The organism is Desulfoplanes sp. (assembly GCF_054921335.1).
Genome location: NZ_JBUDSQ010000017.1, coordinates 1 through 55596, shown reverse-complemented (window position 1 = coordinate 55596; position 55596 = coordinate 1). Strand labels below are relative to the sequence as shown.

Sequence of the window (55596 nt, the reverse complement as noted above, 5' to 3'; positions counted from 1 at the left end):
ATTTTAAGGGGCTATTGTTTTTTTACTACAGAAATCTATTTTAGGGCCCGGAGTATAAAGGCGACGGGGATCTGATAGGATTAAGTTTTTCAAAATGTATGCCGTTTTTTGCTGGATTTTGATTGTCTTTTAATCCGAAAAGTTGGCGAGAATTTGTTGCGGATATGGTTTCTTTGCGAAGAAAAATTCATGCCCGATTTGGATTTTTTCAAGCGTGGCTTGGGGAGTGCCGTGTTTCAGGTTCCCCAAAATGCAAAAAAACCGGGCATCCCGTTCCTTGGGGATGCCCGGTTGCGTAGCCAAAAACAGGATAGGGGTGTGTTACCAAACAGAGCGCACCTTCACCCCCTGGTTTGCCATATGGTCCTTGATCGCGGATATGGTGTACTCTCCGTAGTGCACGATGGAGGCGATCAGGGCCGCTGAGGCCCCTCCGGTTGTCACGGCCTCGACCATGTGTTCGGGGGTTCCCGCTCCGCCCGAGGCGATTATCGGGACATTGACGTTGTCCACGATCATCCTGGTCAGATCGAGTTCGTATCCATCCTTGGTACCATCGGCGTCGATGGAATTGAGGCAGATTTCGCCGGCGCCGAGTTCAACGACGTGCTTGGCCCACCATAGGGCATCGATCCCCATATGTTTGCGGCCGCCGTGGATGACGATCTCATATCCCGAGGGGATGGCCCCGGTCTGTTCCACCTTGAGGACGTCCATGCCCACGACAACACATTGTGAGCCAAAGGCCGTGGCCCCCTGGGTGATGATTTCCGGTGTCTTTACTGCAGCGGAGTTGACGGAGATCTTTTCCGCGCCGGCCCCGATAACGGCGCGCATGTCTTCGAGGGTGCGTATGCCCCCTCCTACGGAAAAGGGAATGAAGATGGTCTTGGCCACTTCTTCGACCACCTTGAGCATGATCCCCCGGTGTTCAGCAGAGGCGGTAATGTCGTAGAAGACGATCTCGTCGGCCCCCTGTTCATAGTATATGCGGGCCGTTCCAACCGGATCGCCGATGTCCACGTTGCCCTTGAATTTGATCCCTTTGGTCAGTTTGCCGTTCCTGACATCGAGGCAGGGAATGATCCGTTTACTGAGCATTGTTCTTCTCCCTGCAATATGTTGCGAAGTTTTGTAGAATTTTGAGCCCCGGACGTCCGCTTTTTTCCGGGTGGAACTGCACCGCCCACAGTCCTTCCCGGCCGAGGACGGAGCAGAAATCCTGTCCGTAACGGGTAGTGGCTATGGTGTGGTCGTCATCGGGTTGTGTGTAGTAGCTGTGCACAAAATAGAATTCTGCACCATGCGGGATTTCTTTGAACAGAGGGCAGGGGTGGTGCAACCGGATCTGGTTCCAGCCCATATGCGGTATCCGGATGGGCTCGCCATTTTCCTCTTTTAGACCGGGGGGGAAGGGAATGCACTCGCCGGGAATGATCCCGAGTGTCCGGGTATCGTTTTCACGGCTGTGCTCGAGGATGATCTGACAGCCCAGGCAGATGCCGAGGAGTGGTCGTTTGTTGGCGGCGCACCAGGTGATGGTTGCGTCCAGTCCGGTTTTTTTCAGGTGGTCCATGGCCGAACCAGCGGCACCGACACCGGGAAAAATGACCCCGTCGGCCTGGGTGATGGTCTCCGGATCATCGGTGATGGTACAGGGGATGCCGAGATGATCAAGGGCACGGCGGACACTTGTCAGGTTGCCGGCCCGGTAATCGACGATGGCGAGCATAGGTAGTTCCTCAACATGATAACAGGTGACTAAAAATACAGGAAATTCCGGTCCGGAAAGACCCAGGCCAACCCCTTTGCTTTTTTTCGTCTCCCGGGGCTCGATAAAACGGGTGATCCTTGGATCGCTGCTGTGAATCTATCCGGAATGATTGCCTTTATGACTATTTTTACCGGGAATTGCTACTAAAAATACAAATGTGTAAAAAGTATCTTAGCTGGAATGCTTGCGGTCCGCAATCGTTGCGGCGGTGGATGAATATTTGAGTATTTTCCGGATTGGGATTAGATGGCGTTCTACAGAGACGCTCGGGCGGATACCCAGGCCGGGCAGAAAGCATGTCTTGATCATAACACAATACCGAGGGTTCAAGGAGTCGTTGAAATATGTATATTGTCACAGGTGGGGCCGGGTTCATCGGCAGCGCGATGGTCTGGAAACTGAATCGTATGGGGATCGAGGATATCCTTGTGGTCGACAATTTGAGCACCGGGTCCAAATGGAAGAACCTTGTGGGGCTGAGGTACTCGGACTACATGCATAAATCCGTCTTTATCGACAAGGTGCGCAGTGGCGGAATATGTGGCTCTGTCGAGGGGATTGTCCATATGGGGGCCTGCTCATCCACCACGGAGCAGGACGCCGATTACCTGATGGACAACAATTTCCACTACACCCGCACCCTGGCCGGATTCGCCCTCGATAAAAGGGCCCGGTTCATTTATGCCAGCTCGGCCTCTACGTATGGCGACGGATCACAAGGGTTTGACGACGATCCCGGAAAGATGGACGACCTGGTGCCACTTAATATGTATGGGTATTCCAAGCAGCTCTTCGACCTCTGGGTGAAGAAAAACGGCCTGCTCGACAAGGTGGTCGGGCTCAAGTTCTTCAACGTGTTCGGTCCGAACGAATACCACAAAGATGATATGAAGAGCGTGGTCTGCAAGGCATACCATCAGATAACCGCAACGGGAAAGATGGGGCTTTTCAAGTCCTACCGGCCCGATTACAAACACGGTGAGCAGAAGCGTGACTTCGTGTATGTCAAGGATTGTGTCGACGTGATGTGGTGGCTTATGACCCACGGGGGGGTAAACGGGATCTATAATGTGGGGACCGGCCAGGCCAGAACCTGGAACGATCTCGTCTTGGCCGTTTTCAGGGCCATGGACAAGGATCCGTCCATCGGGTACGTGGATATGCCGGAGGCGATCCGGGATAAATACCAGTACTACACCCATGCGGACATGGACCGACTGCGTGCCGCCGGATGCCGGCTCGGGATGCAGAGCCTCGAGGATGCTGCGGCCGATTATGTGGTGAACTATCTCGATCGGGAAGAGAGGACGTTGAGGGCCGGTGAGAAATAACAGTGCCAAAATATAACCAAATGATAATTTTATGATTACCTACTCTGATCTCAAGAATAAAAGGTTGCCTGTCGCCGTTGTCGGTCTTGGGTATGTCGGCCTCCCCCTGGCGGTCGCTTTTGCCGAGCACTTTGATGTCATCGGTTTTGATATCAATACGGACCGTATTGCCCAGCTCGAAAACGGTGAGGACCGCACCCTGGAAGTGGAGGATGAACGGCTACAAGCCGTGAGCATGGAGCTGACCTCGGACCCCTCGGCCATCGAGCGTGCCGGAGCCGTCATCGTTGCCGTTCCCACACCCATTGACAGGAACAGACGCCCGGATTTGACCCCGGTCGTCAGTGCCTCCACCGTTGTGGGCAAAAATCTTGGCAAAAATACCGTGGTTGTTTTTGAATCCACGGTCTATCCCGGGGTGACCGACGACATCTGCGGCCCGATTCTGGAAAAGGAGTCCGGCCTGGTGTGTGGTGAGGATTTTTTTCTCGGGTATTCCCCTGAGCGCATCAATCCGGGCGACAAGGTCCATACCCTTGAAACGATCACCAAGATCGTTGCCGGGCAAAATCCCCAGGTCACCTCCCTGCTCGGGGAGCTGTATTCCACCGTGGTCCAGGCGGGTACCCATGAGGCGTCCTCCATCAAGGTCGCCGAGGCGGCCAAGGTTATCGAGAACACCCAGCGTGATCTCAATATCGCACTGATGAACGAGCTCTCACGGATCTTTGCCATGATGGATATCGATACCCTCGAGGTTCTCGAGGCCGCCGGAACCAAGTGGAATTTTCTTCCTTTCCGTCCCGGGCTTGTCGGTGGCCACTGCATTGGCGTGGATCCCTATTATCTGACCTTCAAGGCCGAGGAACTGGGGTATCACCCCGAGGTCATCCTTTCCGGTCGCCGGATCAACGATTCCATGGGCCCCTTTGTCGCCCAAACCATGGTCAAAAAGATGATCCGCAGAAGCTGCACCATCAAGGGGGCCAGAGTCGGTGTCCTTGGGTTGACCTTCAAGGAAAACTGTCCGGATTTGCGCAACACGCGGGTCACGGACATTGTCGCCGAACTCGAGGAGTTTGGCTGTGAGGTCCTGGTACACGATGCCTATGCCGACAAGCTGGAGGCCAAAGAATACTACGGTATCGAACTCGAGCCCCTGGAAAGGCTCACACGGCTTGACGGCCTGGTCATTGCCGTTGCCCACGATGCATACAAGGAGCTGGGGGGTGGGGCCCTCACCTCGATGTTCAGGGATCCGGAAAAATCGATCGTCGGTGATATCAAAGGGATACTTGACCAGAAAAAAGCAGGGAGCCGAAAGATCACTGTTTGGCGTCTGTAGGGTATTTTGTAGGAAGAAAAAGAACAGCTGGGTCCCTTGTTTGTGGCCGTACCCAAAAAGAATACCGGTCCTATCCGCGGATAGGACCGGTATTCTTTTTTTTATCTGGTCTCCGGACTCGATGACGCAGCACGCCAACGGTCCCCGGCCCGGTTGTGATCCATACCCCATCCCTTGATCGGCGAGGGGTGCGCTCAATGGAATCTGGAGGATGATGGCTGGAAACGAGCTATGGTGAATGGATGGATTTTTTGGGAATATCCTTTGTCATCCCGGCTGTTTTATGGCATATTCATACCTATTGATGCCATGTTACTTTTGAAGATGGTTGTTCTTCGTTTGTGCGCGCTTATCGCCGGTCTCTCAACTCTGTCGAGCCAAGGAGGTATCTGATGCCGAGATCCATTTCCGAAACCGCTTTTGAACATGTGCTGACCATTGGTCGTCCTCCGAACATTGAAAGGCTTTTCCCAAATTCACGGGCCCTTATTGTCAGCGGCAAGGCTGTCGATCGTGCGCTCCGGGCCAAATCCCGGGCCATGACCATCGCCGCCAACGGCCGCAACCTCTCCGTCATCCAGGGTGTGCTCGCGGCGGCGGAACGGGCCAATGCGGCCGTCATACTTGAAATCGCCAAGTCGGAGGGAGGAGAGAAGGCCTATTGCGACACCTCGTTCTGGAATCTGGCCCGCAAGGTCGATTATGTGTGCAATGCCATGGATATCAGGGTACCCGTGGCCATCCATGCGGACCATTATGCCATCAAGGGGGGTGCGGACGTTGAACGGGGCAGGACCGAGATCCCTTCGCTGTTTGACGCCGGAGTGACCTCCATCGCCATCGATGCGTCCCATCTTCCGGACAGGGAGAATCTGCACGCCAACCTGGAACTCGCTCCATTGATCCCCACCTGGGCCGGATACGAGACAGAGGTTGGGGAGATAAAGGGCAAGGAGGGACTCTCCACGCCCGAGGAGGCCTTGTACCTGATCAAGGGGCTTGTGGACCATGAACTCTATCCGGACTGGATCGCTCTGAACAACGGAACGACCCATGGGATCGAAAAAGAAGGCCAGGGGATCCAGGTGGAATTGACCCGGCAGATCCATGATACCCTGTCCGGGTACAAGATATCCGGGGCCCAGCATGGAACCTCAGGGAACAATTCCGAAAGGCTCAAGGCGATTGCCGCATCGACCAGAACGACCAAGGCCAACGTGGCCACGGCCCTGCAGATGATCTCCTGGGGGGTCAGGGTCAATGACTACGGCAATGCCCAGCTCGATGATGCCGGGGCGTTCATCAAGGAACCCGACAAGGGGGTTCCCATGGATGTCTGGCAGGAGATGGTCGCCTATGCGGACACGCAAGGATTTTCCGGTGGGAATTACAAGAAAATCAACAAATCCTTTGAGAACCGTTTGCTCGGGCTTCCCAGGGATATCCGCGAACGTATGGCCAAAGGGGTGGAAACGTTCACCTATGATCTGCTCACACGGGTTTTCAACGCCGAAGACACCGCGGATCTGGCCATAGAGATGCTCATGGAAGAAGGGGGCCCCGATCTGGGCACCAAGATGGAACGGGGGTAGGTTGTACGTTGTGGGGTAGGTTGTAGACCATGCAACGTGGGGCGTAAGGGGATGCGGAAGGTGCCGCGTTGTTCCTTACGCCCCACGTTTCGTGCGGTTATCGGTTGTTTTACTGTTTGTTGTTCTTGGATCAGGCCGTTCGCCAAAAGGGGCAGGAGACCCCGTCCGTTTTCTCCCGATCAGTCTTCCCAATGTCCACGCAAAAAATTGCCGGTTGCCGAATGGTTATCCTCAGAGATTTCCTCCGGGGTTCCCTGGGCGACGATGGTTCCACCGTATTCTCCGCCGCCTGGTCCAAGGTCGATGACATGGTCGGAAGCTCCGATGACGTCCAGATTGTGCTCGATGACCAGAACCGAGGCCCCCTTGTCCACGAGACGGTTCATGACATGGATCAGCTTGCCCACCTCGTGCATATGCAGACCAGTGGTCGGTTCGTCGAGGATGTACAGGGTTCCGGGGAGTCTCTTTTTGCCGAGTTCCCGGGATATTTTGATCCGCTGGGCCTCCCCGCCGGAAAGGGTGGTCGCGGGCTGCCCCAGGCGAATATACTCCAGCCCGACCTCTTCGAGCACCCCGAGTCTGCGGTGCAGGAGTGGATACGGATCAAAGAATTCTCTGGCCTGGCGTACGGTCATTCCAAGCACGTCGGCAATGTTTTTGCCCCTGTAGGTCACATCGAGTGTCTCACGGTTGTACCGTTTCCCCCCGCAGACCTCGCAGGTGACAAAGACGTCCGGAAGAAAGTGCATCTCCACGCGGATCTGCCCGTCTCCCTGGCAGGCCTCGCAGCGTCCCCCGCGGACATTGAAGCTGAAACGTCCGGGGGCATACCCGCGTTTGCGGGCTTCCTTGGTCGAGGCGAATATTTTCCGGATTTCATCGAATATCTTGGTATAGGTCGCCGGGTTGGACCGGGGTGTCCGTCCGATGGGGGTCTGGTCGATGAGAATGATCTTTTCGATGGCATCGAGTCCTTGTGCTCCGCCAATCTTTCCCGGCCGCTCCACCTTGATCCCCCTGGCCAGGGCGATGTGTTTATAGATAGAGTCCATGACCAGCGAACTCTTTCCCGAACCGGATACCCCGGTCACACAGACCAGGCTTCCCAGGGGAATGGAACAGTCGATGTTCTTTAAATTATTGGTGGAAACGTTTTGGATCTCGAGAAATCCTTTGGACGGTCTGCGTTTTTGGGGCCTGGGTATGGACAGCTCGCCGCGCAGGTATTTTCCGGTCAACGAGGGGGCGTGCTCCAAAAGGCCCTGGACGTCACCGGAATAGATGAGTTCCCCGCCCAGAAAACCGGAACCGGGGCCGAGCTCTATGATGTGGTCGGCTGCCCGGATGGTCGGTTCGTCGTGTTCGACCACGAGAACGGTGTTTCCCCTTTTCTGCAAGCTGCGCAGGGTATCTATGAGCCGGGCATTGTCGCTGGGATGCAGACCGATACTCGGCTCGTCCAGCACATAGGTCACCCCCACGAGCCCTGATCCAAGCTGGCCGGCCAGCCTGATCCTTTGTGCCTCACCCCCGGAAAGCGTGGACATGTTCCGTCCAAGGTTGATGTAATCCAGACCCACGTTGACCAGAAAGGACAAGCGGTGGCAGAGTTCCTTGAGCAGCGGTGCGGCGATCTTTTTCTTCACCCCGGAAAAGGTCAGTTTTTCAAGCCAGGTTAGGGTCCGGGAAATGGACCAGGAGCAGAGGTCCTCGATACTTGCGTTCTCGATTTTGACGGCCAGGGCTTCGGGACACAGGCGGGCCCCATGGCACGCAGCACACTCGGTGGTCTGTCTGAAGCGGGCCAGTTCGTCCCGCCAGATAGAGCCGTAGGCCTGGCCCTGTTCCATGAGCGCGAGGACTCCGGGCCAGTCGTTTTTTGCATCGCCCTGGAAGAGGTGTTGGCTGGCACTGGGAGAGAATTCCCCGAGCGGGGTCGTCAGGGTGAACCCATGGGCCTTTCCAAGCCGGGCCAGATCATCCTTGAACCGTGCAAATATGCGCGGCTTTTTCCAGGGAATGATCCCGCCCTTTGAAAGACCCAGACCCTTGTTCGGGGCCAACAGGTCGGGCTCGAAATATTCCACGCTCCCGAGTCCGGAACAGGCCGGACAGGCACCCTGGGGGCTGTTGAAGGAAAAAAGCTGGGGCGAGGGTTTGGGCAGACTGATCTTGCAGGCCGGACAGACCGCTTCGGTGCTAAAGACGGTCTCTTGCCCCCCCACCACCTGCACGGCGATCCGTCCTTGGCCGTATTGCAGGCCGAGCTCCACGGAATCGGCCAGTCGTTTGCGCATATCCTTCTTGACCACCAACCGGTCGACCACAAGGAAAATGGTGTGACGTTTGTTCTTTTCCAGAGAAGGCAGGGGGTCAAGGGGCACGATGTCCCCGTCAACGCTTGCCCGGACAAACCCCTGTTTTTTGAGCTTTTGTAGAAGCTCCGCGTGGGTTCCTTTTTTGTGCTCGACCATGGGGGCGAGGAGCAGAAATCTGCTGGCCTCTTCCAGGTTCATGATATCGCTTATTATCTCATCGCTGGTCTGGGGTTCGATGGGGCGACCGCATTCAGGGCAGTAGGGGGTGCCCAGTCGGGCAAAGAAAACGCGCAGGAAATCATATATCTCGGTGACCGTTCCCACGGTGGATCTGGGGTTTTTGGAGGTGGTCCCCTGTTCGAGGGAAATAGCCGGCGAAAGTCCTTCGATCAATTCTACATCGGGCTTGTCGAGTTGGGGAAGGAACTGTCTGGCATAGGCCGATAGGGACTCGACATATCTTCTCTGTCCCTCGGCATAGATGATGTCGAAGGCGAGGGTGGATTTTCCCGATCCCGACGGACCACAGACGACGACCAGCTGATCGCGCGGGATATCCATGTCGAGGTTTTTCAGATTGTGCTGTTTGGCACCGTGGATCTGTATGGAGTGCATGCGTGGTCCGTTGTATTGATTGGTTTGCTATTCCCGTGCGCTCAAAAAACGGGGGAGGCCGGGATGCAGGAGTGGGACAAAGACATATAAGAAGCACAACGGATCTGGCAAGTAATCAGGCGGGATTGGAAAGGCCCCTGCATATGTGGGATATCCCACATATGCAGGGGCCGGGAGAGGTCGGTATTGAGATCTTTTCGAGGGGTCAGCAGGGTTTCCGGCTGAACCCCATCAGGGTGAAGATTGCCGCGCTCAAAAGCCATGAGGCCAAGGGTAACGGGGTTTGGGTCGTTGACGCAGGGACGGTTTGGTCTTCGTTCGGTTGTGTCCGGTATCTCTCACCTGTCTGGTTCTTGTTGCCACGATAGGCCTGCGACCATGGACCTGAACGGTTAGATTGACCTCCCGAGATCCGATTGCCCGCGGCCGGATACGGAAGACTCGGCCAGGGATAGACCGATCGGTGTGTTGCATTGTGGTCCGGCATAAAAAAATTTTCTGCCCTTTTCCTTGGATTTTTTTGCCCGCCCCTGGCAATCCCTGTGGGAAGGAACATTCCCGAGGATGGGTAGTTCGGGGGCATTATCGTTTGTGCTGGGACCATGTTCGGTCTTGCCAGAGAAAATTCCGGGAATTCCTGACCAAGGTTGTGGGACCCCCCGGGGACAAGGAGGTTCGATGAGTAGGAGTTTGATTGTGAAGGGTACAAAATGGCACAGCAAAAGAGCATCAACATGAGCGGGAGCAGGGGAGAGTTTTCAGTGGGCATGGATCGGTCCTCCTTGGGTACAATTACCCAAGACAAAACAAGAAAAATGCCACGCAAAAAAATGGATATGATTCCTGAGTGTTGACAATGATTCCACCCATATCCAACCGTGATCCACGGTGGTGTTTCCGGAAAATCCGGAGTCGGGCAGTAACTATTTGTCGACGCAGGGGCTGGCCGGCTGTTTTAAATAAACATTCCAACATGTTTGTAGGGAGTTTTTTAATGGACGGATTGGTGCGTGCTGTCTCCGGGACGGAAAGTTTTTGCCAGAACCTGAATTGCCCCTATTTCCCCTGCCACCCGGGGGCCGACCCGCAAACCTTCAACTGCAAGCATTGTTATTGCCCACTGTACGTTATCTTTTGGAAGGATTGCGGTGGAAACTTCACCATGCTCGAAAACGGAATCAAGGATTGTTCCAATTGTCTGGTCCCCCATGGGCCTGGAGGGCATGAGTATGTTGTCGGAAAGTTGCGGGAATATTTTGGAAGGATGGGAGGGAAGTAGAGGGGGGCGGTTTTAGGTGTTAGGTGTAGGCATGGTGACATTGGGCAGCAATGGCATTCCACCGGGCCGGCATGTATGCGTTCCTTTATGGTACATTCTACTTCTCCTTACCCCCACGCCGCGTACAGAATTCCGAGGACGGCGAGCGATCCGATGCGCAGTCCCTGGTTGGCCACGATCAGCTGCATGGCCAGGCCGGGCTTGAAGATGCCGGCATAGACCGGAAGCTGGTGCCTGAACGCACGCATGGGAGAGGAGAGGATGTTGCCGACGACAAGGGCGAGGACGATGGACTTGACCGAGATGAGTCCGTTTTCAAGAAGGGCCCCGGCAGCGGCTGCGCCTGCGGAAAATTCACCGCTGACCTGCAGAGCGATCACTCCCACGGCCTCGGTGGGGAACCAGGAAAGGGCGTGGGCATGGGCACCAATGGCCGATTCGATCCATGCGAACACGCCCATGTCCGAGGCGAGAAAGACCAGAACATAGATGGGCACGGTGACCAGGACGATCCGCTCCATCCGTTTTGCAAAGCGCGAAAGGGTCGAGGTGACCACCGTCTTGATATTGAAGGCTTTTTGTTCGGGAAGCTCGCAGGTCACGCACCCCTCTGGAAGGGGGGGCAGGAAGACCCTGCAGGAAACGATCATGATACATGTTCTAAGCCCTGCGGCCGCAAGGGTGAGGCCGATATAGAAGGGAGCCGCCTGTCTGAGCAGGGGCGTGGCGATCATGACCATGGTCGGTAGGTGCAGAAAATAGATGGGTAGACTGTTGAACAGGTTGGAGATGATCACCCCTTTGCGGGTGATTTTTTTTTGGGCAAACCCTTCGGCCAGCATGGAATTGGCCGTGATCCCGGAAAAAAAGGCCATGGCAAAGCTGGCCCCGGAAAGGGGGGGGAGATGGGCGATACGCACCAGGGGCGTGGCCAGCTTGGCCATGAACGTGGACCAGCGCAGGTTCTCGATGAAGATACCGACGAGAATGCCCAGGGAGATAAAGAACAAAAGCCGAGCAAGGGGCGGCAGGATATGCTGGACCAGGGGTAACGGATCGACCATGGGAGGTTTGGGTTCTTTTAGGCTACATCCCAGGTGGGGCCCTGGGGGGTATCCTGAACGGTCACGTCCATGGAAGCCAACTCTTCACGGATTGTGTCGGCCATGGCAAAGTCCTTGTCTTTTCTTGCCTGTCCCCTTTGGTCCATGAGTTCCATGACCCTTTTTTCATCGATCCCCTTGCGTTTGGCCCTCATGGTCCGGAGTTCGGTGAGCAGGGTTTTGCTGTGTCGGGTGAAAATCCCGAGGATCTCTCCCCAGCGGCTCAGGTCGTCTAGGATCCGCTCAAAAATCTCTTTGGCAGCCTGGCTTTTTTTCCAGTTCTTGTCTTCCATGATCCGGTTTGCCAGCCGTGACAGGGTAAAGACATGCCCCAGGGCTCCTGCAGTATTTAGATCGTCCTGCATGGCCCTTGTCCATCCCTCTTCCGCCTTGCCGAGTTCTTCTGTGAGCTCTTCGGGCAGCGGGGACTTTTTCCATTTGGACCGTCCGAGTTCCGTCTCGATGAGCGATTTGGTCGTGTAGATCCGCCTGATCCCTTTTTCCGCCTCGTCGATGGCCTCGGTGGAGTAGTCCAATGGGCTGCGATAGTGTTTGGTCAGCAGGAAGAAGCGCAGTACCTCCGGAAGATAGTGGTCGAAGATGTTCCGGATGGTCGTGAAATTTCCAAGGGATTTGGACATCTTTTCGGAATTGATCTGGACGAATCCGTTGTGGACCCAGAAACGGGAAAATTCCACGCCATAGGCGGCCTCACTCTGGGCCCTCTCGTTTTCGTGGTGGGGAAAGGAGAGGTCCTGGCCGCCGCCGTGGATGTCAAAGGGCATGTCCAGATATTTTTTGCTCATGGCCGAGCACTCCAGATGCCATCCTGGTCTTCCCTGCCCCCAGGGACTCTCCCATGAGGGTTCGCCGGGTTTGGCCGCTTTCCACAGTGCGAAATCCAGGGGATCCTCCTTTTCCTCGCCCGGGGCTATGCGCGCGCCCGACTGGAGATCCTCGATCTGCCGGCCCGAAAGGGTGCCATAGGATTCAAAGGTCCGCACCCGGTAATACACGTCCCCCTTGTCCGTGGCATAGGCATGGCCCCTGTCGATGAGCAGTTCGACCAGCCCGATCATCTCGGTGATATGCTCGGTAGCCCTGGGCTCCATATCGGGACGCTTGATCCCGAGCTTGTCCATGTCCTCGTAGAATGCATCGATGTATGTTGCGGCAATGGCGTCCGAGGTCGTGTTCTCCCGGTTGGCCCGGTTGATGATCTTGTCGTCCACGTCGGTAAAGTTGCGGACAAAGGTGACCTTGTAGTCCTTGGCGAGCAGGTATCTGTACAGGACATCGAAGACCACGCAGGAACGGGCATGGCCGATATGGCAATAGTCATAAGCCGTGATTCCGCAGACATACATGCGAACATGGTTGTCGATGATGGGGGTGAATTCCTGCTTTTCCCGAGAGATGGTATTGTAGAGTTGCATAGAAGGATTTCCTGTAAAGTATGGCTGACCGAATGGGATGGATTTTTAGCAATTTCAGCAATTTCAGCAATTGAAGAGACTTTGGAAATTTTATAGATTTTAGGGGGTTAAGGGGTATAAACATCATGGTCGCCTGCAAGAGCGATCGCGTCACGCATCCGGCTGATGATCTGGTCGCCGGTCAATACGGCGAAGAGCTGTTTGATCTCCGGTCCCTGGCTCGTCCCCATCAGTCCCATGCGTAGGGGGAGATAGAGATCTTTGCCCGTGACCTGTGCGCGTTTGGATGTTTCTTTGAGAATCCCGCCGATTCCGTCAAGGGGCAACGGGGTGTTCGACGGATAATCCTCCCGGCGGATACTCCCGAGGAACAGATCAAGAAAGGTTTTGATGATCCTTTTGCTCTGTCCCTGTCTAAGAAGATCGATGGCCCCGGGGCTGTAACATACATTGTCATGGACAAGGGGGGCCAGCAGGGGGGTGAAACCGTGGCCACAGGCCGCGTTGGGCTGGACCGTGGTGACAAGGGCCGTCTTGCGTTCGGCGGGCAGTTCCTGCCAGGGCGCACCCAGGGATTCAAGTCCCTGGATATGTGGAAAAAGTTTTTCGGCATCCAGTTTGTGCCAGTAGGCCCGGCTCAACTGGTCGAGTTCCTCCGCCAAGAAGACCCCGTTGCCCCGGCCAAGGCGCATGGGATTGAACCGGTCCACGAGCTCCTCAGGGCAGGTGACGATCTTTTTGCCCTTGATAGCCCCGGAGAGTCCTGCAAGATAATGGACCAGGGCCAGGGGATGGACGCCTGCACGCATGAGATCAGGGATACTCCTGGCCCCTGTGCGTTTGGAGAGCTTGCGCTGGTCCTTGTTCACCAGCAGGCCGTGGTGGGCGAAATGCGGCGTTGTTTTGGCCATGGCCTTGTACAGGAGGATTTGCCGGGCCGTGTTCGTCAGATGGTCCTCGCCGCGCAGGACCAGTGTTATCTCCATGTCCAGGTCATCGACCACGACGGCCAGATTGTAGCTCGGCCAGCCGTTGCTCCTAAGGATGACAAAGTCACCAAAAGCCTGGGTGGGGATGGCCATCTCGCCCTTGATCAGGTCGTGGAATCCGACGCTCTGGCTATCCTGGTCCACACGGAAACGGATGGTGTAGGGATGTCCCTGTTCCATTTTGATCCATGCCTCTTCCGGTGCAAGAGCGGAACATGTACCCGTGTACCGTGGGGGCAACCCCTTGGCCGCCGCCGTCTCCCGGTCTTTTTGCAACTCGGCCTCGGTGCAGAAGCAGGGGTAGGCCAGCCCCCTGTCCATGAGAGAACGCGCTGCCTCCTGATAGCGGTAAAGCCGCGTGCTCTGGCGGACAATCGAATGGTCGGGCTCGGTGCCCATCCAGGCGAGGGAAGACAGGATGGAGGCCTCGGAAGAAAAACTCGAGCGCTCCCTGTCCGTATCCTCGAGACGGACACTGAAATGGCCTTGGTGTTTTCTGGCGATGAGCCAGTTGAGGATGGCCGTTCGGGCATTGCCCAGGTGCATTGCCCCGGTGGGGGAAGGGGCGAAACGGGTGTGCCAGGGGATGGGGGTCATCAGAGTTGTGGGCATGGCTGTATCGGGTTTGGGAGAAAGGGGAAGAAGTGGTCAGGCCGTGCGCTCAGAAGGGGCCAGGGTGCATGGTGAACGGCAAATGGCGGGGTACATTACGTTGTCGGACTCTTGCTTGGAACGGTTCCGGTGACAATGGCCATGGCCTTTATCCCCTGTTTGGTACCGGTAAAACCGAGCCCCTCTTCGGTCGTTGCCTTGAGGTTGACCCGGTCAAAGGGCAGCCCCATGAGGCAGGCGAGGTTTTTTTTGATCTGGGCCTTGAACGGCCCCAGTTTGGGGGTCTGGGCGACCACGGTCATGTCCGCATGGGTGAGGGTCAACCCATGTTGTAGGGCCCGGTCGAGGACCTCGGCCAGAAATACCGAACTGGGCATGTTTGCAAAGGCCGCATCGCTGTCCGGGAAGAGATCACCGATGTCTCCCTGGCCGATGCACCCGAGGATGGCGTCGCACAGGGCGTGCATGAGGACATCCCCATCGGAGTGGGCCTGTATGTTCGGACCGGCGGGAATGGGTACCCCGCCGATGACCATGGGACGGTTACCGCCGTATTTGTGCACGTCGTATCCGGAACCGGTCACGGGTACGGGGATATCCCGGGGGGGGGCGAGGTGGCGCAAGTCTTCGGGATGGGTGATTTTGACATTGCCCGGTTCACCGGGAATGACGGCTACTTTTTTATCCATCATTTCCACCATGCTCGCGTCGTCCGTGACCTTCCAGTCATTTAGGACCGCCGTTTCATGGGCCTGTTTGAGACTTCCACGGTCAAAGAGCTGCGGGGTCTGCACCGCTGTCAGGGAGGATCTTTCAAGGGTCTTGATGACCAGATCGGCACGTACCTCCTTGACCGTGTCGGTCACGGCACAACCGGGTACAGCCCCGGCGACACCGTCTTTTAGGGCTCCGATAAGCGTGTGCACGCATGCTGGAGTAAAGAAAGGACGGGCTGCGTCATGGACCAGGACCCGCGTGCAGTCACTTGGAAGATGGTCCAGCCCCCTGTGCACGGAATCCTGTCTGCGCGTTCCGCCGGGGACACGGACTACCGGAATGCCCAGTGGCTCTTCGGCCAGGAGATCCTCCACCCAGGTATCGACCCGGTGGAATTCTTCCTCCAAAACAACGAGCGCGATCCCCCTGATCTGGGGAATACGGGAAAACGTCCGTACGCTGTGCCAGAAAAGGGGAACCCCCTGGTATTTGATGAACTGTTTGCGCTCCCCGACGCCGGCGCGGGCAAGCCGTGAACCGCTGCCCGCGGCAAGGACAATGGCCCAGAGTGTCTGTGCGGTCATACCGGATTTTCCTCGTGCAACTGGTCGCAACGTCAACCGCCCGTTTTCATGCCGTATAGACGGGAAAACGGGCGGTTGGCAACATGGTTTCCATGGGTCGAAAAAAAAAATGGAGTCGGACGATAAGCCGGGTTTTGTACCCCCTGCACCCACTTTGACGGCCAAAATGGACCATGCGGCTGCAAGCCGTCTTGGTTGTCAAAGTGGGTGCAGGGATGACTGTCATTCATCTAGGACATGGATTGCTCCATGTCTCAAGCAACCTACCCGAGGACATTGGCCGGGCCGGCCGTGCCATCCTCCTATTTGGTCTTGCTCCGGACGGGGTTTACCTAGCCTGCCGTGTCACCACGGCAGCTGGTGGGCTCTTACCCCACCTTTTCACCCTTACCCCGCTCCCACGCGTGAGGGCGGGGCGGTTTGTTTCTGTGGCACTTTCCCGGGGTCACCCCCGCTGGACGTTATCCAGCGTCCTGCCCTGTGGAGCCCGGACTTTCCTCCCTGCCTGCGCGGCACGGCGACAGTCTGTCCGACTCCCGACCAGATGATTTTCTGGCCGTTGCGCACTGATTATTTGGCTTTTTTTGTCTCTTCCTGGGGGAAGAAATGGTCTTCCCAGTAGATCAGCCGGTGGCAGTTGGGACAGCTTAGGATCTGTTCTCCCTTCTGCAATTCGATGTATTTCTGGGGCGTGATCTTGATGTGGCATCCGTTGCACACGCCGTCGGTGACCGAGACGATGACCGGGCTGTCGAGTTTGGTCCGGATATGGTTATAGCGCTTGAAAATAGGTTTGGGGATCAGATCGCATGCGGCTTTTTTCTCTTTTTCGAGTTTTTTGCGTTTGTTCCGCATCTTACCCAGTTCCAGCTCCATGGACGTGCGTTTTTCCTCCAGCTCGGTCTCCAGGGTCTGGGCCTCGGTTTCCAGGGCGTCATGGAGGGTTTCCTGGTCCTGGAGGTCCTCGATCAGCGTGACCTTTTCCTCTTCACGCATCCGGTTCGTTTTTTCCAGGCTGTCCATCTCCCTCATCATGGCGTGGTATTCCTTGGTATTCTCGACCATCATGAGTTTATTCTTGCTCTTTTTTATCCGGGCGGCATCCTCGTCGATGTCCGTCTGCAGCTTGAGTTTTTGTTCCTGCAGAATATCGACCCGTTCCTTGAGTTGGGCAAGACGGTCCTTTTTGGCCCCCACGGCTTTTTCGATGCTTTCGATTTCCTTGGGGGCGTCGTCCAACCGTTTGTCGATTTCGATGATCTGGGAATCGATTTTTTGCAGAATAACCAGCTGGCGTATTTGATCGATATAGAGACTCAAAGGTATATCCTCCTTGTGTACCCGTAATTGCGGATCTCAGGAAAAAATTGGAATGGTCGGTGTTTTGGTTGTGTCGTGACGGCAAGCATGGTGCGCGTTGCCGTCTTTCTTGGCGGATTCCGGTCGCTGTCAATCCAGAACGTTTTCAATGTGCAGCGGATCACGTGAGGGCAGAAACGTGACCTCGGTGTCCCGGGATTCCAGATCCTGGCGCAGTGCTGTATGCCAGAGATCCATCATGCGCTCCTCAAGCACGTGGTGACCGACATCGATAGTGGTTCCCAGGTGCTCGATATCCTGTGCCTGATGATATTTGACATCTCCGGTTATATAGATCTGGGCCCCCCTGTCAAAGGCCCCCGCCCCCAGGGAACCTCCGGATCCCGGACAGTATGCGATCCGGGTTATTTCCTTTGGGGGAGCGCCTATGCGGGTCCAGTGGGCCGTGCCAAGGGTCTTGCCCAGTAGGGATCTAAACGAGGACCACTGCATGGGGGCGGACAGGTCGCCGATGCATCCGAACCCGTAGGATCCGACCGGAGAGGCGAGCTCAACGGCGTGATGCTCCAGGGGGCCCCCCGTACGTTCTTCAAGGGCTTTTTGGATCCCGGGCCACTGGTCTTTCCAGACGATGAGCTCCGTCATCCGGTCGTGGTCCAGGCGGGAAATGACCTGGGGGTGTTCAAGGCTTGGCAGATCCTTGTTCTTGTGGATACGCACCAGAAGGCTTGACCGTTTGGTTGTCGGTTCAAGGACCCCGGTCGAGCTGAGCCCCAGACACGCGGCCAGCCAGTTCACCGGCCCGGCCGGCTGGGCATCGAGGGTTGTGTGCGCGGCATAGAGCCATATCCCTTCTTCCATGACCATGGACATGGTTCTGTACAACTCGTCGTTTGCCGCAGGAAACCTCGGGCTAAGAGAAAGGGGGTGGTGGGTGAGGATGAAGTCCGCTTGTTGCTCAATAGCCATCCGGACCGTGGTCGGTGTGGGGTCCAGAGCCAATGCGATCCGGGAGATATTCCCGCGTTTTCCCCGTATCTGCAGGCCACTTTTGTCCCACAAAGCGGCCAGCCGGAGGGGGGCATCCTTTTCGATACGCGCGATCACTTGTTCTGGTCTCATGGGGCAACCCCTTGTCTGGCTCCGGATAACGAACAAAAAAGGTGTTTCCGGGTAGAGGTAGGGAAACACCTTTGGTGGTACAAGCCTTTTTTCCGCGATCATGCCAAACGGCCACCGGGGAAAGGGAAGAAGAAAGATGGTGGGCCCACGAGGATTCGAACCTCGGACCATCCGGTTATGAGCCGGGGGCTCTGCCAACTGAGCTATGGGCCCGATCAAAAGAAGACGGTTCTATATGCCCTAGTCTTTGGTGATGTCAAGAAACAAGAAGCATGTGCGCATTTTCGGGGCGCGGACTCTCCGTCTTCGGTCCCTTTCTCTGTTCATTTCCCATTGGTATTGAATCCCTTGAGGTGTTTTATGGCCGAGCGGCCCGCCTTGGCCCCCTCACCCACGGCAACGCTTATCTGCAGGAAGTTGCCAACGCAGTCTCCGGCGGCGAATACGCCCGGAATGTTGGTCCTTTGGTCCCGGTCGGCCTCGATGAACACCCCTTTGCGTATAAGGCCCAGGGAATAGGCAAAATCAAGGGAGGAGGCCTCTCCTCTGGCCACGAAGATCCCGTCCATGGGTTCGGTGGTTCCATCATCGTAGACGATGCCCTCGAGCCCGTTCCCGCCGGTCGCACTGGTCACGGTCTTTTCAATGATCGGTATTTTGGCCTTTTCCAGTCGTTTCAGGAATTCCGGGGTCATTGTCGGACCGCGGCCCTGGGTGCATATGGATACGTGCGGGGTGTATTCTTTGAGTTCCAAGGCCTGGTTGGCCGCGAAAATCCCTTCACCAACGACCATGACCTTCTTGTTCCTGAAGAAAAAGGCGTCACAGCTCACGCAGTAGGAGATACCCTTCCCCTCGTACTCGGCAGCATTCCGGATCATTGATTTTACCCGAGCGACCCCTGTGGCCAGGATGACCGCATCCGCGAGGATGTGTCCCTTTTCCGTCTTGACCTCAAAGGTGTTCTCTTCCGTGGGGTGGATGCCAAGAACCCGTTCGCACCGGACCTTGACCCCGAAACGTCTGGCCTGGGATTCACCGCGTTCAATGAGTTCATTCCCGGAGATGGTTTCGGGAAATCCGAAATAGTTGTCGATATCGTAGTCGCCGGCAATTTTGGGCGAGCATCCCAAAATGAGGGTGTCAAGCCCCGCCCTGGCGGTGTAGATGGCAGCCGAGAGGCCGGCTGGGCCTTGTCCGACAATGAGTATCTGTACGTGTTCCATACGCGCTCCTCATGGGTGTTTGTGGTCGATCCCCCCCCCCGGGGTTACGGGGCGCAGTGGAACACGCCATGGGTTCCCGGCTGATCAATCCAGCAGGGCCCTGGCGAAGTCTTCGCCACTGAAGGGACGCAGATCCTCCATTTGTTCGCCGAGACCTATAAAGGATATGGGGATCTTGTATTCAAGTGCCACGGCCACGATGATACCGCCCTTGGCCGTGCCATCGAGTTTAGTAAGGATGATCTCATCGAGGTCAACCGCTTGGGAAAAAAGTTTGACCTGGGAGAGGGCGTTTTGGCCCGTTGTCGCGTCCAGAACGAGGATGGTCCTGTGCGGGGCACTGTCCATCTTCTTCCCGAGGACGCGTTTTATCTTTTTGAGCTCTTCCATGAGATCGACCTTGGTGTGGATACGCCCGGCCGTGTCCATGAAGACCTGATCGCACCCTTCTTCAATGGCCGTGCCCATGGCCTCGAAGGCCACGGCTGCCGGGTCCGCGCCGTGTTCTTTGGCGTAAAATCCCGCGCCCACCCGTTTTGCCCAGATGCTCAGCTGTTCGATGGCGGCGGCCCTGAAGGTATCGCCTGCGGCCACAAGGGTTTTCTTGCCCTGCATCTGGGCCCTGTGCGCCAGTTTGGCAATGGTCGTGGTCTTGCCGACCCCGTTGACCCCGACCATGAGAACGACTTCCGGGGTCCCGGTTTTGGCCGGCCGTTTCGTTTCCTCGAAAATCTCGATGAGTTCCGCTTTGAGCATATCCTTGAACTCCTGGGCGTCGGAAATGTCCTCGCGACGGACCTTGGGCTTGAGGCGTTCAAGGAGCTGGTGCGAGGCCTCGTAGCCCACGTCGGCCATGATCAGGATCTCTTCGAGTTCTTCCCAGAATTCATCATCAAAGGAGCCGGTCATGCTAAGGAGCTGATCGATCCGCCGGGACAGCTGCTCACGGGTTTTGGTCAGTCCCTCGGAAAGTTTCAGGAACAGTCGACTCTGTTCGTCCTCTTCGTCCTCGAGGTCCAGGGCCAGGGCCAGTCTGTATTGCAGCTCGGACCTGAATTCTTCTACCCGCTCATACTCCATGTCCTCGAGCCAGTTGTCGAAACGGTCGATGAAATCCCGGGCCTCGGCGTCGGGGACTTCCAGTTGCATGAGGAGGAAATGGAGGCGCTGCCAGAGTTCCCCGCCGCGTTCATCCACGCCGGCAAGAAGATGGTTGAGCCAGATGCTTAGTTTGGGCTCGGCGTTTTCCAGTGCATCCACAAGATCCTGCTGCCAGGGGGCAAGGGAAGCCGCCCTTGGTTTGTCCTGGGTGAAGGTCTCTGGAAGCGGAGCCGGTTCGGCCGCTGGCTCCTGGTCGGTTGTTCCGGGGGGCTGGACAGCGGGCTTTTGTGGTTCTTGTTCTTGAGGCCCCTCCTGCTTTGGCCGCAGAATTTTTTTGAAAAACGAGACCCCGTTGGGGCTTGGGGTCGTCCGGTCTTCAGCAGCGGGGGTGGGTGGTTGCTCGGGCGGGGCCTCCTGCGATCCCGTGGGTGGTCCCGCGCTTTTTTCGGCATGGTCCATACCCGGGTGGACCATGGGGGGTTCAGCCCCGGTTTTTGGTGCCGGCTCCCTGGGTTCTGCCGGGGTCTCTCCGGCGGGTGGTTCCTGGACGTGGTCGTCTTTTTTCCAGATTTTTTTAATTTTTGAGAAAAATCCCATAGATGCTCCTTGAGGGTGGGTGGAAGGGGATTGTCGTTCGGGGGTATCTATTTATCGAAAACCAGTTTGTCCCACATGATTTTGCCCCTGCCTTTTTTGTTTTTTCTGAGCAGAACATACAGGGCCCCCGCACCTCCGTGTTTGGGCTGGGCCGTACAAAAGGCGAGGACGATACGTTTTATGGGGTCCTGTGTGAGCCACGATTGGACCCCCTGGCGCAACACGCCCATGCCAAGGGGGGAATTTTTTCCCCGACCGGGAATGACAAGGACGCACCTTTTTCCCTCCATGTACGATCCTCGCATGAAGTCGAACAGTGCCAGTCGTGCGTCGCTTTCGGTATGCCCATGGAGATCGAGATGCGCCCCGATACTCAACGAACCGCCCTTGAGTTTTCTAAAGATCTTTTGGTCAAGTCCCTTGATGTGGCCCTGGGTGAAGGCGTGGGTGCTTTCGAGATCGAATTCTATGCTCGTTGCCAGGAGTTCGTTGAAGGTCTTTTCCGGGGGGCGGAACGTGCGGATGTTGTGGACAGGGGCCGGTTTGGGCGCAACGTCCCTCCCCCTGCCCGCAAGCGGAGATACGCCCTGCATGGCCCGGCTGAAGAGTTCATCTTCCGATGGGGGGGCGGGCCGTGCAGGAGTCTTTTTCTTCTTCTGCGGGGAAGAGTATTCGAGATCCATTTTTTTGAACGGATTATGCATGAACCCCTTCTTTTGAAAGCACTTCCATGACCTCGTCCTGGGTGTCCACGACATGGAACAGGGAGAAGTCCTGCTCCTTGATGCATCCCGCCTGGAGCAGCGACGACCTGAACCAGTCGATGAGGCCTTGCCAGAACGACCGGCCAACAAGGATGAGCGGACAGGGCTTGATCCGTCTGGTCTGCATGAGTACCAGGGCCTCACTGAATTCGTCGAGGGTTCCGAAGCCACCGGGCATGATCACGTAGGCACGGGCGTATTTGACGAACATGACCTTGCGGACGAAAAAATATCTGAAGCTACACTTGATATCGATATACGGGTTGGTCTTTTGTTCAAAAGGGAGGTGGATGTGCAGGCCGACCGATGTCCCCCCCCCTTCGCGGGCGCCCTTGTTGGCCGCCTCCATGATCCCCGGGCCACCCCCCGAAATGACGGTATGATGATGGGCGACGATTTCTCGGGCCAGGCTGTAGGTCATCGTGTAGGAAGGGTCGTCCTGGGTTACCCTGGCCGAACCAAAGATGGACACGGCGGGTTCGATATCGCCCAGCTGCTCGAAGGCATCCACGAATTCGGCCATGATTTTGAAAAGACGCCAGGAATTCTTGTAGGAAAGATCATCTATGAGATATTGCTTGGAAGTTTGCATCGCTCTCGCATTACATTACTTGCGGATAACGGGGTTATTTTGTAGAAAATCAGGAATAGTCGGAACCGTTGCCCCGGCCCGGAGAAGGTTTGTTGTCCACTGGGGGTGTTGTGATTGGTGCGGATACCCCGGGAGGGGGGCGTACCCCTTTGGGTCAAACAAATCGTATTATACCAAAACCTGATAAAGGGCAAAGGTTGGAAAGGGCCGTTTTGGGGCCATGGGCGGAGTTTTTCGGGATGATCACAAGGGGGATAAATGAAGGTCAAATTTTGCGGAGCAGCAAGAACCGTGACCGGTTCTTGCTATATTCTCGGAGCGGCAGGCCACCGTTTTGCCGTGGATTGCGGCATGCACCAGGGGAATAGGGAGATCGAAAAACGCAACCAAAACCGGATCGACGTGTACCAGCCGGACGTTCTCTCCTTTGTTCTGCTCACCCATGCCCATATCGACCATTCGGGCCTGTTGCCACATATCGTGCGCAACGGATTTTCAGGGCCGATATATACCACCCCTCCCACCCGGGATCTACTGGAGATCATGCTCAAGGATTCCGCACATATCCAGGAAATGGAGGCCAGATGGGAAAACAAGCGCAGGCAGCGCCACGGCAAGGAGCCGGTCGATCCCTTGTACGATCAGGAAGATGCCCAGAGGACCATCCCCATGATCGAGCCGGTGGACTACGATACCGTCTTTGAACCGGTCCCTGGGATACGGGTTAAATTCAAGGATGCCGGGCATATACTCGGTTCCAGTTTCATCGAGTTGTGGGTCAGGGAAGAAGGGCGGATGCACAAGATCGTCTTTTCCGGGGACCTTGGCCGGCCCAATCAGTTGATCATCCGCGATCCGGAGGTGGTCAACGACGCCGATTTTCTTTTTATGGAGTCCACCTATGGCAGCCGCAACCATAAAGACGAAAGCAAAAGCCGTGAAGAGCTCGCCGAGGCCATCGACTACAGCTATTCCCACGGGCAGAAGGTGATCATTCCGGCATTTGCCGTGGAACGGAGCCAGGAGATCATTTATTCCCTGTATCTTCTGCAAAAGGAAGGCAGACTCCCGTCTGACATGCCTGTCTACCTCGACAGTCCCCTGGCCATCAGGGCGACGAATATTTTCCGGAAATACAAGGATGTATATGATTCTGAAAGCCGGGAAATCATTTCAGGCGGGGAAGATCCCCTCAGCCTGCCCAATCTGCGGCTGACCCTGAGCGCCGAGGAATCCATGGAGATCAACACCCTTGATGGTCCGGCCGTGGTCATTTCCGCCTCAGGAATGGCCAATGCCGGAAGGATCAAGCACCACCTGCGCCATAACCTCTGGAAGCAGGGCGCGAGCGTGGTTTTTGTCGGGTTCCAGGCCTTTGGAACGCCGGGACGGAAAATTGTTGACGGGGCCGGGGAGATCCGCATCCTCGGGGAACAGATCACGGTCAACGCCAGGGTATTTACTATCGGCGGATTCTCCGCCCATGCCGGGCAGGAACAGCTCTTAACCTGGCTTTCGCATTTCTATAATCCCCGGCTACGGGTTTTTCTGGTCCATGGTGAGTACGGGGGGCAGAAAGTGCTTGCCTCGCTCATCAGAGAGCGGTTCGGTTTCGAGGTCCATATTCCGGAGTACCTTGAAGAATGTGAACTCGTGCCCGGTGGGGCGGTGACGCCCAAACTTGAGCCGGAAAAGGCCCATCCCGGTATCGATTGGGAATATTTGTTCGCGGATACCCAAAGCCGGGTCGAACAGCTCCTTGGACGTAAAGAACGGCTTGCAGCCATGAGCTGGGCCCACCAAACCGAACTGCGCGACAACCTTGTCGACATCAACGGCCGGCTTTCCCAGTTGCTTTCCGAAATCTATCCCCAAGATGAATACACTGCCGTGGACGACTGAAAAATATGCATATCATAGCAGGAAAATATAAGGGCCGGATCCTCAAGACCGGGTCGGGTCCGGGCTACAGACCCGCCACGGCCAGGGTCCGTGAATCCCTGTTCTCGACACTCACCTCCCTAGGCATCGAGTGGGACTCGACCCGGGTGATCGATATCTTTGCCGGCAGCGGATCCCTGGCCATGGAAACCTTGAGCCGGGGGGCCAAGCTTGCCTGGTTTGTGGAAAAAAATGCACGGGCCGCCGGAATCATCCGCAAAAATCTTGTATCGCTCGGTGTTGACAGATCCATGTACCGGGTGGTCGGCAAGGATCTTTTCCGGTTTCTCGATTCCGCAGTGGACCAACGGTTTACCCTGGCGTTCATAGATCCGCCCTATGGGAAAAATCTTCTTGTTCCCGCTGTGAAAAAATTGCTTGCAGCCGGCATCGTCGAGCCCGGGGGGATCGTCTGTGCGGAGGTGGAGAAACAGGTGGACTGTTCGGCCCAATTCGAGGAAAAACTCACTTTGGTCAAACACAAGCAGTATGGACAGACAAGGATATACATATGGCAGCTACCGGTAAGCGGATAGCGATCTATCCAGGAACATTCGACCCCTTGACCAACGGTCACGTCAGTCTCATCCGCCGTGGGTTCGATGTCTTTGACGGTGTTTTGGTGGCCGTGGCCGCGGATACCGGAAAAAAGACGCTGTTCGATCTTAAAGAGCGGGTGGGCATGGTCGGGGAGGTCTTTGCCCGGGAACCACGGGTCGAGGTGGAGCCCTTCAGCGGTCTGCTCATGGATTTCGTGCGCCGTAAGAAGTGCAAGGCCGTCCTGCGTGGTCTGCGGGCGGTCTCTGATTTCGAATATGAGTTCCAGATGGGACTGATGAACCGGCGGCTGCACCAGGGCGCCCAGACCATCTACATGATGACCGATTATAAATGGCTGTATATCAGTTCGACGATCATCAAGAATGTCGCCGAGCTCGGGGGGGATATCCACGGCCTTGTCCCCGAGAGTGTGGAGCGGCGTATCGTTGCCCGGTACAGGGAACGTGGAGAAGGAACGTGAAGACCGTCCGTGCCGTCAGTCTCGCCGGGGCCACGGGAACGGGCAAGACGGCCGCGGCCCTCTATCTCGCGCGCCATCTAAACGCCGAGGTGGTCAACTTCGACTCCAGGCAGGTCTACCGCGACATCCCGCTGATAACCGCCCAGCCGAGCCCGGAGGAACAGTCCGTCTGTCCCCACCATCTTTACGGTTATCTCGATCTCGATATCCCGGTGCAGGCAGGGACGTTCATCGCGGGGGTCAAGGAGGTCTTACACGGTATCGCAGAACGGGGGAAACTGCCCCTGCTCGTTGGGGGGACGGGACTATACCTGAAGACGCTCGTCGAGGGAATAGCCCCCATTCCACAGATCCCTCCGGGGGTGCGCAGGAATATCGAGCGGGCATGTGCGCTTGAGGGCTCAGCCGTACTTCATGCACGGCTAACGGCCCATGATCCCGAGTATGCGGCCAGGATCCATCCAAACGATAAACAGCGCGTAACCCGGGCCCTGGAGGTTTTTGAAGCCACAGGCAAACCCCTGTCCTGGTGGCACAAACAGCCGGGAGAAAAGGCCCCTGACGTGCGTGTTCTCATGCTCGGTGTGCATGTCGATCTGCAGGATCTCACCCCACGATTGGCCAAACGTATCGACACCATGCTCGTATCCGGGGGGGTGCAGGAGATGGCTCGGGCCTATGCGCTATGCCCGGATCGCAACGCTCCCGCGTTCACCGGTATCGGGTGTCCGGAACTTCTGGGCCATCTTTTGGACGGGGTCGGGATCGAAGAGACCAGGGCAACATGGTTGCACAATACGCGCGCGTATGCCAAACGACAGATAACCTGGTTCAAACGTATCGCCGACATGCACTGGTTTGCACCCGATGGGTTTAAGGAGATGAACGAACGTGTACATGCGTGGACTCAAAGTTCTTGATGGCATCCTGATCGTCCTTGTCGTTTTTGTTCTCTTGTCATCCGTCCGTGCCGCTCAGGCCCGCCAGGGGTTTTATTTCGATCCCTCCCCGCTGCTTGAACAGGCCGCGGATTATCTCGACCAGGGAAAATTTCTCGAGTGCGTCGAACTCTACAAGCAGGTTGCCAGGTACGCGCCGACGGCACGCCAACAGGCATCGGCCATGGTCCGTATGGGTGATGTCCTTTCCCTTTTTCTCGAAAAAAATAAGCAGGCCCTCGGGGTGTACGACCGGGTCATTGAACGTTTTGGCGCCACGGAAGTGACGGAAAACGCCTATTTCAACCGGGCCATGGTCCTCTATGAGCAGGGGCGTCTTGGCCTGGCCAAACAGGGGTTTGCGGATTATGTGCGTTATTTTCCCCGTGGAAACCGAAGGGCCACGGCCGCATTCATGGACGATCAGATCGCCGGGGAGCTGCGGTCAACGCGGCCCGATCAGCCCGAAAAACCGGAACCCGGTGGGGCTGTTTTGTCCCCATCGGTTCGTATCCGGGTGGCCCTGGGGTCGTTTGTCTCCGGCCAGATCGGATGTCCGGGAGGGGGAACATCGCAAAAAAAAGAAAGCGTCTTTAGCGGCCCCGCACTGCGTGTAGAGGCCATGGGCAACGCACTTGTGGTAGGGGGAAAAAAATTTAGGCGCAGATGTGTTTTTATCCCCGCGAACGGTTTTTTTACCTACAAAAAAAAGAAATACACGGGCAGGGCGGTGTTCAGTATTGAAAAGAACAAGGTCCTGCTGGTCAATGAGCTCCCCCTCGAGGAGTATCTCAGGGGGGTCGTACCCAGGGAGATGATCGCCTCATGGGACAATGAGGCCCTGTGCTCCCAGGCGGTGGCGGCCAGAACCTATGCCCTGTATCTGCGTTCCAAGTCCCAGGACAAACCCTATGACGTTGCATCAACCACCGCCTCGCAGGTCTATGGCGGTGCGGGGGCGGCCACCGGGGCGACCGACAGGGCCGTGGCGGAGACCGCGGGACAGGTGCTCACCTACAACGGTTCCCCGGTACTTTCCTATTTCCATTCACACAGCGGCGGGGTGCTCGAGGATCCCGCCAGGGTCTGGACCACCGGTATGCCCTATTACCGGATCAAGGACGATGCCGTTTCCCAAAAATTCCATCCCCTTGATTGGTCCTGCCGCATATCTGCCGGGGAAATCCAAAAGATCCTCGTCAAAAAAGGGTTCCATGTTGGTCCCGTCAGATCAGTGCGCACCATTGAGAGATCCCCGTCGGGGCGGTGGGCCAAGGTCAGGATCGGTACGGACTCGGGAGATGTCGAGGTCAAGGGCAACACCCTGCGTATCTGGCTCGGGGCCGGGCGGATCAAGAGTACCTTCGGGTCGATCACCCGTGGGGGCGATGGGTTCCTGTTCAAGGGACAGGGGTTTGGGCACGGGGTGGGCCTTAGCCAGTGGGGGGCCCAGGGGATGGCCAATAGCGGCAGTTCCTACCTGGATATTCTCTCCCACTACTATCCGGGCACAACGGTGACAAAGAAGTACTAAACCAGAACCACGTTGGAACACGGAGTTTGCAAAATGGAGTGTCGATGTACGTTCAAGGCAAGCAAACCGTAGGGGCACTCCTTGGACCAGAGGTTCGATAACAACCCAACATTCCAAAATGGTCTTGGTCTAATGCGGCCAAGCCGCAGTTTTACGTTTTATGTTCAATCGGTTATAGAGTTTTCTTCTTTTTTATGGCAGACTTTCACGAGTAAGGTACTAACCATCAAGGAGGGGACATGGATACGGTGACACGACGACGGTTCTTGCGGGCCGGCTCACTCGGGCTTGCAACGGCAATGGTTGCCCCCGGTCTTGTCTTTGCTCGGGAAACGGCCTTTGATCTGGCCCTTGAGGGGCAGGATCTCATGGCGGCGAAAAAATATATGCAGGCGATCAAATCCCTTCGCAAGGCCGTGGATATGGATGCTGGGAACGAATGGGTCTGGGGACTTCTCGGTCGGGCCTATTATCAGCTAGGTGAGATGCGTTATGCCCTGACATCCTTCCGCAAGGTCATCAATATCAATCCGGATGACGTGTACTCCCGGATGATGATCGAAGTGATCATGCAAAAACCGCTGCCCCCCAAGAAAAAGGACGAGGGGCCCCTGACTCCGCTCGAGCGCGAGGCCAAGGAGGAAGAAGCCCATTTCAGGGCCAGGTTCAAGGAGAACAGCGATCAGGGCTACCATGTCCGTCGGCTGGTTCTCGATGCCGGCCACGGGGGATTCGACTCCGGGGCCGTCGGTTTGAACAAGCTGGAAGAAAAAAACGTCACTCTCGATCTGGTCAAACGTACGGCCGCCATCCTCGGGCGCCAAAACCGTCCTTTCGAACTGTTTATGACCCGCACGGACGACTACTATATCCCCTTGAGCGCCAGGACCACGACGGCCAACCAGTACAATGCCGATCTGTTCGTCTCTTTCCACATAAATGCCAATGCCAACCGTAAACCAAATGGGATAGAGACCTATTTCTGTTCGGAAAAGGCCTCGAGCAAAGAGGCCAGGCGGGTGGCGGCCTTTGAGAACTCCGTGGTCAAGTTTGACAAGAAGGAACTTGTCAAAAAGGGGTATGTGAATATCGAGGATATGCTCTTTAGATTCGAGCGCAGGAGATACTGGGAGGCGGCCGGATCCATTGCCTCCATTGTCCAACAAAGGATGGCCCAGGACGTCGACATGCGTAACAGAGGGGTGCACTCGGCAAATTTTTATGTACTCCGCCGGGCCAAGATGCCCTCTATCCTTCTGGAAACGGGATTTATATCCAACCCGGACCAGGAGAGGCTGCTCATGAAACCTTCTTACCGGCAGAGTTTGGCCGAGACGATTGCGGTTTCACTTGCTCAACTCGCTTCAAGGGGGGTATGATGGTCCGGTTATTTTGTATTCTTTTGACGATCGTTTGTCTGTGCCCTCCGGCATGGGCAGAGGATCTTGACGGACTCGTGTTCACCGGTTCGCAACTGGCCTTTGAAGGAAAAATCGATGAGGCGGCTAAAATTTTCTCGCGTGTCGTGGCCAGGGATCCCAATAACGAATTTGCCCGGAATCAGCTCGGGCTCATGTATGCCAAGCAGGAGAAATTTGATGCCGCGGCAAGGGAGTTCGCCGGGGTTGTCAAACAGGCCCCGGACAATCTCTTTGCCCGGACGTGGGTCGGCGTTCTTCTCCTGCACAGCGGCAAGGTGGATGCGGCACGCAAGGAATTCAAGGCCATCCTTACGATAGACCCCTCAAACGCCAACGGGTACTATTTTTTGGGGGTCATGTATGCCGTGGACCATGATCTTGCCAGGGCGGTCACCTATCTGCGCAAGGCCCAGTCCGTGGGGTCCGATGACCCGGAGACCCATTATAGATTGGCCGCCGCCTTTGCGGGAATGGGGATGCGGGCGAACGCACGGCTGGAGTATGAACGGGCACTGCGGATCAGTCCCAGATTCATCAAGGCGATCAACGGCCTTGGCTGGCTTTTTTACAACGGCGGCAAGAGCGATGAGGCCATTTCCATGTGGAAGAAGGTGCTCGGTATCAACGGAAAGGATCCCGAGGCCCGCTATAATCTGGCCAAGGTCTACAATGACAGGGCGTACGCGGCCTATTCCGCAGGAAAAAAAGACAAGGCCCGGACGTGGTGGAAGAAGACCTTGGTTTATGAACCAAGTAACAAGGCAGCAAAATATTACTTGCGCAAACTGGGGTAGCCGGTTAGCGCACGATAATAGAGCAACGTACTCATAACTCAGGCACAACCATGTACTTGAACGATTGGGAGGAAGGTATGAAAATGGGTAAACGCGTAGTGCTTTTCAGTCTGCTTTTTGTGTGTACCGCGACGGTAGCATGGGCACTGGATATGGGAAACAATGATGGGTTTGTCCAAACCTTTGATAGTGGTGAAGTCAACTGGCAATCAGGTGTGGCAACTGCAACTGGAATCGGTGCTCCTCCGGCCAATGCCGTGAATATGGCCCAGGCAAGGGCCCTTGCACGGCGAGCCGCTATTGTTGTGGCCAGGCGCAATCTCCTCGAAGTCGTCAAGGGGGTGCGTATCGATTCGGAGACAACGGTAGAGCAATACATGGTCACCAGTGATGTTATTCGGACGTCGGTCAGCGGATTTTTGCACAACTCCCAGATCCTCGATGTGGCGTACATGTCTGATGGGTCGGTCGAGGCGACCGTGGGCGTGAGCCTTAGAGGGGGGTTGGCCAAGATTGTCATCCCCAAGACTATGCCCTTTAAACCCTCTGTGCCGAAAATGGACGCGGTTCCTACCAAACCGCAAGCCGTTGTCCCCGAGCCCGCGGCTCCGGCTGATGAACCTGCCCCGGCTCCGGCTGACGAGCCTGCCCCGGCTCCGACGGTTGAGACCACCCCGGAAGTGGTGGTGACCGGTCTTGTCGTGGATGCCTCCGGAAGCGGTGCCCGTCCCGCCATGAGCCCCAAGATCTACGATGAACAGGGTACCGAAGTGTACGGATCCGCCCTGGTCAGCCGTGAATATGCCATCCAGCAGGGTATGGCAGGCTATGCCAAGGGCATGGAAAAGGCCAAGGCCCGACCGCGTGTCACGGACAAACCGCTGGTGGTCAAGGCGCTTTCCGCCAAGGGAAAGGGGATGAGCGATCTGGTCATCTCCACCGCCGATGCCAACAAGCTGCGTGAGTTGTCGGAAAACCAGAATTTCCTCGAAAAGTGCAGGGTCATGATCGTCCTCAATTAATAGGATCCAATCCATGGCCTTGGCGGGACAGGAGAGATCATGTGCCGTCCGGGCCATGAAAAACGGGGAGATACGATATATGAATACGCTACACAAAGGACTCTTTTTTATCCTACTGGCCGGTCTCGTGGCCGTCGTCTCCTGCGCTCCCAAGGCCAGGAAGGCGGTGGGTATCATGGATACTCCCGAGCACCATTATAACCTGGGGATCACTTTTCTGGACAAAGACAATACCGCTGGAGCGGCCAACGAATTCGAGCTGGCCCTGGGGTTGGATGGCGGCTATGGGCCGGCCCTTGCAGGAAAGGGGTTGGTCATGGTTGTTGACGGGGACGACGATGGGTTCGGCCTGATCAAGCGCGGCTGGCGCAAGGCTGATGGAGACTGGGAAAAAATCCAGGTCGCTACCGCTGAAATCCGTGCATACATAGCCATGAAGAAAGCCGGCCGTCTGAGCGATACAAAATTGATCCGCAGGGCCAAAGAAACGTTTTCCAAGGGAATGCTCGTCGATCGCGACTCGCCGGCGCTGCATTTTTACATGGGAGAGGCCTATCTGCAGGGACTTGATTTCCGTGAGGCGGAATCCATGTTCGCTGCGGCCAAAGGGCTTGGAGGGGACTACGAGCAACGGGCGTATGACCGGTGGAAATTTGTGCAAAAGGCTAATTTGGCCGCCCCCGAGTCCATTGTCGGAAAAAAGATCGCCCTCGTAGAACGGTTGAGCCGTGCCGATATGGCCGCACTCCTTGTCGAGGAACTTGGTGTGGAGCGCTTCTACAACCGTACCCAGGAACCGGAAAAGGTTTCCTTCGAGACCCCAAAGGGGATCCGGATGCAAGGGGAAGATCTGTATACCGAGAAAGGGGTTGTCGATATCAAGGATAATCCCCTCAAAAGCGATATCGAGACGGTCATTCGTCTCGGGGTGGAGGGACTGCGGCCCTATCCTGACCATACATTCCGACCCCTTGCCCCGGTGAGCAGGATAGAGGCGGCCCAGCTTTTTCAGGACATCATCGTTCGGGCCACCGGCAAGAATGGTTTGGCAACGGAATATATTGGGGAAGCCAGCAGGATTCCCGATGTGCCCAGGGACCATTGGGGCTTTAATGCGGTCCGGCTGTGTACGGAACGCGGGATCATGCGAACGGACGTACGCACGAACGCCTTCAATCCGCAGGATGTCATGACCGGGGTGGACGGACTCTTGTCCATCAAAGAACTCAAAAGGGCCCTGACCGTGTTCTAGCAGGTTTTGCGTCCGAGCCTGCTCATGGTTCGTGGCCCTTACGTCGAAGAAATAGCCGCCAGGGCGGATGACTGCATCTCATAGGCGGTCATCCGCTTTTATCATGTTCCACGGCCGCGGGGTGCTGCCGGTCATTGGCGGTGTTGTCCCAAAACCACACGTGTGGGTCTGACCGGGAAAGTGGTCTGCTTGTTGTGCATGGAAAGGTTGTGGGCCTTAAGTGGTCCTGTGTTTGAATTGTGTATCAGGGAAAGAGAAAGGGAACGGTATGAAGGTTGGATCTATCAGATATATAACATTTTTTTTGTTTTTTTTGTTTGCCATTGCGGCACACCCCTGTTCGGCATCGCAGACTGTTGAGGTTGTCTGGCCCCTTGCTCCCGGGCAGGGGGTTCTCGATGTCCGCCAGGAGGCCATGCAGGCGGGCTTTGTCAAGGGGGTGGTCCAGGAGGCAAACGACATGCTCGCCGCCGGGGTGTCTGGAGAAAGAGCCCGGCTTTTGGCCGATCATCTCGGAGGCGGGGCGTCCGGAATGGTTCTCGGGTACAAGGTTCTGGACATCCGGGACCAGCAGGATCCCCATGCCATGGTCATGCGGCTCGATGTCCAGGTGAACCGGGCAGCAACGAAAACGGTACTCAAGGAGCTCGGGCTGTGGTACACCTCGTCGGCTCCTGCCCCTGCCGTGCTGACACTGTCCGGGGTAGATTCGGCGGATTGGCAGCGTTTGGAGGAATTGAAAGGGTTGACCGGCGTGCGGGGGGTTCTGGCCGATGACGCTATGGATAACGCAACGGCCCATATCCGCATAACCAAGGCGAACACGGAGAGCTGGAAAGGGGATCTCCAGGCCTTTGGCCGTGGGTTCACGGCAGACGGGACAACTCTCGATGCTGTCTGGTTTGAACTGTGGGAACGGTATTTCGGACAGACCGAGGTCGCATCGTCGGTGTTTGGAACGATCCGTTTCAGGATCGATGGATGGTATGTGACCGAGGGGGTATCCTATTTCGATTCCGAGCTCGCCGCTTGGAGCAAGCTCGTCGAACAATCCTTCTTGGTCCATGTCGATCTTTCGAACCAATGCTTGGGCGGGGTATGGAAGGTGAGGACCGCGGATCCGGATGCATTCCGGGTACGCCTGGAAAAATTTTTGGCCAACCGGGGGCTTCGGCTCGTATATTTCAACGGGCAGCCGATTTCTCCCAGGCCATCGTATGCAGGGGAGAATCCGACCTCGTAGAAGAAGGAACCAAAGAACCAGGGAGAGTGAGAATGGCGACAATGCGGATCGTTATATTGGTCTTGTTGGCTGGAGTGTTCACGGTTGTCGGGCAGGGATTTGCCTCGGAATATGCGTTGCCCTTGACCGGGCAGGCCAGAATCCTTTTGTTGGAGGGGACCGCCTTTGCCACTGTTTTGGGAACAAGGACTCCGCTTGCCCCCAATGATACCCTGCAGGCCCCGGCCAAGGTTGCTGTGGCCCAAAAATCCCGGATGGAGCTTGGGCTCGCCGACGGCAGTGTGGTCCGTTTCGCGCCCAATACCCGGTTTACCCTGGTCAAGGCGGATGCGGTGGCCCAAAAATCCCGAGATATCCAGGTGGACGTGGCTATGGGAGGGTGCTGGGCCAAGGTACAGGATCTTTTGGGGAAAGAGGGAACCTTTGAAGTCAACTCTCCCACCGCTGTGGCGGGGGTCGCCGGGACGGTCTACCGGCTCAATGTCAAACAGGACAAAGGGTCACAATATCTTGTCTATGATGGAAAGATCAACGTGGCCTATTCTCCATCATCCCCACCGGCTGGTTCCGGACCGATAACCGAGCCACACCGCGTCTCCGGCCCGGCACGTGTTGCCGGCCCACACCGGGTTACCTTGGAAGAGTGGATGGTTGTTGTTGGGAAGGGGTACAGCTTTTCCATCTCTCCCACGGGGCAATATTCCGATCCCGTCCCCTTTGATATGCAAAAGGACCGTCGGGATCCTTGGGTAAAGTGGAACATGGAGCGCGACCGGCAACTTTCCTGGTGATATGGTACGCACGGTGTTGTGGTAGACGGGGTATCCTTTGAACCTTCTTGTCGGGTACGGGGGCGAAGAACCGGGAACCTATGTTTAGCCATCCGAACTGGACCATTCCGAATATTCTGACCCTGGCCAGAATCCTGTTCACGCCGGCCATTGTCGTGGCCTTTATTGACCACCATCTCGAGCTTGTGTGGATCATTTTTGCCATTGCAGGTATTACCGATGCCTTGGATGGGTTTCTGGCCCGAACCCTGGACCAGCGTTCGGTTCTGGGCTCCGTGCTCGATCCCTTGGCCGACAAGATTCTGCTCGACACTACCTATATCTGCATCGGCCTTAAGGGGTGGGTCCCCTCATGGCTGGTCGTTCTGGTGGTCAGCCGGGATTTTGTCATTGTGGGAGGATTGGGTCTGCTCGGATTTTTGGGAGTGGATGTCCCCACGAAGATCGATCCGAGCCTGGTCAGTAAATGCAACACCGCGGCCCAGGTGGTCTTGGTTATCACCATCCTCATTGCCAGGACCTTTGACTGGAATTGTTCAGGCTGTGAAGTCTTGCTCATCGTCCTTGTGACCACGCTCACCCTTGTCTCCGGTGTCCACTATCTACTCCGGGGAATCGCTTTCTTTTCCGAAGGATAGTGATGGCTGCCGTCCCCTTTCTTGCTCAAGAGGTCCTCCACGGGTCCATCTTCCATCCCCCTCCCCGCAGCAGCAATACCAAGGATTGTTATCTGGGGTGGTGGTTGTAGTGCCGGAGCGATCTTTTGCTGCAGGAATCCGTTTGCCCTGTTCTCTGTCCACTTCTTTCTTTAGCACTCTCTCCGTGGTCTCCACTCCCAAACATACTGTCGGATCTCGCATAGTTCAAACAGCGGAGGCGTCTTTCGGGGAGCCGTGCTCCTGGAGATGTCCCAGGCCCTTTGCTGCGACCGGTCCACCCGCCTTGTTGCAGGGTCGGCCGGGGTAGCAAAAACTCCGTTCTTGCAAGGGACGGTGTGTCCTTACGTGAATGTCGTTGACTACCGATTACCAGGGGGTGACAACCTTTGAACGGATTCCATTGGCTCTTGTACCGGCCGGCCCATAAAAAAAGGAACCCTGATGGTTGTCAGGATTCCTTTCTATGGTGAAAAGACGTGTACGGGAAATGGATTACACGTAGACTTCTCGACTAGGCTTTTTTTGATGTATCGTCGTCTTTTTTTTCCCCATCCGGAGTGACGTCGATTTCTTCGGGTTCATTGGTGGCTTTCTTGAAATTCTTGATGGCCCTTCCCATGCCTGAACCGATTTCAGGCAATTTGTTCGCCCCAAATATGACCAGGACGATGACAAGTATGATGATAAGCTCTGGTATTCCGATTCCAAACATGTTGTCCTCCTCGTAGAAACAGTGTGACTATATATCCGGGAGTGGCCATTAGGTCAAGATTGGGAGTGGGTTCAAAACGCTTTTCTCTTGGGGCCGCTCGTGATAGGTGCCCTGTTCATGTTTTATTAAATTTTCGGACCAGGGAGAGGGTTTGCCGTCACGAGATAATCTGGTCAGAATGCCAGGGAGCGGGTGCCGTTTTTACGCCCACGGCCATTGTCTGTACGAGGAAATGAAAAATCCCGGCTATGATGGATCGCGGACATGTACCGTGCTCAAAAAGGCCGAGGCCCGTTTCGATGATTTTGTGGATCGGGCAGAAGCCTTTGGGATCGAGGAAATGACGGCCGCCACGATCTGGCCCCGGTTCAGCAACCGGGATTTGGTCCTGGGCACGTGCCCACACTATCTCCCCGGTCCCGATTCCTCGGGAGGATGTCTCTTTCTCCATGAAAACGCCTGTATCCTGCTGTGCCCGATGTGTCACGGCCGATGTTCCGGATTCGAACCGCTCGCAAAATGTTTTTGAAAAAAAATCTTTTCGTCAGTAAGGATTGTGTATGCATACCGATAGTTCCATGATGATCCATTTTCCCACCATGCATCCCGAACTCGTTGCGGATGTCTTTCCCGCGTCCATCCGGTTTATGGATCCCGGCCATGTAGGGCCTGGCAGCGATCCGCAGGGCCGTTATTTCCGGTCCGAAAATCTGGTCTATCAGGACCGGATCGCCTCGAAATTCTTAGAGGACAGCCTGGCATTCGGGAATCAGTTCAAAAATGTTTCGGATGCGGCCTATTTTCAGGCCGGAAAGATGGATGATTTTTTTTCCGGGAGCATGCAGGAGATCAAGTCCGAAATCCTTTCCCCCAAAAAGGATGACTCCGGAGAGGAAAAGAAAAAACTAGCCGATGCCCAGCTGCTGCTCCTGCTCGGATTCCATCTCGAGGAACAGATGCTGGGCCTTGGTGCCCTGCAGAATAAGATCGATACGTCCGTCCGTGATTTTGAGAAAAATCTCGGCATGAGCGATGAAGACCAATGCGGCTTTGGCCCGGATTTCTGTCGGAAAGATCAGGGGGACCTGCCAGGTCCGACCATGGACTGGCACCGTCTCGTGTTGCCTTTTCTCCGATGTATGCCTGAAAAGGCGGGCCTTGTGGTCAGCGATATCCTCATCCTGGCCGCCATGCAGAACCATGGCCTCGAACCGACGGCTGTTCCCGAGGACAACATGGCAGCGCTGTTTCCTGATTGGGAGCCTTCCGTGTCCGTTGCCTGTACCATGGACCATATGACAGCCGGAATGTTGGGAGAGTACGCCGGGGTGAAGGTGCCTGCGGATCTTCAGGCAAAGGAAATTGTCCTTGTCGGGCTCACGAGAAATTAGCCAACACACCAGAACGGCCCCATCCGATACCCGGATCCGCGGCCCTTACCACATACTACCAAGGAGGAACGTTTCATGGCCAAGGAAAAACTCGGTGAACGCATCAAGAATTTTCGTGTGATGAATGAACTTACCCGTGAGGAACTCGCTCAGCGTAGCGGTCTGAGCCTGGATTTCATCACCGGCCTTGAAACGGAAAGCGAGTATCCTTCTCTAGGACCCCTACTCAAGATAGCACGGGCCCTTGGAGTGCGTCTTGGAACCTTTCTCGACGACGAAGTCAGCAAGGATCCCTTGATCGTGCGCCTGGACGAACGTGAGGAAGAATTGAGCATGCAGAGCCGGAAGGACAAGGCAGTGGCCTTGCGTTTTTTCGGGCTGGGCAAGGGCAAGATCGATCGCCACATGGAACCGTTTTTCATCGAGATCCTTCCGGAATCCTGCAAGGACAAGTCGTTGTCCTCGCATGAGGGCGAGGAATTCATCGTTGTGGTCTCCGGAGAAGTGGAGCTTATCTACGGTCAGGAGACAACCATCCTCAAGCCTGGTGACAGCACGTATTACAATTCCATCGTACCCCATCATGTGGGGTGTGCCGGGGACAAAGCCGCAGAGATCTACGCGGTTTTGTATTTCCCGGAATAGGTTTTGAGATTTTTTGGATCAAGAAAATTCATAAATTTTAGTATAGTACTCGTGAAGGGCTGCCATAAAAACCAAGAAAATTCTCCAATCGATTGGACGTAAAACGTACAACTGCGGCTTGGCCACACTAGAGATTCCAGGGGATTTGGCGGTGTTAGATAGGTATGGAATTTTTGAACGTTGGGGAGTCAAGACGTTTTGGGAAGCTTTGATATTCTAGTGGATTGGTGACTATGTCTGTCAGTCGAGGATGTTTGTAGAGGAAAGACCGGGAGAGTGCTGACAAGCAGGTTTGGCTGTCCGGTTTTGGCCAGAATAGTTGCCGGCCCGATCCCATTTTACATTATGATATATAGAGGTATTCCATGACACAACCTGCCTTGCAGGAACGAACACTCGGGCGGATGCTCGACGAGACGATCGAGAAATATCCCGACAACGATGCGGTCGTTTATGTGGATAGGGACTTTCGGTTGACCTACAAGGAGTTCGGCGAAGTGGTCGACCAGACAGCCAAAGGACTCATGGCCCTTGGGGTGGAAAAGGGACACAAGGTGGCCATCTGGGCGAGCAACGTGCCTTTTTGGGTCACCCTGCAGTTTGCCACGGCCAAGATCGGTGCGGTCCTTCTGACGGTGAACACGGCCTATAAAACCAAGGAGCTCGAATACCTGCTCACCCATTCGGAGTGCGAACACATCTTTATCATGGATGGGTTCCGGGACACCGACTATATCCAGACCATGTACGGGCTCGTTCCCGAGCTCAAGACCCGGGCCCGCGGTTACCTGAAGACCGACACGTTTCCCCATCTGCGCAATGTGTTTTTTCTCGGTCAGGAAAAACACAGGGGAATGTACTCCATGCCTGAACTCCTGGCCATCGGGCAGATGATCCCGGAGCAGGAATATCTTGCAAGACAGGACACCCTTGATCCGTATGATGTGGTCAACATGCAGTATACCTCCGGGACAACGGGATTTCCCAAGGGGGTTATGCTCACCCACTACAATATCGGGAACAACGGGTTCTGGATCGGTGAGAACCAGAAATTCACCAACGAGGATCGTGTATGCATTCCCGTGCCTTTGTTCCATTGTTTTGGATGCGTGCTCGGGGTGCTTGCCTGTGTCAGCCATGGATCGTCCATGATTATTCTTGAGGGATTCAATCCCGTGCTCATCATGACCTCGGTGGAAACCGAGCGGTGTACGGCTCTCTACGGCGTTCCGACGATGTTCATCGCCGTGCTCGAGCACAGGCTTTTCGAGAAGTTCGATTTCAGTACACTGCGTACGGGGATCATGGCCGGTTCTCCTTGTCCCGTCCGGGTGATGCGCCAGGTCATCGACAAGATGAATATGGACGAGATCACCATTTGCTACGGCCTGACCGAGGCATCCCCCGTAATGACCCAGACCCGTGTGCATGATGACATCAAGAAGCGTGTCGAGACCGTGGGACGGGCCATGCCGGAGATCGAGGTGGCCATCATGGACCCGGAAACCGATGAGAAAATGCCCAGCGGAACCATTGGCGAGGTCTGCTGCCGCGGCTACAATTCCATGAAGGGCTACTACAACATGCCCGAGGCCACGGCCAAGACCATCGACAAGCATGGTTGGCTCCACTCGGGAGATCTGGGAGTGATGGACGGGGACGGATATGTGACCATCACCGGGCGGATCAAGGATATGATCATCCGTGGCGGAGAAAATATCTATCCCCGCGAAGTCGAGGAGTTTCTCTATACCATGGACGGGATATCCGATGTCCAGGTCGTGGGGGTCCCAAGCCGCAAGTATGGGGAAGAGGTCGGTGCGTTTGTCATTCTCAAGGAAGGGTATTCATACGCCCCAGAGGATGTCCGCGATTATTGCCGGGGGAAGATCGCTCGGTACAAGACCCCAAAATATATACATTTTATTGAAAGTTATCCCATGACCGCCAGCGGTAAAATCCAGAAATACAAGCTCAGGGAACTTGCCGGGGAGCTTTTTCCCCAGGCGATGAAGTAAACCCTCGTGGCGTGTGCGGGCAGGAGGATATGCAAGAACGTTTTCTGACACCAAGGATTGATTACTGACCATGGTATGTTCCAGACCATTATCCACGCACTCGAACGGGCGACTGTCCGGCCGGGTGCGTGGTATCATTTTTGACTGTGACGGGGTGCTTTTCGATTCCAGGGAAGTCAACCGCAGGTATTACAACGGATTGCGTTTTGCCCTTGGTCTTCCGGAACTCTCCGAGAGCGAACTCGACTACGCCCATATGCAGACCGTTTCAAAGGCATTGGAACGGATCATCCCCCGCGAGCGCATGGATGAGATGCACGCGGTACGCAAGAAGTTGTCGTACAAGAAGTATATCCCCTATTTGCAACCGGCAGGTGGTCTCTACGAACTGCTCGACACATTGGGATCATCGGGGATCCGCATGGCCGTGGATACCAACCGTCTGGATACCATGGAAACCATCTTGGAGCGGTTCGATCTGACCCGTTATTTTTTTCCGGTGATAACCTCTGCCTCGGTCGCTTTTCCCAAACCCCACCCGGAAGGCATCCATGCCATTTTGAGAGCGTGGAAGTTCTCCACGGATAGTGTACGGTATATTGGGGATTCCAAGGTGGACGAGATGACCGCATCAAGGGCGGGGGTACGTTTTTGGGCCTACCGGAACAAACACTTGCTGGCCCATCGCCATCTTATTGATTTTTGGGCGTTGCGGGCTATCATGCGCAAAGAGATAAAGTGATGGTGGAACCCGTGCGGGATTGTGGATTGATGCCGTGGCTGAACCAAATGTAACTGAGGGATTATTGTTTTCTTGATTTTTAACCAGGTCTGTGTTTTTTGATGGTATTAGGAGGATCCATGTTTATATTCGAGAATTTTTTGCAAGCCGTTTCCATGCTTTTGAACACTGTCCTTACTTTGTATTTCTGGGTGGTTATCATTTCTGCCCTGCTCTCCTGGGTCAATCCGGACCCGTACAATCCCATAGTACGCATCCTGCGTAATCTCACCGAACCGGTCTTTTACCGTATCCGGAAATGGCTGCCGTTCACCTACATAAGCGGTATCGATTTTTCCCCCGTGGTCGTGTTGCTGGCCATCCAGTTCTTGAAAATCTTTCTTGTGCGTACCTTGTTCCAGTTGACCGGCTTCTTCCCGGGTTGATCACCGTTCACCACTGTTACCTAATCCTATTTTTCACAATAATGCATACCCGCCTCCCCGTGTATATCTGTCAAGTCGGTTCCCATGTTTGGAAGATTTGCGTATGGGTGCAGCCCCGCGCAAAAAAAAGTGGGATCCAGGGGCTCTATGGTGACCGCTTGAAAATAAAGATAGCGGCTCCCCCCGTGGACAACAAGGCCAACCGCGAACTCGTGGATGTGGTCGCCGCTGTTTTGGGGATCAAGCCCCGGCATGTCAGCGTTGCCAGCGGAGAAACGGGACGCAAGAAAGATCTTCTGGTCGACAGTGAAAAGGAGCCCGATTGGGAAAAGCTGTGCCCATAGGGACCGTATGGATGTGCCTGCAAAAAGTATCTCTTGCAGGCGGTTTTAGGTTTTATGTTATTAAGTTTTAAGCAAAACCAGGTAGTTAGATCTCATGATTATTCAGGATCTGGCAATGAGGGCATTTTTTGCAGTCGCATCCGTATGGGCGGGTCCGCCAGAAAATTTCGTACCTATTCCGGTCAAAATTTTACCATGACAACATGGTAAGATTTACCGTCAAATCTGAGTGCTGACCAACAAATTTGAGAAATTTTAGAAATTCGCGATGCTGATTCTAGGAAAATGTACCTGAATAGTTACAAACTTTATCGTATAACTGGCTTGTTACAAGCTAAAACATATACAACCAACAGGAGAGAGTTTCTATGGAACAAAGGGATCTTGAATTGATCGCCAAGTACAGTGAGCAAGACGAGGAACTCAAGGGATTGTGGAAAGAGCATCTTGCATTTGAAAATTATGTAGAAAAAATGGCATCAAAACCTTTTCTAACGCCCGAGGAAGACCGGGAGCTCAAAAACATCAAGAAACAGAAACTATCAGGCAAGACAAAGATGATCGCATTGTTGAAGAAACACAAAGAGAAATAAATCCATGTAAATATATAGGTATCTTCCATATGGATGGAAGTGGGGGAATGTGAATATGGAGTTGACTGGAGCCCAGGTTTTGCTGGAAAGTTTGCGTCGGGAAGGGGTCGATGTTGTTTTTGGTTATCCCGGCGGTGCGACAATCGACATCTATCACGAGATGTCCAAATATCCTTTCAGGCATGTCTTGAGCAGGCATGAGCAAGGAGCTGTCCATGCCGCGGACGGGTACGCAAGGGCATCGGGGCAGGTCGGGGTATGCCTGGTGACTTCCGGCCCGGGTGCGACCAATACGGTAACGGGCATTGCCACCGCTTACATGGATTCCATTCCCCTCGTAGTCTTTACCGGACAGGTGCCGACCTCTCTGATCGGCAACGATGCCTTCCAGGAAGCCGATATCGTGGGCATCACCCGACCCTGCGTCAAACACAACTATCTGGTCAAGGATATCAATGACCTGGCAGTGACCATCAAGCAGGCCTTCTATCTAGCGAGAACCGGCAGACCGGGGCCGGTTCTCGTGGATCTTCCCAAGGATGTCATGCAGGAGGTTGTCGAGTACGAATATCCCGGTGAGATCCAGATGCGGAGTTATAGCCCCCACTACGAACCAAATTCCAGGCAGATAGGCAAGGTTGTCGATCTGTTGCGGTTTTGCAGGAAGCCCTTGCTGTTTGTCGGGGGGGGGGTGATCGGCTCCGATGCATCCGATGAATTGATCTGGCTGGCGAAAAAATTGAACATTCCGGTCATTGGTTCGCTCATGGGGCTTGGGGCCTTTCCGGGCAATGAGCCGCTCTGGTTCGGAATGGTCGGCATGCACGGCACCTATGCGGCCAATATGGCCGTGAACAATGCCGATCTGCTCCTCGCTGTGGGTGTCCGTTTTGACGACCGGGTGACGGGCAAGCTCAGTTCCTTTGCAGAAAAGGGCAAAATCGTCCATATTGATATTGATCCGACCTCCATCCGCAAGAATGTCTCCGTGGACGTGCCCATGGTTTGTGATTGTCGTAAGGCACTCAAGGCACTGAAAAAGGAGATTGAAAAAACAGATTCCTTGAACTGGGACGAGAAGCACAAGGAGTGGCTTGGTAAGATGCAGGCATGGGAAAAGAGCCAGCCCATGACCTACGAAAAAAACGGTTCGACATATATCAAGCCGCAGATGGTTATTGAAACCATCTATGACTTGACCAAGGGGCGGGCGATCATCTCCACCGAGGTCGGCCAGAACCAGATGTGGGCGGCCCAATTCTACAAGTACCATAAACCGCGAACCCTCCTTACCTCCGGGGGGCTCGGCACAATGGGATACGGATTCCCGGCCGCCCTGGGGGCACAGCTGGCTTTTCCGAAATCTCTGGTCATCGATATCGCCGGTGACGGTTCCATCCAGATGAATATCCAGGAGCTGGCCACGGCCGTGAGTTATGAACTTCCGGTGAAGATCGTCATTCTAAACAATGGCCATCTGGGAATGGTCAGGCAGTGGCAGGAGCTTTTTTACAATAGAAACTATTGTGCGACCTGCCTGCATAAGAATCCCGATTTTGTTGCCTTGGCCAAGGCATACGGGGCGCAGGGATTCAGGATTGAGAAACGCGAAGACGTGAACCGTGGCCTCAAGGAGGCGTTTGCCTCCAAGGGGCCGGCTGTCGTCGATGTTTTGGTCGAGCCCGAGGAAAGTGTCTATCCCATGGTTCCGGCCGGAGCTTCCTTGACGGACATGTTGTTGGTCTAAATCAGGTTTTCTCAATCCATCCCCGGGAATGCCCGGGTTTTCAGGAGTGTTCCATGCGTCATGTACTTTCCATACTCGTTGAAAATGAACCAGGAGTTCTCTCCCGTGTCGCGGGCCTCTTCAGCGGCCGGGGGTTCAATATCGAATCGCTCAACGTCGCCCCCACCCTGGAGAAGGGTGTTTCTAGGATGACCATTTGTACCATAGGGGACGACCAGATTATCGAGCAGATCATCAAACAGCTGCGCAAATTGGTCACGGTTATCAAGGTGGTCGATTTGACCCATATGCAGGCGGTCGAGCGGGAAATGGTCCTTATCAAGGTGAGCGCCGAGGACAGCAGACGTGCCGAAGTCCTGAGGATCGCAGATATTTTCCGGTGTAAAGTCGTGGATGTGGCCGCCAATGAGTTGACCCTGGAGATAACCGGGGATCAGGGCAAGATCAGGGCGATAGTCAACCTGCTACAGCGGTTCGGGATCAAGGAAATCGCCCGTACCGGCACAGGTGCCGTCCGTCGCAGCATGCAGCTCGAAGAATAAAAGGATTCGGCTTGCCCCATTGATTTTTAGCGATGTTTTGCAGATGGGGGGAAATATACAAACCTATCATTGCATTTTCGGTCCGTCATCCCGGGCTTGCCCCGGGATGCTGATCGGTCAGGGCCGAATATCGAAAAGCCATTTTTTTCTGCAAGAATCCGGGAGATCCCGGATCAATCCCGGGATGACGGCTGGAAAAGCACGGATTTCTCTACCGTGCTGCCGTTATCGATTCTCCCCGTGCTGACCAACCACCCTTTTTTTTAGATGCATAAGTCAAGGAGACCCCATGAAAGTTTATTATGAACAGGATGCAGATCTGACCCTTTTGGAAGGAAAAACCATCGCCATCATCGGGTATGGCAGCCAGGGACATGCCCATGCCCAGAATCTGCGTGATTCCGGACTCGACGTGATCATCGGTCAGCGTCCCGGTGGTCCCAATTTCGATCTGGCCAAGGAACACGGATTCGAGCCCATGAGTGCTGCAGAGGCCGCCAAGAAGGCCGATGTCATCATGGTCCTCATCCAGGACCAGTACCAGAAGGCGATGTATGAAAAAGAGATCAGACCCAACCTTTCCGCGGGCAACGCCATCGCCTTTGGCCATGGTTTCAATATCCATTACGGACAGATCGAACCACCCAGCGATGTGGATGTGATCATGATAGCCCCCAAGGGCCCCGGCCACCTGGTCCGTCGCGAGTACGAAAAGGGGGGGGCGGTTCCCTCACTTATTGCCGTCCATCAGGACGCCTCCGGCAGGGCCAAGGATGTCGCTCTCGCCTATGCCAAGGGTATTGGTGCAACGCGGTCCGGTGTCCTGGAAACGTCCTTTAAGGAAGAAACCGAAACCGATCTTTTCGGGGAGCAGGCCGTGCTCTGTGGCGGAGTGAGCGAACTTGTCCGCAACGGCTTCGAGACCTTGGTCGGGGCCGGATATCAGCCCGAAATGGCCTTTTTTGAATGCATGCACGAGCTTAAACTGATCGTGGACCTCCTGTATGAAGGCGGGTTCAAGCGCATGCACTACTCAATCAGTGATACCGCCGAGTATGGTGACTATGTGACCGGACCCCGCGTGATCGGCAAGGAAAGCAGGGCGGCCATGGAAACGGCCCTTGCCGAAATCCAGGACGGAACCTTTGCCACCAACTGGATTCTTGAAAACCAGGCCGGGTGTCCCTCTTTCAAGGCCAAGCGTCGTATCGCCCATGACCACCAGATCGAGGAAGTCGGGGACAAACTGCGTTCCATGATGTCCTGGCTCGAGAAGTAGCCTCTTCCACAGGCCGTTGACCAAAAGGGGGATCGATCTGTGTGATCGGTTCCCCTTTTTTGCTCCCATCCACAAAAATTTTAAATACAACACGGGAAATCAATGGGATTGCATCAATTTTCCTTGACCTATGATCCGCTTGAAGACCGTGCGCTCTTGCGCATAAATACGACGGAAAATGAAGAAATACAGTGTCTTTTGACCAGGCGGTACAGCAAGCTATTGCGTCAGGTAATCCGGGATTTTTTGCAAAGGCAGGTTGCGGCGGTCGATGGGCGTGAGAGTACGCAGCTCAAGCACATCGTTGACATGGAACACGAGGCATATACGCAAAAAAATGATTTTTCCAAGGGGTTTAATCACACCCTTGATGCCAGCTTTCCCCTTGGCGACACACCTGTTCTTTTAGTCAAGCTCCAGGCCAAGGAGGTCCGGGACGGAGTGTTGCTCGTTCTTTCATGCGCAACAGGAGCGAAGATCGAACTCCAGCTCCGAACCGAACTCATGCATGGGATGTTGAGACTGATAGATGACGTGGCCGGTCAAGCCGATTGGAATCTCCAGGAGGGAACCGCCCCCCATCCCCGGGGTATGGACCTCGAGGGGGGGATGGTACAGTAGAATATGCGGGATTGTTGTGACCGGGACTGTATAGATGTGCCTGCAAGAAAGAGGTTTTTTTGCAGGCAGGGTTAAGATTTAAGCTGAAGGTTTTAGGTAAAATCAGATTGTTACAAAATATAGTTTTGAGCTTGCGCCCCGGTTTTCGACTTTTTGCTGGAGCATCTGTATATTGGGGGGTGTGAAAAAAAGGTAACTATTCCGGTGTATTTTCTAGGAATCAGAACCGCGAATGTTAGAAATTTTAGAAATGCTAGAGATTTTAGAAGGTTAAGGGAGTTACAGCAAAAGCAGTTTGGAACGCGGGGTTTCCAAACTGCTTTTTTGCTGTAATTTCAGGGTAATAAAATTGTAGGGGTGCCCCTTGCAGAGATATCCAAGCGTACGATATTTTCCAAGGACAAGAACGTGGTGTGCGGATCCTCGGCGAAGAGAGATAGCTATATTTTTTATGTCATGGATTTTGTTTTTATTTTATTGGATGTAGAAGACGTTTTATGATTTTTTATCCATGGTTTGAATACAGAAATAAAGATCATTACAAATATAATTATTATCTGAAACACAGCCATTTCGAGATTCAATGTTTTTGTATGTAGATATTCTGCGTCTTGAAGAGCTGTTAAACGCATGTTGTTAGAAATCTTTTCTGCATGATTGATCCATGGAATAAAATATACGTAACCTGCTATAATAAATCCTATGTTAACTATCCATTTGACGATAACCCACTTGTGTTTGAAAAACCCCCAGCTTGTGAATAAAGCAAAAATTATTCCTGTAGCCATGCATCCAAATGCTCCAGAAACAATGATGTAGTCATCGATGACTTTTATGCATAGATCCCTCATGTGCAGGGCATCGCCTGTCAACGGGCGGATTGCCAGTTGAAGGATGACAAGCCCCATGGCTCCTCCTCCCCATAGACATGCAAAGAACATATGGAAGGTTTTGACCCATTTCAGCCCGTTGCCACGGATTTTTTTCATGTGAACTCCTGATACTGGTCGCTTGGATGCTCCCGCAAAAAGTCGAAAATCGGGGCTCAAGTATGATAAGAACCTGTGCCCTGAAGGGGCACGACATGGAACCAAGGTATTGATTGAACCGTTGACGTAATCCTGACAAACTTATCTAGCGATGTCATACTCTTTCAGAAATCCCGGTCTTGGATACAGGGGGCGATTCCTCGGGAATGGCCTGATTGAGTCCTCTCTATGCTGTGGAGGAACACGTTGTTCGTCGCCCCGGGGGAAGATGGTTGCTGACTTTTTTGGGCCCCGTAGACCTTGATTGTAATGCGAAAACATATTTGACAATTATTTTTGTTTTACGTTATGAGGAATAAAACCACTATATTTATGGGAACACAACCGTGTTTCAGTATGCATAAACTCAAATTTATAATATTTATGTCTGATTTTTTACTGTAATATCAGTTGCCGGAAAAAATATTTAATCGCTAAGAGGTGTCATATGGGGTGTGATTTGGGGGGGAGAATATTCAAAGAAATGTCATATAACCAAAAATTTGTATTTATTTGGTTTTTTATTCTAATACTTTTTTTTCTCCAATTGCCAAATGTTGCCCCGGCCTCGTCGTTGGAAACGTATGCGCCGACTTTTGAAGAACATATCGTCCAGCCTGAATATTTGCAAGAAAGACCAGGGAAAAAAAAGATATCTTTGGATCCAAGACCCAGCCTGGAAACACTTATTGATTCGGCGCTTGGATCGCATCCCGCCCTCCGCCTTTCGTGGGCACGGGTGAAAGGGGCCGCAGCCTCGGTCGGCCAGGCGTTATCGGCCTATTATCCCCACGTATCTTCCGACGTCTTTTACCAATATAATGATGAAGGTACATACCACGAATATGAATTGTGGGAAGAGAACCAGAAAACAGGGGCAAGCCTGGGGATTACGTATCTGCTTCTGGATAATGGCGGAAGGAAGAATAGCGCCAAGGCTGCAAAAAAGGACCTGGATGCGGCGAATTTTGCGTACAACCAGGCCGTTTTGGATCTGGTTTTTGCGGTCCAGTGCCAATATTATGCTTACACCGGATCGCTGCAGATGCTCGCCGCAAAGCAAGAGGATCTGAGGGTTGCCAAATACAATCGTGACAGGGCCAGGGATTTTTTCAAGGCGGGGTTGAGCTCAAAATCAGCCCAGCTTCAAGCCAGGGCGCATGTTTCCCAGATTACCTATCAGCTGGCTTCGATCAGAAGTGATGTGCGCAGGAACTGGAGAAATCTGGCCCTGGTATGCAACATCCCGGTTTCTCCGCAACGCGATGTCGAGCCACCTGCCAGACTGGACAGGGAACTTGTGAGCAAGGGGGCCGAGGAACTGCTCAATATGGTCGAGGACAAAAATCCCGGTCTGCAATCTCTAGGGGCGCGCATCGCCTCGGGAGAACACAATGTGAAAGCGGCTGAATCCCGTTTCTGGCCGGAATTGAGTTTCGTGGGCAGCGGAACGGCCCAAAAGGTCATGTCGACGCAGCGACATCAGGCAGGCATGGAGGAAGATGAGTATCAGGCCTCGGTCGGGGTGAAGATGACATACGATCTTTTTACGGGTTTTTCTGACAGCTACGCGGAACGCGGGGCCAGAGCCGATGTCAACGCCGTCCGTGAAACATTTGCCAAGAGACAGCTGGCGTTGCGGCAGGAAGTGCAGGACTCGTTGAATGAGTACAGGTCCGCCCTGGATAAGCTTGGAGCCGGCAATCAGTATGTTCGGGATGCAAAAGACAGCTACAAGGTTGCGGTCGAATTTTTCAAGGACGGCGAGGGGACGATGGTGGAGATCACCAGGGCCTTGGAACAGCTTGCAAACGCCCGGAGCGAGCGGGTCGCCGCCAGAATGGCCATGTACACGGCTGCCGCGCGTCTGGCCCACAGCTGCGGGGCCTTTGAAAAATTGGGGGCAACAAGGGGGGACTGGCGGCCGATGGATTGACAACTGACGGTATTGGATCTGGCGCGCACCTATGCTGCATAGGGAAAGATTCGGCCAATGATGATGGTAGGACAAACTCGTATGCGCCAGGTCGTCATGAACAGTACACCATAACCCGGCAAGGAGCAGGTAATGACCAGATTGTGGCAAACGGGAATCGGAATACTCGCGGCCTTTATGCTTGTTTGCGGCCCCAGCGATACGTTGCTCGGCAAAAAGACCACGCAGAGCCCACCAACGAATTCCACGCAAAAGGTTCTGCCGGTCAAGGCGGTACGGGTCAAAAAGGGCGATGGAAGGTACCGGATGGATTATCCCGGCGTGGTACTGACCAACAATGAGAGTACACTCTCCTTCCGGGTTTCCGGAATGATCGAGGAGCTTCCGATCCGGGTTGGACAGGTTTTGGAAAAGGGCCAGCTGATCGCACGGTTGGACAATGACCATTTTGTCAACGCGAGAGAACAGGCCCGGGCGGCTACAAGGCAGGCCAAGGCCCGCATGCAGGACGCACGCGCCGAATGCCAAAGGCTTACCAAACTGCGTTCTGTGCGCGATATCTCAAAGCAAAAACTGCAACACGCCGAAACGTCGGCAAAGGCTGCCGAGGAAAATTTTTGCATAGCCCAGAAGCGGTTGGCCGAGGTTGGTCGGGAGCTTGGATACACTAGGCTCACGGCCCCGTTTGACGGGGTCGTGGCCAGCAAGAAGGTCCATGCCTTCCAGACCGTGGAGGCCGGTCAGACCATTGCCCTCATGGTGGATCCATCCGATCTTCTTTTCCGGGTTCAGCTGCCGACCTCCCTGCTGTCCAGGCGGAAGGAGTTCCACTCATTCAAATGCATTTTTCCCGCCCTGAACGGTCTACAACTCGAGGCCAAGCCGCATGGTATCGGTCCGAGCGCATTGCCCCCCCTGCATACCTTTCCCCTGACCGTTGAACTCGGTTCCGCCACGCAGCACTCACTAATGCCCGGAACCGAAGGCATCCTGCGCATAACGGCGGTTACTGATGCATCAAAAAACCATATCCTTGTCCCGGTCAGTGCCATAACCAGTGACCACAATGGCTCGCCCAAGGTATGGATCGCCGATCCAAAATCGGGCCGGGCGCATCCGCATCCCGTTACCTTAGGCGGGCTGCACCAGGGAATGATGGTTGTCACATCCGGTCTTTCCCCCGGAGACCGGGTTATAACCGCCGGGCAGACGCATTTGTCGCCGGGACGGAAGATAACCATCGTCAAGCCCATGTCCGGATCCCGTTGACAATGGGGCGCTGCAGGTTCCGAGTCCGCGCTTGAGGGCCAAACCAGGTTAACTACCATCCTTTGGGGGAAACCGGCATGAACATTACCAAATGGGCCATGAACAACAAAAATACGGTCCTTATTTTTACCCTGATCATTATCCTTGGGGGGGTTAGCTCCTATTTCGAGCTGGGGAAACTCAAGAACCCGACGTTCACCATCCAGACCGCCCTGGTACTCACCGAATATCCCGGAGGTTCCCCTCAGGAGGTCGAACGGCTGGTTACCGACCCCCTGGAAAAGGCGATCCAGGCCATGGGGCAGCTCAAACACGTACGTTCCAAGTCCGAAGCCGGTCGCTCGACAATCTACGTGGACATCAAGGACTCCAATCCTCCCTCGGCCATGCCCCAGATATGGACCAATCTGCGGGAGCGCATTCGGGATGCCCGCGCGTATCTTCCCCCGGGAGCAGGCACCCCGGATGTCATTGATCATTTCGGCCGGAGTTACGGCATTCTCCTGGCGTTGAGCGGGGAGGGATATTCCATGCGTGAGCTCCGGGGCTACGCCAATTACATGAAAAAGCGGCTCAAGAAGTGCGAGGACGCTCAAGGGGTCACCATTTTCGGCATCCAGGAGGAACAGATAGTCCTGGAAATCTCGCGGGAGAAGCTTGCCGGGTTGGATCTCGATTTGGCGAGCGTTCAGCAGGCCCTGAGCGCGCAAAACTGTATCACCGACTATGGACATTTGAACGCCGGTGATAGTCGTATCCGGATCAGTCCATCCGGAGATTTACAAACCGTAGAGGACATCGAGGATCTCGTTCTCGGCGGATCCGGGGGCGATTTTATGCGTTTGGGGGACATCGTTGATGTCCGGAGGGAGTACGTCGATCCGCCAACGGTACTTTTTCGCATGAATGGCGCCCCCGCATTGGCCATAGGTGTTTCCACGGTCAAGGACGGTAATACCGTGGTGCTCGGTACGTCGGTCAAAAAGGAGATAGACAGGCTCACCGCAAAGATGCCCGCCGGCTTGGATGTATCCATCGTCAATTTCCAGGCCGATGTGGTCATGGATTCCATAAATACCTTTATCGTGGCCCTGCTTCAGGCCGTGGGTATCGTCCTGGGCGTGCTGTTGATAGCTCTTGGTTTCCGGAGCGCCATTGTCATTACCAACGGGCTTATTTTCAACATCTGTGCCACATTCATTGTCATGCAGTTTTTCGGGATAGATCTGCAGATCGTGTCCCTGTGCGCCCTTATTATCGCCCTGGGTATGCTGGTGGACGATTCCGTGGTGGTCACGGACAACACCATGGTCGAAATGGAACAGAACAAACTGTCCAAGGAAGATGCCGGGATCAAAGCGGCCCAGTCCACTGCCTTTCCCCAGTTCATCGCCACATTTATCGCGGTGTGCTCTTTTCTGCCCATGGCTCTGGCCGAGAGTTCCCTCGGCGAATACTGCCAGTCCCTGACTTACGTGGTGGCTATCGCCCTAGGCGTAAGCTGGATACAGGCCATGGCCGTGGTCCCGGTCATGAGTGGCCGATTGCTCAAGGTCAAGGAACAGAAAAAGAAAAAAGAACCGTACAGTACTTTTCTTTACCGTAGTTATCTGGCCCTTCTCCGTCCGGCCCTTAAACACCGCTGGATAACATTGGGGATTGTTGTGGGTATATTTGTCCTTGCCTGCTACGGATTCGGGTTGATCCCGTACGCGCTCATGAATAAATCCGGTCGGCCTCAGTACAAAGTGGACTACTGGCTGCCGGAAGGGACGCGAATACACAAGACCTCGAGTGACTTAAAGGATATTGAGCAGAAAATCTTGTCCTGGCCGGAGGTGACCGCGGTGACCACGACAGTAGGGAGCGGTCCTCCACGTTTCATGCTCGGTTTCAGCCCGGAACTGCCGAATATTGCTTATGGAAATATGATCGTCAAAGTAAAGCCGGGGGTGGGTGTACCCAAAATGATAGCACGCACCCAGGATTATATCGCCTCGGCTTTTCCCCAGTCAGATGCCCGGGCCTCGGAATTTATCCCGGGCGGAATGCCTAATTTTCTGATCCAGGCACGGATTTCCGGTGATGATCCGGCAGCCCTGCGTAGCTTGGCCGATCAGGTCAAGAATATTATGCGCGATACGGGAAAAACCGAGGAGCTGCAGCTGGACTGGAGGAACCAGGTCCCCGTGTGGAGGCCCGGGTTCATGCAGGCGGCCGGAGGACTGCGCGGGGTCAGCCGGGAGAGTGTGGCCAAGACTATGCGCTGGCTGTCCAAGGGGAGTAGCTGGGAGGCCTATAGAGGCGACAAGCATCTTATGCCCATCGTCTTTCGGGCCCCGAAAAAGGACGCTTATGATCTGCGTGACGTATCCGCCGTTCCCGTTTCCAATTGGGAGAGTGCCCAGAGGGTGCCCTTGGGGGCGGTTATGGACGAAGGGGAGGTGGTCATGGAAAATCCGATCATACACCACTATGACCGCATGCGGACCCTCACCGTGCGCGCCAATCCCAAGCCGGGAGTGAACTGCGCGGCCTTGCGTAATCAGATAGCCGAAACGATAGAAAAAGAAGTTGATTTTCCCTTTGGCTACACTATTTCCTGGGGTGGTCTGTATGAAACGTCAAAGGAATCGAACGATAGCCTAAACGCCCAGTTCCCCATGGCCATGACCCTGATGCTCATGGCCGTGATCCTGCTCTTCAACGGAGTGCGTTCTCCGCTTATCGTCATCCTCAGTCTGCCGTTGAGCATTGTGGGCGTGGTTGCCGGGATGCTCCTGGCCGGGAGGGACATGGGCTTTATGCCCCTGTTCGGGATCTACGCGCTTATCGGCATGATCATCCGAAATGCGGTGATACTGATCATGGAGATGAACGACCGCACCCGGGACAAGGAGGGTAGGGAAAAATTCGAGGCCGTGGTCCAGGCATCCCTCACCCGAGTGCGACCGGTGCTGATCACGGCCTGCTGCACGTCGTTCGGGATGATTCCCCTTCTGTCCAATCCCATGTTCGGGAGCATGGCGGTGACCATCATGGGCGGACTGCTGGTGGGCACCCTGATCACCCTGATTTTTATTCCTGTCCTGTATACCCTGTTCTATCGGGTCAAGCCTGCGCATAGGGCGGGCTGATATGGGAGCCCTCTTTTCCCGCGTTTTCTTTTCTGCGGACAGGTTCGGGCTCTTGCTGGCTATTTTTCTGCTCCAGCTTTTGAGCCTGCCCCTGTTCGAGGGAAAGCTGTCCTCCGGGGTTCTTTCCGATCTGCTGTTTCTTCTGCTTTTGGCGGCAGCGGCATACTCGGTCAGGAATAACCGGTATTTCCGGATAGCCCTGGTCCTGGGCGGTTTGAGTCTTGTCGGTGTGGTGGTTTGCTTTTTTACGGACAACACCTTTGTGTTATTGGCAACCAGTCTTTTTTATCTGGCTTATCTGGGATTTGTGACCGTCCTGATCGTCTTGGATGTCGGCCGGGATCCGCGGATAAATATCGATAACGTCATGGGTGGGCTGTGCGTGTACATCCTGATCGGGGTGTTCTGGGCCACCCTGTTTTCCATGCTGGAACAGGCCGCCCCGGGGTCCTTTGCCTTTGGTCCGCATGGTGCGCATCCGGACCTGGTCCAATCCGGAACCCTGCTTTATTACTACAGCTTCATAACCCTCATGACCATCGGATTCGGGGACGTTTTCCCCATGTCGCACATGGCCCAGACACTCTCCATCCTGGAAGGGCTGGTCGGACAATTCTATCTGGTTTTCTTTATGGCATCACTCGTTGGGCGCTATCTCGCCGGAAAAAATAGAACCTAGAGCCACTCACGGCAGCGCGGCAGGTAGCTTCACTGCCACCTTGCTGGAGGGACAGACAATCGTAGCCTGATCATGGTCTTGCCCGGGGATACCCGGGCAATTCTATTTTTTAAGCTGACTCTGACCCCAAAAATTCCGCCATCAAGATAATGGCAACCGTTATCTCGGGGTCCGACCCCGATAATAAAAGAGGCGGCATGGATCCATTTTGCAAAAACGGTCCCTCTGTCCATTGCGCTGTGTAAGATTCGACCAATGAGTACTTTCGGACCGTCTTCAATTTACAGGATGCTCCTGCAAAAAAGTCGAAAATCTAGGCTCAAGCGCAAAACCATATTTTTTAACAACCTGATTTTAATCAAATATTTCAAATTAACACCATATGTTTTGGCCTGTTATCCCTTGGTTCAAATTTTTTCCGTATGACCTGCATCGTTGACTGGGTGGCAATCGTGTGTAACTATTTTTACTACTGTAAAAAGATCTCTGTAAGATACTATCCCCCCGAAAAAATGATCGTGACCTTGGTCAAGGAGCCTTGATGTCATTCTTCAGTTTGTTTGCCTCCAAAAAGGACAAGGAAAATCAGCATACTGAAACAACTCCTTTAGTTGCGTCCAAGCTCTTGATGCCATTGGAACCGAGATTTCTCTACGATGCGGCCGGTCTGGCCGTCGGTATCGAAGGGCTCGATCAGGCGGATCAGGATCATGACCAGGTCGATTCCCTTGCCGATGATCATGCGAATACATCGGACAATATTCATCACCTTGCTCAGGAAAACGATCACTTAGTTTTGACCGACCTGGCCCCCCCCGCCGTGGAACAGGCAGACGAACTTGTTTTTGTAGACCCCTCCGTCAAAGACTACCAATCACTGGTAGCAAATATTTCCTCGGATGCCCGCGTCATCGTCCTCGATCCCACCCGGGACGGACTCACCCAGGTCAGCGAATTCCTCGCCCAGAACGGGGAAACAAGCGCTATTCACATCCTTTCCCACGGCGATGCCCACACTCTGAATCTCGCCGGCACCACCCTCACCCCGGACAATCTCGCAGACTACCAGCAGACTCTTTCGGACTGGCAGGCCAATCTTGGCCTGGAAGCCGATATTCTGATCTATGGCTGCGACATTGCCGCCGATGAGGCCGGACAGAACATGATCGCTGAAATTGCCCGTCTGACGGGTGCGGATGTGGCCGCTTCGGATGATCCCACAGGTTCCGAAAGTCTTGGGGGAGACTGGGACCTGGAGCAGGAAGTGGGGCAGATAGATGGGTCGGATGTGGATGATGCCCTGGCTCAGTCGGGGTATGAGGGGCTGCTTGCTGCACCATCTGTAACCTCTCCCGGCAACCTGACCACCAATGAAGATGTTTCCGCATCATTAAGTGGATTTGAGGTCACCTCTCCAAGCAACGACAACATGCAGATCACCGCCACCCTGAC

48 protein-coding genes, 1 tRNA gene and 1 other RNA gene are annotated in these 55596 nt (G+C 54.8%); 33 read left to right on the top strand and 17 right to left on the bottom strand.

From position 1 onward, the window contains the following. Window positions 1–321 precede the first annotated feature (321 nt). Together hisF and hisH are read right to left on the bottom strand one after the other, a co-directional pair. Complete coding sequence (gene hisF, locus ACY692_RS05755; protein WP_462324393.1) at window positions 322–1101, bottom strand: imidazole glycerol phosphate synthase subunit HisF; 780 nt, start codon at window positions 1099–1101, stop codon at window positions 322–324. After that, window positions 1091–1732: an imidazole glycerol phosphate synthase subunit HisH gene (gene hisH, locus ACY692_RS05750; protein WP_462324392.1), complete on the bottom strand. Its 642-nt coding sequence runs from the start codon at window positions 1730–1732 to the stop codon at window positions 1091–1093. The genes hisF and hisH overlap by 11 nt, the downstream gene beginning before the upstream one ends. A gap of 386 nt (window positions 1733–2118) precedes the next feature. Here hisH and rfaD point away from each other — a divergent pair, with 386 nt between their 5' ends. The 3 genes from rfaD (at window position 2119) to ACY692_RS05735 (ending at window position 6042) form a co-directional block, all read left to right on the top strand. Beyond that, window positions 2119–3105 (top strand): ADP-glyceromanno-heptose 6-epimerase, encoded by a 987-nt coding sequence (gene rfaD, locus ACY692_RS05745; RefSeq protein ID WP_462324391.1) that lies wholly within the window; start codon window positions 2119–2121, stop codon window positions 3103–3105. A 31-nt stretch (window positions 3106–3136) separates the two neighbouring features. Continuing rightward, window positions 3137–4450 carry a nucleotide sugar dehydrogenase gene (locus ACY692_RS05740; protein ID WP_462324390.1) on the top strand — a complete coding sequence of 438 codons (1314 nt, stop codon included), beginning with the start codon at window positions 3137–3139 and terminating at the stop codon, window positions 4448–4450. A gap of 392 nt (window positions 4451–4842) precedes the next feature. Beyond that, window positions 4843–6042, top strand: a complete 1200-nt coding sequence (locus ACY692_RS05735; protein ID WP_462324389.1) for a class II fructose-bisphosphate aldolase — start codon at window positions 4843–4845, stop codon at window positions 6040–6042. A 179-nt stretch (window positions 6043–6221) separates the two neighbouring features. Here ACY692_RS05735 and uvrA read toward each other — a convergent pair whose 3' ends face one another. After that, window positions 6222–8978, bottom strand: coding sequence for an excinuclease ABC subunit UvrA (uvrA, locus tag ACY692_RS05730; protein WP_462324388.1), 2757 nt, complete (start codon window positions 8976–8978; stop codon window positions 6222–6224). 856 nt (window positions 8979–9834) lie between these two features. Between uvrA and ACY692_RS05725 the strand changes: the two genes are divergently transcribed. After that, window positions 9835–10257, top strand: coding sequence for a cysteine-rich small domain-containing protein (locus ACY692_RS05725; protein WP_462324387.1), 423 nt, complete (start codon window positions 9835–9837; stop codon window positions 10255–10257). 107 nt (window positions 10258–10364) lie between these two features. Here ACY692_RS05725 and ACY692_RS05720 read toward each other — a convergent pair whose 3' ends face one another. The 12 genes from ACY692_RS05720 to ACY692_RS05665 all read right to left on the bottom strand — a co-directional run bounded on the left by ACY692_RS05720 (window position 10365) and on the right by ACY692_RS05665 (window position 22420). Further along, the gene (locus ACY692_RS05720; RefSeq protein WP_462324386.1) at window positions 10365–11321 is read right to left on the bottom strand and encodes a hypothetical protein; all 957 of its coding nucleotides are present in this window, start codon (window positions 11319–11321) and stop codon (window positions 10365–10367) included. 17 nt (window positions 11322–11338) lie between these two features. Beyond that, the gene (gene cysS, locus ACY692_RS05715) at window positions 11339–12796 is read right to left on the bottom strand and encodes a cysteine--tRNA ligase (RefSeq protein WP_462324385.1); all 1458 of its coding nucleotides are present in this window, start codon (window positions 12794–12796) and stop codon (window positions 11339–11341) included. A 107-nt stretch (window positions 12797–12903) separates the two neighbouring features. Continuing rightward, window positions 12904–14397, bottom strand: coding sequence for a glutamate--tRNA ligase (gene gltX / locus ACY692_RS05710; protein ID WP_462324384.1), 1494 nt, complete (start codon window positions 14395–14397; stop codon window positions 12904–12906). A 95-nt stretch (window positions 14398–14492) separates the two neighbouring features. Beyond that, on the bottom strand, window positions 14493–15698 hold the full coding sequence (ispD, locus tag ACY692_RS05705; RefSeq protein ID WP_462324383.1) for a 2-C-methyl-D-erythritol 4-phosphate cytidylyltransferase: 1206 nt from the start codon (window positions 15696–15698) through the stop codon (window positions 14493–14495). A gap of 107 nt (window positions 15699–15805) precedes the next feature. After that, an RNA gene (rnpB, locus tag ACY692_RS05700) (RNase P RNA component class A) lies at window positions 15806–16235 on the bottom strand. A 33-nt stretch (window positions 16236–16268) separates the two neighbouring features. Continuing rightward, complete coding sequence (locus ACY692_RS05695; protein WP_462324382.1) at window positions 16269–17018, bottom strand: zinc ribbon domain-containing protein; 750 nt, start codon at window positions 17016–17018, stop codon at window positions 16269–16271. A 129-nt stretch (window positions 17019–17147) separates the two neighbouring features. After that, window positions 17148–18140, bottom strand: a complete 993-nt coding sequence (locus ACY692_RS05690) for a Nif3-like dinuclear metal center hexameric protein (RefSeq protein ID WP_462324381.1) — start codon at window positions 18138–18140, stop codon at window positions 17148–17150. A 137-nt stretch (window positions 18141–18277) separates the two neighbouring features. Next, window positions 18278–18353: transfer RNA gene (locus ACY692_RS05685), tRNA-Ile, on the bottom strand. Window positions 18354–18463: 110 nt separating this feature from the next. Continuing rightward, entirely contained in the window at window positions 18464–19366 is a 903-nt protein-coding gene (locus tag ACY692_RS05680; protein WP_462324380.1) for an NAD(P)/FAD-dependent oxidoreductase, read from the bottom strand. An 84-nt stretch (window positions 19367–19450) separates the two neighbouring features. After that, window positions 19451–21064 carry a signal recognition particle-docking protein FtsY gene (gene ftsY / locus ACY692_RS05675; RefSeq protein WP_462324379.1) on the bottom strand — a complete coding sequence of 538 codons (1614 nt, stop codon included), beginning with the start codon at window positions 21062–21064 and terminating at the stop codon, window positions 19451–19453. Window positions 21065–21111: 47 nt separating this feature from the next. Further along, window positions 21112–21768, bottom strand: a complete 657-nt coding sequence (locus ACY692_RS05670) for a Smr/MutS family protein (RefSeq protein WP_462324378.1) — start codon at window positions 21766–21768, stop codon at window positions 21112–21114. After that, window positions 21761–22420: an LOG family protein gene (locus ACY692_RS05665; protein ID WP_462324377.1), complete on the bottom strand. Its 660-nt coding sequence runs from the start codon at window positions 22418–22420 to the stop codon at window positions 21761–21763. Before ACY692_RS05665 ends, ACY692_RS05670 begins: the two co-directional genes overlap by 8 nt. Before the next feature lie 258 nt (window positions 22421–22678). Between ACY692_RS05665 and ACY692_RS05660 the strand changes: the two genes are divergently transcribed. The 12 genes from ACY692_RS05660 to ACY692_RS05605 all read left to right on the top strand — a co-directional run bounded on the left by ACY692_RS05660 (window position 22679) and on the right by ACY692_RS05605 (window position 35015). Continuing rightward, complete coding sequence (locus ACY692_RS05660) at window positions 22679–24322, top strand: MBL fold metallo-hydrolase RNA specificity domain-containing protein (RefSeq protein ID WP_462324376.1); 1644 nt, start codon at window positions 22679–22681, stop codon at window positions 24320–24322. A gap of 5 nt (window positions 24323–24327) precedes the next feature. Continuing rightward, the gene (gene rsmD / locus ACY692_RS05655; protein ID WP_462324375.1) at window positions 24328–24897 is read left to right on the top strand and encodes a 16S rRNA (guanine(966)-N(2))-methyltransferase RsmD; all 570 of its coding nucleotides are present in this window, start codon (window positions 24328–24330) and stop codon (window positions 24895–24897) included. Beyond that, on the top strand, window positions 24873–25382 hold the full coding sequence (gene coaD / locus ACY692_RS05650; protein ID WP_462324374.1) for a pantetheine-phosphate adenylyltransferase: 510 nt from the start codon (window positions 24873–24875) through the stop codon (window positions 25380–25382). Before rsmD ends, coaD begins: the two co-directional genes overlap by 25 nt. After that, window positions 25379–26302 carry a tRNA (adenosine(37)-N6)-dimethylallyltransferase MiaA gene (gene miaA, locus ACY692_RS05645; RefSeq protein WP_462324373.1) on the top strand — a complete coding sequence of 308 codons (924 nt, stop codon included), beginning with the start codon at window positions 25379–25381 and terminating at the stop codon, window positions 26300–26302. The genes coaD and miaA overlap by 4 nt, the downstream gene beginning before the upstream one ends. After that, window positions 26280–27854 (top strand): SpoIID/LytB domain-containing protein, encoded by a 1575-nt coding sequence (locus ACY692_RS05640; RefSeq protein WP_462324372.1) that lies wholly within the window; start codon window positions 26280–26282, stop codon window positions 27852–27854. Before miaA ends, ACY692_RS05640 begins: the two co-directional genes overlap by 23 nt. 239 nt (window positions 27855–28093) lie before the next feature. Next, window positions 28094–29233, top strand: coding sequence for an N-acetylmuramoyl-L-alanine amidase (locus tag ACY692_RS05635; protein WP_462324371.1), 1140 nt, complete (start codon window positions 28094–28096; stop codon window positions 29231–29233). After that, on the top strand, window positions 29233–30069 hold the full coding sequence (locus ACY692_RS05630; RefSeq protein WP_462324370.1) for a tetratricopeptide repeat protein: 837 nt from the start codon (window positions 29233–29235) through the stop codon (window positions 30067–30069). The genes ACY692_RS05635 and ACY692_RS05630 overlap by 1 nt, the downstream gene beginning before the upstream one ends. A 77-nt stretch (window positions 30070–30146) precedes the next feature. Next, the gene (locus tag ACY692_RS05625; RefSeq protein WP_462324369.1) at window positions 30147–31091 is read left to right on the top strand and encodes a hypothetical protein; all 945 of its coding nucleotides are present in this window, start codon (window positions 30147–30149) and stop codon (window positions 31089–31091) included. A 79-nt stretch (window positions 31092–31170) separates the two neighbouring features. After that, window positions 31171–32343, top strand: a complete 1173-nt coding sequence (locus tag ACY692_RS05620) for an S-layer homology domain-containing protein (RefSeq protein WP_462324368.1) — start codon at window positions 31171–31173, stop codon at window positions 32341–32343. Window positions 32344–32611: 268 nt separating this feature from the next. Beyond that, the gene (locus ACY692_RS05615; RefSeq protein WP_462324367.1) at window positions 32612–33586 is read left to right on the top strand and encodes a hypothetical protein; all 975 of its coding nucleotides are present in this window, start codon (window positions 32612–32614) and stop codon (window positions 33584–33586) included. A gap of 32 nt (window positions 33587–33618) precedes the next feature. Continuing rightward, the gene (locus ACY692_RS05610) at window positions 33619–34377 is read left to right on the top strand and encodes a FecR family protein (RefSeq protein WP_462324366.1); all 759 of its coding nucleotides are present in this window, start codon (window positions 33619–33621) and stop codon (window positions 34375–34377) included. An 80-nt stretch (window positions 34378–34457) separates the two neighbouring features. Further along, window positions 34458–35015, top strand: a complete 558-nt coding sequence (locus ACY692_RS05605; protein WP_462324365.1) for a CDP-alcohol phosphatidyltransferase family protein — start codon at window positions 34458–34460, stop codon at window positions 35013–35015. Window positions 35016–35547: 532 nt separating this feature from the next. Here ACY692_RS05605 and ACY692_RS05600 read toward each other — a convergent pair. Beyond that, window positions 35548–35748, bottom strand: a complete 201-nt coding sequence (locus tag ACY692_RS05600) for a twin-arginine translocase TatA/TatE family subunit (protein WP_462324364.1) — start codon at window positions 35746–35748, stop codon at window positions 35548–35550. 151 nt (window positions 35749–35899) lie between these two features. On the opposite strand from ACY692_RS05600, the gene ACY692_RS05595 reads away from it, so the two are divergent. The 12 genes from ACY692_RS05595 (at window position 35900) to ACY692_RS05540 (ending at window position 46095) form a co-directional block, all read left to right on the top strand. After that, window positions 35900–36277: a hypothetical protein gene (locus ACY692_RS05595; RefSeq protein WP_462324363.1), complete on the top strand. Its 378-nt coding sequence runs from the start codon at window positions 35900–35902 to the stop codon at window positions 36275–36277. A 31-nt stretch (window positions 36278–36308) separates the two neighbouring features. Next, window positions 36309–37139 (top strand): hypothetical protein, encoded by an 831-nt coding sequence (locus ACY692_RS05590; protein WP_462324362.1) that lies wholly within the window; start codon window positions 36309–36311, stop codon window positions 37137–37139. Window positions 37140–37214: 75 nt separating this feature from the next. Then, window positions 37215–37784 (top strand): helix-turn-helix domain-containing protein, encoded by a 570-nt coding sequence (locus tag ACY692_RS05585; protein ID WP_462324361.1) that lies wholly within the window; start codon window positions 37215–37217, stop codon window positions 37782–37784. A 365-nt stretch (window positions 37785–38149) separates the two neighbouring features. Then, on the top strand, window positions 38150–39802 hold the full coding sequence (locus ACY692_RS05580) for an AMP-binding protein (RefSeq protein ID WP_462324360.1): 1653 nt from the start codon (window positions 38150–38152) through the stop codon (window positions 39800–39802). 70 nt (window positions 39803–39872) lie between these two features. After that, a complete protein-coding gene (locus ACY692_RS05575; RefSeq protein ID WP_462324359.1) occupies window positions 39873–40544 on the top strand; it encodes an HAD family hydrolase in 672 nt (223 codons plus the stop codon). Window positions 40545–40663: 119 nt separating this feature from the next. Further along, entirely contained in the window at window positions 40664–40969 is a 306-nt protein-coding gene (locus ACY692_RS05570; RefSeq protein ID WP_462324358.1) for a YggT family protein, read from the top strand. 41 nt (window positions 40970–41010) lie between these two features. Next, entirely contained in the window at window positions 41011–41313 is a 303-nt protein-coding gene (locus ACY692_RS05565) for a DUF167 domain-containing protein (protein ID WP_462324357.1), read from the top strand. A 368-nt stretch (window positions 41314–41681) separates the two neighbouring features. Next, window positions 41682–41906, top strand: a complete 225-nt coding sequence (locus tag ACY692_RS05560) for a DUF465 domain-containing protein (protein ID WP_462324356.1) — start codon at window positions 41682–41684, stop codon at window positions 41904–41906. Window positions 41907–41961: 55 nt separating this feature from the next. Further along, the gene (ilvB, locus tag ACY692_RS05555) at window positions 41962–43653 is read left to right on the top strand and encodes a biosynthetic-type acetolactate synthase large subunit (RefSeq protein ID WP_462324355.1); all 1692 of its coding nucleotides are present in this window, start codon (window positions 41962–41964) and stop codon (window positions 43651–43653) included. A 53-nt stretch (window positions 43654–43706) separates the two neighbouring features. Further along, window positions 43707–44195, top strand: a complete 489-nt coding sequence (ilvN, locus tag ACY692_RS05550; protein WP_462324354.1) for an acetolactate synthase small subunit — start codon at window positions 43707–43709, stop codon at window positions 44193–44195. 289 nt (window positions 44196–44484) lie between these two features. Continuing rightward, window positions 44485–45474: a ketol-acid reductoisomerase gene (gene ilvC / locus ACY692_RS05545; RefSeq protein ID WP_462324353.1), complete on the top strand. Its 990-nt coding sequence runs from the start codon at window positions 44485–44487 to the stop codon at window positions 45472–45474. Window positions 45475–45576: 102 nt separating this feature from the next. Next, window positions 45577–46095: a hypothetical protein gene (locus tag ACY692_RS05540; protein WP_462324352.1), complete on the top strand. Its 519-nt coding sequence runs from the start codon at window positions 45577–45579 to the stop codon at window positions 46093–46095. A gap of 449 nt (window positions 46096–46544) precedes the next feature. Here ACY692_RS05540 and ACY692_RS05535 read toward each other — a convergent pair whose 3' ends face one another. Next, window positions 46545–47084 carry a hypothetical protein gene (locus ACY692_RS05535; protein ID WP_462324351.1) on the bottom strand — a complete coding sequence of 180 codons (540 nt, stop codon included), beginning with the start codon at window positions 47082–47084 and terminating at the stop codon, window positions 46545–46547. Window positions 47085–47781: 697 nt separating this feature from the next. Here ACY692_RS05535 and ACY692_RS05530 point away from each other — a divergent pair. The 5 genes from ACY692_RS05530 to ACY692_RS05510 all read left to right on the top strand — a co-directional run. Beyond that, window positions 47782–49059 (top strand): TolC family protein, encoded by a 1278-nt coding sequence (locus ACY692_RS05530; RefSeq protein ID WP_462324350.1) that lies wholly within the window; start codon window positions 47782–47784, stop codon window positions 49057–49059. Window positions 49060–49191: 132 nt separating this feature from the next. After that, window positions 49192–50328, top strand: coding sequence for an efflux RND transporter periplasmic adaptor subunit (locus ACY692_RS05525; protein ID WP_462324349.1), 1137 nt, complete (start codon window positions 49192–49194; stop codon window positions 50326–50328). Between the two features lie 77 nt (window positions 50329–50405). Continuing rightward, window positions 50406–53465 (top strand): efflux RND transporter permease subunit, encoded by a 3060-nt coding sequence (locus ACY692_RS05520; protein ID WP_462324348.1) that lies wholly within the window; start codon window positions 50406–50408, stop codon window positions 53463–53465. Between the two features lies 1 nt (window position 53466). Further along, a complete protein-coding gene (locus ACY692_RS05515; protein WP_462324347.1) occupies window positions 53467–54144 on the top strand; it encodes an ion channel in 678 nt (225 codons plus the stop codon). Between the two features lie 541 nt (window positions 54145–54685). Then, window positions 54686–55596, top strand: a 911-nt coding sequence (locus ACY692_RS05510; protein ID WP_462324346.1) for a DUF4347 domain-containing protein, incomplete at its 3' end; no start/stop codon positions are given.

Coding starts and splice junctions, on each gene's coding strand:
- hisF (WP_462324393.1), bottom strand. CDS start 1,101: ATGCTCAGTAAACGGATCATTCCCTGCCTCGATGTCAGGAACGGCAAA.
- hisH (WP_462324392.1), bottom strand. CDS start 1,732: ATGCTCGCCATCGTCGATTACCGGGCCGGCAACCTGACAAGTGTCCGC.
- rfaD (WP_462324391.1), top strand. CDS start 2,119: ATGTATATTGTCACAGGTGGGGCCGGGTTCATCGGCAGCGCGATGGTC.
- ACY692_RS05740 (WP_462324390.1), top strand. CDS start 3,137: ATGATTACCTACTCTGATCTCAAGAATAAAAGGTTGCCTGTCGCCGTT.
- ACY692_RS05735 (WP_462324389.1), top strand. CDS start 4,843: ATGCCGAGATCCATTTCCGAAACCGCTTTTGAACATGTGCTGACCATT.
- uvrA (WP_462324388.1), bottom strand. CDS start 8,978: ATGCACTCCATACAGATCCACGGTGCCAAACAGCACAATCTGAAAAAC.
- ACY692_RS05725 (WP_462324387.1), top strand. CDS start 9,835: ATGATTCCACCCATATCCAACCGTGATCCACGGTGGTGTTTCCGGAAA.
- ACY692_RS05720 (WP_462324386.1), bottom strand. CDS start 11,321: ATGGTCGATCCGTTACCCCTGGTCCAGCATATCCTGCCGCCCCTTGCT.
- cysS (WP_462324385.1), bottom strand. CDS start 12,796: ATGCAACTCTACAATACCATCTCTCGGGAAAAGCAGGAATTCACCCCC.
- gltX (WP_462324384.1), bottom strand. CDS start 14,397: ATGCCCACAACTCTGATGACCCCCATCCCCTGGCACACCCGTTTCGCC.
- ispD (WP_462324383.1), bottom strand. CDS start 15,698: ATGACCGCACAGACACTCTGGGCCATTGTCCTTGCCGCGGGCAGCGGT.
- ACY692_RS05690 (WP_462324381.1), bottom strand. CDS start 18,140: ATGAGACCAGAACAAGTGATCGCGCGTATCGAAAAGGATGCCCCCCTC.
- ACY692_RS05680 (WP_462324380.1), bottom strand. CDS start 19,366: ATGGAACACGTACAGATACTCATTGTCGGACAAGGCCCAGCCGGCCTC.
- ftsY (WP_462324379.1), bottom strand. CDS start 21,064: ATGGGATTTTTCTCAAAAATTAAAAAAATCTGGAAAAAAGACGACCAC.
- ACY692_RS05670 (WP_462324378.1), bottom strand. CDS start 21,768: ATGCATAATCCGTTCAAAAAAATGGATCTCGAATACTCTTCCCCGCAG.
- ACY692_RS05665 (WP_462324377.1), bottom strand. CDS start 22,420: ATGCAAACTTCCAAGCAATATCTCATAGATGATCTTTCCTACAAGAAT.
- ACY692_RS05660 (WP_462324376.1), top strand. CDS start 22,679: ATGAAGGTCAAATTTTGCGGAGCAGCAAGAACCGTGACCGGTTCTTGC.
- rsmD (WP_462324375.1), top strand. CDS start 24,328: ATGCATATCATAGCAGGAAAATATAAGGGCCGGATCCTCAAGACCGGG.
- coaD (WP_462324374.1), top strand. CDS start 24,873: ATGGCAGCTACCGGTAAGCGGATAGCGATCTATCCAGGAACATTCGAC.
- ACY692_RS05640 (WP_462324372.1), top strand. CDS start 26,280: ATGCGTGGACTCAAAGTTCTTGATGGCATCCTGATCGTCCTTGTCGTT.
- ACY692_RS05635 (WP_462324371.1), top strand. CDS start 28,094: ATGGATACGGTGACACGACGACGGTTCTTGCGGGCCGGCTCACTCGGG.
- ACY692_RS05630 (WP_462324370.1), top strand. CDS start 29,233: ATGGTCCGGTTATTTTGTATTCTTTTGACGATCGTTTGTCTGTGCCCT.
- ACY692_RS05625 (WP_462324369.1), top strand. CDS start 30,147: ATGAAAATGGGTAAACGCGTAGTGCTTTTCAGTCTGCTTTTTGTGTGT.
- ACY692_RS05620 (WP_462324368.1), top strand. CDS start 31,171: ATGAATACGCTACACAAAGGACTCTTTTTTATCCTACTGGCCGGTCTC.
- ACY692_RS05615 (WP_462324367.1), top strand. CDS start 32,612: ATGAAGGTTGGATCTATCAGATATATAACATTTTTTTTGTTTTTTTTG.
- ACY692_RS05610 (WP_462324366.1), top strand. CDS start 33,619: ATGGCGACAATGCGGATCGTTATATTGGTCTTGTTGGCTGGAGTGTTC.
- ACY692_RS05605 (WP_462324365.1), top strand. CDS start 34,458: ATGTTTAGCCATCCGAACTGGACCATTCCGAATATTCTGACCCTGGCC.
- ACY692_RS05600 (WP_462324364.1), bottom strand. CDS start 35,748: ATGTTTGGAATCGGAATACCAGAGCTTATCATCATACTTGTCATCGTC.
- ACY692_RS05590 (WP_462324362.1), top strand. CDS start 36,309: ATGCATACCGATAGTTCCATGATGATCCATTTTCCCACCATGCATCCC.
- ACY692_RS05585 (WP_462324361.1), top strand. CDS start 37,215: ATGGCCAAGGAAAAACTCGGTGAACGCATCAAGAATTTTCGTGTGATG.
- ACY692_RS05580 (WP_462324360.1), top strand. CDS start 38,150: ATGACACAACCTGCCTTGCAGGAACGAACACTCGGGCGGATGCTCGAC.
- ACY692_RS05575 (WP_462324359.1), top strand. CDS start 39,873: ATGGTATGTTCCAGACCATTATCCACGCACTCGAACGGGCGACTGTCC.
- ACY692_RS05570 (WP_462324358.1), top strand. CDS start 40,664: ATGTTTATATTCGAGAATTTTTTGCAAGCCGTTTCCATGCTTTTGAAC.
- ACY692_RS05565 (WP_462324357.1), top strand. CDS start 41,011: ATGCATACCCGCCTCCCCGTGTATATCTGTCAAGTCGGTTCCCATGTT.
- ACY692_RS05560 (WP_462324356.1), top strand. CDS start 41,682: ATGGAACAAAGGGATCTTGAATTGATCGCCAAGTACAGTGAGCAAGAC.
- ilvB (WP_462324355.1), top strand. CDS start 41,962: ATGGAGTTGACTGGAGCCCAGGTTTTGCTGGAAAGTTTGCGTCGGGAA.
- ilvN (WP_462324354.1), top strand. CDS start 43,707: ATGCGTCATGTACTTTCCATACTCGTTGAAAATGAACCAGGAGTTCTC.
- ilvC (WP_462324353.1), top strand. CDS start 44,485: ATGAAAGTTTATTATGAACAGGATGCAGATCTGACCCTTTTGGAAGGA.
- ACY692_RS05540 (WP_462324352.1), top strand. CDS start 45,577: ATGGGATTGCATCAATTTTCCTTGACCTATGATCCGCTTGAAGACCGT.
- ACY692_RS05535 (WP_462324351.1), bottom strand. CDS start 47,084: ATGAAAAAAATCCGTGGCAACGGGCTGAAATGGGTCAAAACCTTCCAT.
- ACY692_RS05525 (WP_462324349.1), top strand. CDS start 49,192: ATGACCAGATTGTGGCAAACGGGAATCGGAATACTCGCGGCCTTTATG.
- ACY692_RS05520 (WP_462324348.1), top strand. CDS start 50,406: ATGAACATTACCAAATGGGCCATGAACAACAAAAATACGGTCCTTATT.
- ACY692_RS05515 (WP_462324347.1), top strand. CDS start 53,467: ATGGGAGCCCTCTTTTCCCGCGTTTTCTTTTCTGCGGACAGGTTCGGG.